The organism is Rhodococcus sp. P1Y, from assembly GCF_003641205.1.
GTDB lineage: Bacteria > Actinomycetota > Actinomycetes > Mycobacteriales > Mycobacteriaceae > Rhodococcoides.
The window spans coordinates 2006859-2064529 of the sequence record NZ_CP032762.1 but is presented as its reverse complement, the minus strand read 5'-3'; the positions used below and the strand labels follow the sequence as shown (position 1 = coordinate 2064529).

At 63.6% G+C, this 57671-nt stretch carries 55 protein-coding genes, 4 tRNA genes and 2 pseudogenes (2 of these 61 cut by a window edge); 24 read left to right on the top strand and 37 right to left on the bottom strand.

Annotated features, from left to right (window positions below; genetic code table 11):
• Positions 1–263 carry the 5' portion of a DUF2127 domain-containing protein gene (locus D8W71_RS09620; RefSeq protein WP_121112993.1) on the bottom strand. The gene continues 499 nt to the left of window position 1, outside the view, so only the first 263 of its 762 coding nucleotides appear in the window; its start codon is at positions 261–263; its stop codon lies beyond the left edge, outside the window.
• A 40-nt stretch (positions 264–303) separates the two neighbouring features.
• Here D8W71_RS09620 and D8W71_RS09615 point away from each other — a divergent pair, with 40 nt between their 5' ends.
• A complete protein-coding gene (locus tag D8W71_RS09615) occupies positions 304–1203 on the top strand; it encodes a pseudouridine synthase (RefSeq protein ID WP_121112991.1) in 900 nt (299 codons plus the stop codon).
• Here D8W71_RS09615 and D8W71_RS09610 read toward each other — a convergent pair.
• On the bottom strand, positions 1196–2209 hold the full coding sequence (locus D8W71_RS09610; protein WP_442972046.1) for a hypothetical protein: 1014 nt from the start codon (positions 2207–2209) through the stop codon (positions 1196–1198). The genes D8W71_RS09615 and D8W71_RS09610 overlap by 8 nt on opposite strands.
• Positions 2210–2372: 163 nt before the next feature.
• On the opposite strand from D8W71_RS09610, the gene D8W71_RS09605 reads away from it, so the two are divergent.
• From D8W71_RS09605 to D8W71_RS09595, 3 genes are all read left to right on the top strand, one after another.
• On the top strand, positions 2373–2777 hold the full coding sequence (locus tag D8W71_RS09605; protein ID WP_121112987.1) for a hypothetical protein: 405 nt from the start codon (positions 2373–2375) through the stop codon (positions 2775–2777).
• A gap of 42 nt (positions 2778–2819) precedes the next feature.
• Positions 2820–3407 (top strand): helix-turn-helix domain-containing protein, encoded by a 588-nt coding sequence (locus D8W71_RS09600; RefSeq protein ID WP_121112985.1) that lies wholly within the window; start codon positions 2820–2822, stop codon positions 3405–3407.
• Between the two features lie 105 nt (positions 3408–3512).
• Entirely contained in the window at positions 3513–3809 is a 297-nt protein-coding gene (locus D8W71_RS09595) for an ANTAR domain-containing protein (RefSeq protein ID WP_121112983.1), read from the top strand.
• On the opposite strand, the gene D8W71_RS09590 is transcribed toward D8W71_RS09595, so the two are convergent.
• From D8W71_RS09590 to D8W71_RS09565, 6 genes are all read right to left on the bottom strand, one after another.
• On the bottom strand, positions 3780–3992 hold the full coding sequence (locus D8W71_RS09590; protein ID WP_201265307.1) for a hypothetical protein: 213 nt from the start codon (positions 3990–3992) through the stop codon (positions 3780–3782). The genes D8W71_RS09595 and D8W71_RS09590 overlap by 30 nt on opposite strands.
• Before the next feature lie 136 nt (positions 3993–4128).
• A complete protein-coding gene (locus D8W71_RS09585) occupies positions 4129–4683 on the bottom strand; it encodes a DUF6584 family protein (RefSeq protein ID WP_121112981.1) in 555 nt (184 codons plus the stop codon).
• Positions 4684–4798: 115 nt separating this feature from the next.
• Positions 4799–4875: transfer RNA gene (locus D8W71_RS09580), tRNA-Phe, on the bottom strand.
• 95 nt (positions 4876–4970) lie between these two features.
• Positions 4971–5044 (bottom strand) — tRNA-Asp (locus tag D8W71_RS09575).
• Between the two features lie 151 nt (positions 5045–5195).
• A tRNA-Glu gene (locus tag D8W71_RS09570) sits at positions 5196–5268 on the bottom strand.
• Positions 5269–5379: 111 nt separating this feature from the next.
• Positions 5380–6048: a TetR/AcrR family transcriptional regulator gene (locus D8W71_RS09565; protein WP_121112979.1), complete on the bottom strand. Its 669-nt coding sequence runs from the start codon at positions 6046–6048 to the stop codon at positions 5380–5382.
• A gap of 706 nt (positions 6049–6754) precedes the next feature.
• Between D8W71_RS09565 and D8W71_RS09555 the strand changes: the two genes are divergently transcribed.
• From D8W71_RS09555 to phoU, 6 genes are all read left to right on the top strand, one after another.
• The gene (locus tag D8W71_RS09555; RefSeq protein WP_121112975.1) at positions 6755–8008 is read left to right on the top strand and encodes a lipase family protein; all 1254 of its coding nucleotides are present in this window, start codon (positions 6755–6757) and stop codon (positions 8006–8008) included.
• Positions 8009–8071: 63 nt separating this feature from the next.
• Positions 8072–8144: transfer RNA gene (locus D8W71_RS09550), tRNA-Lys, on the top strand.
• A 270-nt stretch (positions 8145–8414) separates the two neighbouring features.
• A complete protein-coding gene (locus tag D8W71_RS09545) occupies positions 8415–9371 on the top strand; it encodes an acyl-ACP desaturase (RefSeq protein WP_121112973.1) in 957 nt (318 codons plus the stop codon).
• Positions 9372–9472: 101 nt separating this feature from the next.
• Positions 9473–10612: a tRNA dihydrouridine synthase DusB gene (dusB, locus tag D8W71_RS09540; RefSeq protein WP_121112971.1), complete on the top strand. Its 1140-nt coding sequence runs from the start codon at positions 9473–9475 to the stop codon at positions 10610–10612.
• Between the two features lie 122 nt (positions 10613–10734).
• Positions 10735–12666, top strand: a complete 1932-nt coding sequence (locus D8W71_RS09535; protein ID WP_121112969.1) for an LCP family protein — start codon at positions 10735–10737, stop codon at positions 12664–12666.
• Positions 12667–12738: 72 nt separating this feature from the next.
• Positions 12739–13413: a phosphate signaling complex protein PhoU gene (phoU, locus tag D8W71_RS09530; protein WP_121112967.1), complete on the top strand. Its 675-nt coding sequence runs from the start codon at positions 12739–12741 to the stop codon at positions 13411–13413.
• Positions 13414–13680: 267 nt separating this feature from the next.
• Here phoU and pstB read toward each other — a convergent pair whose 3' ends face one another.
• From pstB to D8W71_RS09500, 6 genes are all read right to left on the bottom strand, one after another.
• Complete coding sequence (pstB, locus tag D8W71_RS09525; protein WP_115965514.1) at positions 13681–14457, bottom strand: phosphate ABC transporter ATP-binding protein PstB; 777 nt, start codon at positions 14455–14457, stop codon at positions 13681–13683.
• Positions 14458–14488: 31 nt separating this feature from the next.
• A complete protein-coding gene (gene pstA, locus D8W71_RS09520) occupies positions 14489–15397 on the bottom strand; it encodes a phosphate ABC transporter permease PstA (RefSeq protein WP_121112965.1) in 909 nt (302 codons plus the stop codon).
• A gap of 3 nt (positions 15398–15400) precedes the next feature.
• The gene (pstC, locus tag D8W71_RS09515; protein ID WP_121112962.1) at positions 15401–16444 is read right to left on the bottom strand and encodes a phosphate ABC transporter permease subunit PstC; all 1044 of its coding nucleotides are present in this window, start codon (positions 16442–16444) and stop codon (positions 15401–15403) included.
• A 99-nt stretch (positions 16445–16543) separates the two neighbouring features.
• A complete protein-coding gene (pstS, locus tag D8W71_RS09510; RefSeq protein ID WP_121112960.1) occupies positions 16544–17641 on the bottom strand; it encodes a phosphate ABC transporter substrate-binding protein PstS in 1098 nt (365 codons plus the stop codon).
• A 204-nt stretch (positions 17642–17845) separates the two neighbouring features.
• Entirely contained in the window at positions 17846–18754 is a 909-nt protein-coding gene (gene mshD, locus D8W71_RS09505; RefSeq protein ID WP_121112958.1) for a mycothiol synthase, read from the bottom strand.
• A 6-nt stretch (positions 18755–18760) separates the two neighbouring features.
• Positions 18761–19537 carry a winged helix-turn-helix transcriptional regulator gene (locus D8W71_RS09500; RefSeq protein WP_121112956.1) on the bottom strand — a complete coding sequence of 259 codons (777 nt, stop codon included), beginning with the start codon at positions 19535–19537 and terminating at the stop codon, positions 18761–18763.
• 130 nt (positions 19538–19667) lie between these two features.
• Here D8W71_RS09500 and D8W71_RS09495 point away from each other — a divergent pair, with 130 nt between their 5' ends.
• Positions 19668–20450 (top strand): LmeA family phospholipid-binding protein, encoded by a 783-nt coding sequence (locus D8W71_RS09495; protein WP_201265306.1) that lies wholly within the window; start codon positions 19668–19670, stop codon positions 20448–20450.
• Positions 20447–20878 carry a thioredoxin family protein gene (locus D8W71_RS09490; RefSeq protein WP_121112952.1) on the top strand — a complete coding sequence of 144 codons (432 nt, stop codon included), beginning with the start codon at positions 20447–20449 and terminating at the stop codon, positions 20876–20878. Before D8W71_RS09495 ends, D8W71_RS09490 begins: the two co-directional genes overlap by 4 nt.
• A gap of 61 nt (positions 20879–20939) precedes the next feature.
• On the opposite strand, the gene D8W71_RS27320 is transcribed toward D8W71_RS09490, so the two are convergent.
• Positions 20940–21089 (bottom strand): hypothetical protein, encoded by a 150-nt coding sequence (locus D8W71_RS27320; RefSeq protein WP_153275352.1) that lies wholly within the window; start codon positions 21087–21089, stop codon positions 20940–20942.
• Positions 21090–21117: 28 nt separating this feature from the next.
• Here D8W71_RS27320 and D8W71_RS09485 point away from each other — a divergent pair, with 28 nt between their 5' ends.
• The 3 genes from D8W71_RS09485 to D8W71_RS09475 are packed head-to-tail and all read left to right on the top strand — an operon-like array spanning position 21118 to position 22777.
• A complete protein-coding gene (locus D8W71_RS09485) occupies positions 21118–21585 on the top strand; it encodes a DUF4395 domain-containing protein (RefSeq protein ID WP_201265305.1) in 468 nt (155 codons plus the stop codon).
• A gap of 48 nt (positions 21586–21633) precedes the next feature.
• Complete coding sequence (locus D8W71_RS09480; RefSeq protein ID WP_121112948.1) at positions 21634–22470, top strand: sulfurtransferase; 837 nt, start codon at positions 21634–21636, stop codon at positions 22468–22470.
• Between the two features lies 1 nt (position 22471).
• Entirely contained in the window at positions 22472–22777 is a 306-nt protein-coding gene (locus D8W71_RS09475) for a DUF1416 domain-containing protein (RefSeq protein WP_121112946.1), read from the top strand.
• Positions 22778–22901: 124 nt separating this feature from the next.
• Here D8W71_RS09475 and D8W71_RS09470 read toward each other — a convergent pair whose 3' ends face one another.
• Positions 22902–24440: a cutinase family protein gene (locus D8W71_RS09470; protein ID WP_121118900.1), complete on the bottom strand. Its 1539-nt coding sequence runs from the start codon at positions 24438–24440 to the stop codon at positions 22902–22904.
• Between the two features lie 383 nt (positions 24441–24823).
• On the opposite strand from D8W71_RS09470, the gene D8W71_RS09465 reads away from it, so the two are divergent.
• On the top strand, positions 24824–25444 hold the full coding sequence (locus tag D8W71_RS09465) for an FABP family protein (RefSeq protein ID WP_442972045.1): 621 nt from the start codon (positions 24824–24826) through the stop codon (positions 25442–25444).
• A 279-nt stretch (positions 25445–25723) separates the two neighbouring features.
• Here D8W71_RS09465 and cydC read toward each other — a convergent pair whose 3' ends face one another.
• From cydC to D8W71_RS09440, 5 genes are all read right to left on the bottom strand, one after another.
• On the bottom strand, positions 25724–27313 hold the full coding sequence (gene cydC / locus D8W71_RS09460) for a thiol reductant ABC exporter subunit CydC (protein WP_121112942.1): 1590 nt from the start codon (positions 27311–27313) through the stop codon (positions 25724–25726).
• Positions 27303–28964: a thiol reductant ABC exporter subunit CydD gene (gene cydD / locus D8W71_RS09455; protein ID WP_236077811.1), complete on the bottom strand. Its 1662-nt coding sequence runs from the start codon at positions 28962–28964 to the stop codon at positions 27303–27305. Before cydD ends, cydC begins: the two co-directional genes overlap by 11 nt.
• Complete coding sequence (gene cydB / locus D8W71_RS09450; RefSeq protein ID WP_121112940.1) at positions 28961–30004, bottom strand: cytochrome d ubiquinol oxidase subunit II; 1044 nt, start codon at positions 30002–30004, stop codon at positions 28961–28963. The genes cydD and cydB overlap by 4 nt, the downstream gene beginning before the upstream one ends.
• Positions 30005–30016: 12 nt before the next feature.
• Positions 30017–31471 carry a cytochrome ubiquinol oxidase subunit I gene (locus D8W71_RS09445; protein WP_121112938.1) on the bottom strand — a complete coding sequence of 485 codons (1455 nt, stop codon included), beginning with the start codon at positions 31469–31471 and terminating at the stop codon, positions 30017–30019.
• Positions 31472–31563: 92 nt separating this feature from the next.
• The gene (locus D8W71_RS09440) at positions 31564–32442 is read right to left on the bottom strand and encodes an aminodeoxychorismate lyase (RefSeq protein WP_121112936.1); all 879 of its coding nucleotides are present in this window, start codon (positions 32440–32442) and stop codon (positions 31564–31566) included.
• A 14-nt stretch (positions 32443–32456) separates the two neighbouring features.
• Here D8W71_RS09440 and ygfZ point away from each other — a divergent pair, with 14 nt between their 5' ends.
• From ygfZ to D8W71_RS09425, 3 genes are all read left to right on the top strand, one after another.
• Positions 32457–33587 (top strand): CAF17-like 4Fe-4S cluster assembly/insertion protein YgfZ, encoded by a 1131-nt coding sequence (gene ygfZ / locus D8W71_RS09435; RefSeq protein WP_121112934.1) that lies wholly within the window; start codon positions 32457–32459, stop codon positions 33585–33587.
• Complete coding sequence (locus D8W71_RS09430) at positions 33584–34216, top strand: MOSC domain-containing protein (protein WP_121112932.1); 633 nt, start codon at positions 33584–33586, stop codon at positions 34214–34216. The genes ygfZ and D8W71_RS09430 overlap by 4 nt, the downstream gene beginning before the upstream one ends.
• A 208-nt stretch (positions 34217–34424) precedes the next feature.
• Entirely contained in the window at positions 34425–34640 is a 216-nt protein-coding gene (locus D8W71_RS09425) for a DUF3073 domain-containing protein (protein WP_072806788.1), read from the top strand.
• An 84-nt stretch (positions 34641–34724) separates the two neighbouring features.
• On the opposite strand, the gene purM is transcribed toward D8W71_RS09425, so the two are convergent.
• From purM to purL, 10 genes are all read right to left on the bottom strand, one after another.
• A complete protein-coding gene (purM, locus tag D8W71_RS09420) occupies positions 34725–35825 on the bottom strand; it encodes a phosphoribosylformylglycinamidine cyclo-ligase (protein ID WP_121112930.1) in 1101 nt (366 codons plus the stop codon).
• A 98-nt stretch (positions 35826–35923) separates the two neighbouring features.
• Positions 35924–37528 carry a dipeptide ABC transporter ATP-binding protein gene (locus D8W71_RS09415; protein ID WP_121112928.1) on the bottom strand — a complete coding sequence of 535 codons (1605 nt, stop codon included), beginning with the start codon at positions 37526–37528 and terminating at the stop codon, positions 35924–35926.
• Positions 37525–38484 (bottom strand): ABC transporter permease, encoded by a 960-nt coding sequence (locus D8W71_RS09410; protein WP_121112926.1) that lies wholly within the window; start codon positions 38482–38484, stop codon positions 37525–37527. Before D8W71_RS09410 ends, D8W71_RS09415 begins: the two co-directional genes overlap by 4 nt.
• Positions 38485–39585 (bottom strand): ABC transporter permease, encoded by a 1101-nt coding sequence (locus D8W71_RS09405; protein ID WP_442972026.1) that lies wholly within the window; start codon positions 39583–39585, stop codon positions 38485–38487.
• 4 nt (positions 39586–39589) lie between these two features.
• Positions 39590–41230 carry an ABC transporter substrate-binding protein gene (locus tag D8W71_RS09400; protein ID WP_121112922.1) on the bottom strand — a complete coding sequence of 547 codons (1641 nt, stop codon included), beginning with the start codon at positions 41228–41230 and terminating at the stop codon, positions 39590–39592.
• Positions 41231–41342: 112 nt separating this feature from the next.
• On the bottom strand, positions 41343–42908 hold the full coding sequence (gene purF / locus D8W71_RS09395) for an amidophosphoribosyltransferase (RefSeq protein ID WP_121112921.1): 1566 nt from the start codon (positions 42906–42908) through the stop codon (positions 41343–41345).
• A 178-nt stretch (positions 42909–43086) separates the two neighbouring features.
• Entirely contained in the window at positions 43087–43473 is a 387-nt protein-coding gene (locus D8W71_RS09390; protein ID WP_121112919.1) for a sterol carrier family protein, read from the bottom strand.
• Between the two features lie 90 nt (positions 43474–43563).
• Positions 43564–44142, bottom strand: a complete 579-nt coding sequence (locus tag D8W71_RS09385; protein WP_121112917.1) for a CPBP family intramembrane glutamic endopeptidase — start codon at positions 44140–44142, stop codon at positions 43564–43566.
• On the bottom strand, positions 44139–45863 hold the full coding sequence (locus D8W71_RS09380; RefSeq protein WP_442972044.1) for an alpha/beta hydrolase: 1725 nt from the start codon (positions 45861–45863) through the stop codon (positions 44139–44141). The genes D8W71_RS09385 and D8W71_RS09380 overlap by 4 nt, the downstream gene beginning before the upstream one ends.
• Before the next feature lie 70 nt (positions 45864–45933).
• A complete protein-coding gene (gene purL / locus D8W71_RS09375; RefSeq protein ID WP_442972025.1) occupies positions 45934–48324 on the bottom strand; it encodes a phosphoribosylformylglycinamidine synthase subunit PurL in 2391 nt (796 codons plus the stop codon).
• A 6-nt stretch (positions 48325–48330) separates the two neighbouring features.
• Between purL and D8W71_RS09370 the strand changes: the two genes are divergently transcribed.
• Positions 48331–49101: a nucleoside phosphorylase gene (locus tag D8W71_RS09370; protein ID WP_236077810.1), complete on the top strand. Its 771-nt coding sequence runs from the start codon at positions 48331–48333 to the stop codon at positions 49099–49101.
• Between the two features lie 102 nt (positions 49102–49203).
• Here the strand turns inward: D8W71_RS09370 and D8W71_RS09365 are convergent, their stop codons facing one another.
• Positions 49204–50499, bottom strand: coding sequence for a M18 family aminopeptidase (locus D8W71_RS09365; RefSeq protein ID WP_201265304.1), 1296 nt, complete (start codon positions 50497–50499; stop codon positions 49204–49206).
• Between the two features lie 65 nt (positions 50500–50564).
• Between D8W71_RS09365 and D8W71_RS09360 the strand changes: the two genes are divergently transcribed.
• The 3 genes and pseudogenes from D8W71_RS09360 to D8W71_RS09345 all read left to right on the top strand — a co-directional run bounded on the left by D8W71_RS09360 (position 50565) and on the right by D8W71_RS09345 (position 54310).
• Positions 50565–51443 carry a hypothetical protein gene (locus tag D8W71_RS09360; RefSeq protein WP_121112909.1) on the top strand — a complete coding sequence of 293 codons (879 nt, stop codon included), beginning with the start codon at positions 50565–50567 and terminating at the stop codon, positions 51441–51443.
• A gap of 235 nt (positions 51444–51678) precedes the next feature.
• Positions 51679–52864: pseudogene (locus D8W71_RS09350) on the top strand (IS110 family transposase).
• 252 nt (positions 52865–53116) lie between these two features.
• Positions 53117–54310, top strand: coding sequence for an IS110 family transposase (locus D8W71_RS09345; RefSeq protein ID WP_121112014.1), 1194 nt, complete (start codon positions 53117–53119; stop codon positions 54308–54310).
• 18 nt (positions 54311–54328) lie between these two features.
• Here the strand turns inward: D8W71_RS09345 and D8W71_RS09340 are convergent.
• The 3 genes and pseudogenes from D8W71_RS09340 to purS form a co-directional block, all read right to left on the bottom strand.
• Positions 54329–54672: pseudogene (locus D8W71_RS09340) on the bottom strand (VOC family protein); the annotation flags it as partial.
• A 97-nt stretch (positions 54673–54769) separates the two neighbouring features.
• Positions 54770–55447 carry a phosphoribosylformylglycinamidine synthase subunit PurQ gene (gene purQ, locus D8W71_RS09335; protein WP_121118894.1) on the bottom strand — a complete coding sequence of 226 codons (678 nt, stop codon included), beginning with the start codon at positions 55445–55447 and terminating at the stop codon, positions 54770–54772.
• Positions 55448–55458: 11 nt separating this feature from the next.
• A complete protein-coding gene (purS, locus tag D8W71_RS09330) occupies positions 55459–55695 on the bottom strand; it encodes a phosphoribosylformylglycinamidine synthase subunit PurS (RefSeq protein ID WP_026348182.1) in 237 nt (78 codons plus the stop codon).
• An 88-nt stretch (positions 55696–55783) separates the two neighbouring features.
• Here purS and D8W71_RS09325 point away from each other — a divergent pair, with 88 nt between their 5' ends.
• Positions 55784–56428: an MBL fold metallo-hydrolase gene (locus D8W71_RS09325; RefSeq protein ID WP_121112907.1), complete on the top strand. Its 645-nt coding sequence runs from the start codon at positions 55784–55786 to the stop codon at positions 56426–56428.
• Here D8W71_RS09325 and D8W71_RS09320 read toward each other — a convergent pair.
• On the bottom strand, positions 56425–57075 hold the full coding sequence (locus D8W71_RS09320; RefSeq protein WP_121112905.1) for an LppP/LprE family lipoprotein: 651 nt from the start codon (positions 57073–57075) through the stop codon (positions 56425–56427). The genes D8W71_RS09325 and D8W71_RS09320 overlap by 4 nt on opposite strands.
• A gap of 142 nt (positions 57076–57217) precedes the next feature.
• Positions 57218–57671, bottom strand: partial view of a DUF2334 domain-containing protein gene (locus tag D8W71_RS09315; RefSeq protein WP_121112903.1) — the 3' portion only. 242 nt of this gene lie beyond the right edge of the window; the window shows 454 of its 696 coding nt (coding positions 243–696); its start codon lies beyond the right edge, outside the window — the gene reads right to left on this strand; it ends in the stop codon at positions 57218–57220.

Sequence of the window (57671 nt, the reverse complement as noted above, 5' to 3'; positions counted from 1 at the left end):
AGGACGAGTGCACGCAGGAATCGCTCGACAGCGAGGACGCGCATGATCACCCGGTCACGCAGCAACCTGCCTCGCGGTACCTCGGGCGCGTGATCGGCCGGCCCCGAACCCGTCGGCGGCCCTGGAACGAAGTTGGCGCATCGCAGACACCGCCAGGCCTCGCCCGCGGCGGTCTCCACGTGCAACCGCTCGCGTAGTTCAGGCTCGTCGGGCGCGTAGGTCTCATGCCCGTGCCAACTGCAAGATCGAAGTGCCCAGTCCACGGGGAAAGTCTAGGGAGGTCCGCCCGATACAGTGAGCGCTATGGTCCGCGCTCCTCTCCCTGTGCGCGACGGGCTCGGACCCACCCGCGTTCGAATGCCCGATTCGTCACCGTTCGCCACCGTGCTCGAGTATCTGGTCGACCGATTCCCGCAGGACGCTGCACGTCTGAGGGAGAAGATGGCGCTGAGGGAGATCGTCGACGCGGTAGGGACGCCACTGATCGAGATGTCGCCGCTGATTCCGCGCAGCGACATCTACCTCTATCGGGATCCGCCGATCGAGCCGGTCGTGCCGTTTCCGATGCCGATCCTCTACCGGGACGACAACCTCGTGGTGGTGGACAAGCCACACTTTCTCGCGACGACGCCGCGCGGTGCCTACGTCACGAGGTCGGCGCTCGTGGTGCTGCGCCGCGAGCTCGATCTTCCCGAGCTCAGTCCGGCCCACCGGTTGGACCGCCTCACCGCGGGGGTACTGATCTTCACGGTTCGACCGGAGGCCCGACGCCCGTACCAGGAGTTGTTCGCCGATCGCAAAGTTACCAAGATTTACGACGCCATTGCCCGCCACGATTCATCTCTGACTCTTCCGACCACTCTACGAAGCCGAATGATCAAGGAGCGCGGCGTACTACGCGCCGAGGAAGTCGACGGTGAACCGAACGCCGAGACGCACGTCGAACTCACTGCACACGACACTGTGCACGGCCTGTACACATTGCATCCGAAAACCGGTCGTACGCATCAGCTTCGGTTGCACATGGCCTCGTTGGGGGTGCCCATCCTCGGCGACAACTTCTACCCTCGGTTCTACGAGGTCGCGCACGACGACTACTCGTCACCGCTGCAACTTCTGGCTCGAACAATCGAATTTCGTGACCCCTTCACCGGGGACCTACGCCGATTCGACAGCGCCCGAACGCTCCAATTGCCTACTTAGGCATGGACAACACGTCGCCGTGCGCCGCGTTGTACTCGGCGATTTCTGCCGTGCGGACATTGATCCGGTGAGAAAGCACGGCCAGGGTGAAAAGGCCGATTGCGACGTTGATCAAGGCCGCGAAACCCTCCTGCGCGAAATCAACGAGCGCGTTCAGAAGTGTGAAGATCAAGGCCGCAATTCGAAGCATCCGCAGGGGCCACAATTTCCCGGTGCGCAACCGGACCGTCGACGGCAGAGCCAATGCGAACGTCAAGCACGAGGACACGAACAGAATTCCGCTCGCAATTCCCATACGGTCGATGTCGATCGTCGTATCCGAGGTGTCGAGATGCAGATCGCCGATGACCAACTCGACAACGCCGAAGACGACACCGACGAACGCGACGAGCGTCGTGGCCCACGCTACGACCGGCACCCACCGAGGGCTCTTGAAGAAGGCTGGAATCAGACGTGGCGCGAACTTCTGCGCATCGTGCAAGCGGGAACTGCTCGTTCGACAGTTCTCGAGCAACAGCCGCAGTCCAGCGATCGTGTCCGTATCCGCACCCTCCGCTTCGGCTCGATCGACCATGCGCAACGCCCATTCCCTCCGATGCTCCGGAATCCCGTGCGCAACGCCCTGCGCTGCGATATGGGCGGCGTTGGCCAGAGTCTCCTCGTGAGAAGGCCGTCGGGAATCGCGAACGATGCGGTTGCCGACCAGGACGAGGACCACGAGGACGTACATGATCTCCGAGGACGGCCCGTAGAAGTAGTCGTTGTCCTTCGTGACGAACTTTCCGACCTCGTCGAGGAACAGTCCGAACCCGATCCCGCCGAGCACTACCGCCAGCGCACGCACCCCGAATCCGAGAAACATCCACCCGAGAAGCAGCGCAAGCATCATCAGCGCACCGCCGTAGAGGGCATGTGCGATGTGCAGTGTCTTACCGCCCACCTGCGGATAGTTGGTCAGTTCCAGATACAGGCGGGTGATCAGGATGGTGGCGATGGCGATGATCATGAACGCCTCGGCGCTCGTACTGCCGTACGCGTCCCGTAGTACTCGCGAACGGCGAACCGTCACGTGCGGTGCAGCGATATCCCTGGTCACCGAACAAGTATGGAACTATTCGCCCCCGGCGCACGTCGATTCCTTCGAACCAGCGACGATACGATCTCGAACTATGAAGATCGTGAAACCTGCACTCACACTCGCACTCTGTTCGATCGTCCTCGCCGGGTGCAGCACCGAAGACAGATCCGACGCGAACGAGACCCTCGACGGGGTCGCCGGTTCGGCCAGCAGCGTCGCATCCAGCGTCGGCGAGCAAGCCGGCAATCTGCTCGACGAGGCGAAGGTGGAAGTCTTCGTCGCCGCATTCCGCGCTCGATTCGGGGAGCTCGCAGACAGCCGCGACGACACTGCAATCAAGAATTTGCTCACCAGCACGTGCACCGAGATCGCCAGCGGCTCGGACGAATCGTCGGTCGTCGCCGACCTGGAGATCGAGGCAGCCTCGGGTCAGATGCGACCGTCGACAGAGCAGGCTCAGCAGATCTATGACCAGGCGAAGCTGGCGTGCCCCTAACCGACACTTGACAAATCTTGTTGCCGAAACTGCAATTAGTACATGAACGCTACCGAACCGGACGTCGCGGATGTCATCGCGAGCGTCGGACCGAGGCTCCGTAACCTACGAAGCGAACGCGGTACGACGCTCGCAGCTCTGGCCGAAGCGACGGGCATCTCCCTCAGCACGCTCTCCCGCCTCGAGTCCGGGGACCGTAAACCGAGCCTCGAGCTGCTCCTTCCGATCGCCCGGGCGCACCAGATTCCACTCGACGAGCTCATCAGCGCACCCGAAGTCGAAGATCCTCGGATCAAGTCGACGCCGGTCCGCCGAGAACACATCACCGTTGCGCCACTGACGCGTCGACCGGGAGGCCTGCAGGCCTACAAGATCGTCGTCGATCCGGCCCGGCGCGAGCCCAGTCCCCGGGTACACGAGGGCTACGAATGGTTCTACGTTCTCAACGGCAGGCTCCGGCTGGTTCTGGGCGAGCACGACATCATCATGAAGCCCGGCGAGGCCGCCGAATTCGATACGCGCGTGCCACATTGGTTCGGCGCAGCCGACGATCGGCCGGTGGAGATACTCAGTTTGTTCGGGCCCCAGGGCGAGCGAATGCACATTCGGGCCAAGCCCACCGATTCTTAGCCCCGTGGCTACTTTTCGGTCGGTGTCGTGTGGCAGAGTGAGCGCCCTCGACGGGTGACAGTGCCCCCGAGACACACGCCCGATCGAGCTGACGAGGAAAGTTCCATGACTGACAGAAGTCCCGATACAACGGCGTCTCGGGGACCCGCATCACGCACCGATGTAGACATCGCCACAGGCGTTCTCGTCGGAAGACTCGGCGGCACCGTCTCCGAGCAAGTCGACAGCTTGTTTGCGACGGCTCGGGAGAACAGAATCAGCCTGTTCGAGTTGTCCCGCACCGTCATCACACTCGCTGAAGGCAAAAGCGTCGGCGATGTGGCCAGCAGGCAAGTGGCGCTTGCACAGTGGGGCGACGCGTTTGTGACGCACTCAGCTGCGGAAGACAGTATCCCCGCGTAGCTCGGGGAAGCGCGCAGTCATCTTGTCGATCTGTCGATACATCTCGTACAGCTCGCGCCGGAGTGCTGCGGCGTCCGATTCCAGTTCACGCGCGCGCGTCGTCGCCTTGTCGGCGCGCGCGCGGAAAGCCCGGGCCTGAGCGACTTCGATCGCCGTCGAACACGTTTCGATATGTTCGGCCAACCCAGCCGCGAAGACGCGCGCCTGAGCGAGGTTGACCGCATAGTTGTCGTCGATGATGCTGCCCTTGCCGGTCGCTGGTCTGGATCGAAAGAAACTCTACGCCCGTCGCCGGCATGGACGAGCGGAACCTCACGTCCTACGAGAATACGATCGCGAGCACGACCGACGCCGACGTCGCCGCGATCGCGAGGATGATCAGCGCGGCCAGGACTCGCTGCTGAACCGAACGTGCGCCCCGGACCGACGCCCCGTCCGGGAAGTTGTCGTCCGCGAAGTCGTCGGAGTCCACGCCCATCTCGTCGAAGTAGACGATGTCGCGCGGAGGCACCCATTCCTCTCCGTTGTTGCGGATGGCCGCGGACAGACGATCGAGACGGTGCCTCGCACGGGCGGGATAGTGCCCCGAAGGCGCGTTGATCGGTAGAGCACGCGCCACTCCGATCGCGGACCCGTGACGAGCTTCGAGCGCAGCGAACGCTGCCGCCGCGGTCGGATCGTCGTCCGCTTTGGCCGTCAGGAACCACGCCGCCCCCGCAGACGCTCTGTCGCCCATCACCAGATAGGTGTAGGCCAGCAATTCCAATATCGGTTGCGACGCAGGCTGGCGCGCCAATGCCTCGTACAAGCGCGTCTTGGCACCTACATGGTCGCCGCGAGCCAAGTCTTGCTGCGCCTGATCGATCACATCCACCCGCTCACAATAGCCACGACATCGATGCGCGGTCGGGCCAGGTGGGAACAAAAAATCCCACCCTCGAGAGTCGGGGGTGGGATGTGGTGTGAAAGCGAACGATCGGAGAACGCTGTGGTGGCCAGGGCCGGGATCGAACCGGCGACCTTCCGCTTTTCAGGCGGACGCTCGTACCAACTGAGCTACCTGGCCGGGCGGCACCGGTGACAATGCCATCTGGTGAACTGCTCGCAATTCGGAACTTCCGAACCGATTCTTTCGAACCGGACTCTTCGGAACCGACTGAGCGACCCTGACGGGACTCGAACCCGCGACCTCCGCCGTGACAGGGCGGCGCGCTAACCAACTGCGCCACAGGGCCTTGCTGTGGAACATTTCCCCTTCGGGAAACTTGCCGTCGCATACTCTAGCAGGCGATCAACCTGCTTCGAACCGCGGCGGCCTGCAAGAGACTGCTGTACTGCTGGCCGGTTTGTCAATTCCGACCGTGTCTGGCATCTATCCGTACTACGTACCCCCTACGGGATTCGAACCCGCGCTACCGCCTTGAAAGGGCGGCGTCCTAGGCCGCTAGACGAAGGGGGCCCGACGGAATGAATCGATACCGAATTTCTTCGAAACCGAGCTGCTCCGCCGTTACCCTCAACGGCGTTCCGTTGGGAGCTGGGATAGCTTAGGACACTTTTCGCGGAAAACTCAAACTGGCAGGTCAGATGCGGTTTTCACCGTCTCGGCATCGAGCTGGACCCACCCGTCGGCGCGCCACCTGTCGATCCATTGGGGAGTCGCCATCGCAAACAGCACAACTTCGAGGGATTCTTCGAACAGGTTCCGTAGATCACTGCTGTCCGACACGAGATCAGCCATGTAGCGCTGGCCGGCCAGTGACGCCGCCAACACGCGCATGAACTTCTCCGGTCCGAACTCGGGCTTCAGATCACCGGACTCCTGCGCCCGGCGTGCGAGCTCGATGCCGGCCATTCCCCAGACTCGGCCTCCGCCCGACTGAACCTCGCTGTAGAACTCGGGTTCGACGATGAGCCGGAATTCAGCCCTCACGATCACGTCGTTCTGGAATCCTCGCGCAATGTCGTCGATGACGCCGTGGATCACATCGAACGGGTGAAGGGTGCTCGACTTCCACTTCTCCGTGATCATCACGTACTTGTCGAGGGCCGAATTGAGGACCGCCCGGGCGAGGTCCTCCTTCGACTGAAAATGGAAGTACATCGCACCCTTGGTGGCGTTCGAGCCCTCGAGGATGGTGTTCACGGACGCAGCTGCATAGCCGCGGCGCGCGAACTCCGACGCTGCAGCTTCTACGATCGCCGCTCGGGTCCGCCGAGCGCGCTCCTGTTGTGCCATTACTTTCGTGCCTCCGAAACCAAGCTACCTGCATCGATCAGCAGGCAGTATCGCAAGCCGAGCGTACTTGAATCGGAGCCCCATTGGCCGACCACTCGCTCGGAAAACCGATCCGAAACAGTTATTCGGACAAATCTCCATGCGGTCGGCAAACAATCCGGGTGGTACGATCCAACCGGCTCGAGTGCGCTGCAGGGGGTGCGCACTCGAGCCGTTTTCATTCGACGCGACACGTTCAATTCGCCCGCTTGACAGAATACTGCCGACTGTACATTTCGGGCCGCAGCCAGACGACCGAGGCGAAAAGACACGGCAATTCCGCCCGACCTCCACGCACCCGAATTCGATTCCGGCGGCGAACACACCGGGGATTCGACCCGACCGAACCGACCGACGCGTCGCGTACCCGGTTTCGCGCATGCGACGCGGGCGGTTCGACGGCTAGTGCGAGCTGCGCTCAACTGGACTGCCTGACAACGCATCCGAAACGTTCCACGCGAATCGAACCGCATTCTTCGAAAAAGCTGCGGCAATGGACAGTTCAATCGCTGATCTACCTATCCCGCTGCGGCGTAACGGTTCTCAGACGGGGTTCGTATAACAGTTTTGCCTCGACCCGCGGGGGATCCCGCCAGAACTCGGCCGCAACCATATTGTGACCTGTGACACATCGTGGTCCATGACGACAACGAATTCAGGTGAGAGCATGACTCTTCGACTCTTCTTCATCCGTCTGGCGGCAGCACTGTTCGCGCTTCTCGTGGCGTTCTCGGGGCCGTGGTCGGCAGCTGCAGATCCAGTCGCCGACTTCATGAATCCTGCCCAGGATCCCGCTCTCGCTGCGGCGACTCCCCTGGGAGAACCATGGTTCGATCCACCTCCCGGATTCGAACTCTCCTCTCCTGGAACCGTTCTGAACACGAGGGGAGTCAACGTCGGCCCACTGATCACCCCGGTGCGATCGACCCAGATTCTCTTCCGGACCAACGACTCGAAAGACCGTCCGGTTGCAGGCGTCACCACGGTCATCGTCCCCCTCGCCCCATGGACGGGCGGGGGAACGCGGCCAGTCGTCGCATACAACATGGCCATCGACTCGCTCGGCAACACCTGCGCTCCGTCATGGACGTTGCCGCGCGGAATCGCACCGGAAATCGCTGCTGTGCAACTCTTTCTGGCAAAGAACTACGCGGTTGTCGTCACCGACCATCAGGGACCACGTCAGGCATATGCGGCGGGCAGGATGGCTGGGCACGCCGTCCTGGACGCACTCAGGGCGATGGTGAACCTGCCCGAACTCGGACTACCCGCCGAATCACCGATTGCCATGACCGGCTATTCGGGAGGCGCAATCGCGTCGGGCTGGGCAGCACAATTGGCACCGTCGTACGCTCCCGATGTCAACCTCGTCGGGACTGCATTCGGCGGCGCACCGATCGACTATCGAATTCTGCTCGGATCCATGAACGGCAACAATGCCGCCTCCACCCTCTTCCTGTCCGCCGCCATGGGCGTGGCACGCGAATACCCGGAGATGTTCCAACTGATGAACGCGAACGGGCTCCGACTCGCGCAGATCGCCAAGGACATGTGCGTCTACCTCCTCGCACCGGGCGGCCTAGTGGCGCCGATACCGGTGCAGGCCCTCTCCGACATCCCAGGCGTCGACCGCACACCCATCGCAGAGGAGATCATCCGCCAGACGCGTATGGGCGGAGACCTGACTCCATCGTCACCGGTATTCATCTACCAGGGCCAGCAGGAGTTCTGGATCCCCAAGCAAGGCGCCGAGACCCTGTACGACGAGTGGTGCGCCGGTGGCGCTCAGGTGCGACTGGAGGAATACCTCGGCGAGCACATGGTCGTCGCAGTCTCGGGTCTCCCAGGGTCACACCAATGGATCGACGACAGGCTCGCAGGCATCCCGGCACCCGCCGGTTGCAGCAGTTTCGGTCGGTAGCCGAAACTGCTCGAGGGGCGCGTGAATCGGATCGAAAGTGGACCCACTACACTTTCGATCCGCGCCCCTATAGCTCAGTTGGTAGAGCTACGGACTTTTAATCCGCAGGTCGTAGGTTCGAGTCCTACTGGGGGCACTTCAGGAGAACATCTGGTGTCGTCGCGGCGCATCGCCGCTGGTCCACAGCACATCGTCAGTACATTCCAGCGTGGGAGTTCCCACTTCGCACATGCACGGTCGTACACTGGGTAACGGTTCGACGCCGGGGAACGAACTCACACCGGGGGCATTCTCCTTTGATTCCGGTCGGCAACCGTGACACCTTCCCGGGAACTCAACGAAGTTCCCAGCGAAGTTACGGTGCCGTAGGCTGGACACGGTTAACCGCAATGTATGGAGGCATTAAATGGCGAGGGATCTGACACAGCTGGAGCTGCTCCAGGAGCTCGTTCCGGTTGCGGAAGACAACGTGAACCGCCACATCTCGATGGCGAAGGAGTGGCATCCCCACGACTATGTGCCGTGGGACGAGGGCCGCAACTTCGCCGAACTCGGTGGTGTCGACTACGACCCGGAGCAGAGCGCACTGTCCGAGGTCGCCAAGGCTGCGATGATCACCAACCTCCTCACCGAGGACAACTTGCCGTCGTACCACCGCGAGATCGCGGAGAACTTCTCGCAGGACGGCGCGTGGGGCACCTGGGTCGGTCGTTGGACCGCCGAGGAGAACCGCCACGGCATCGTGATGCGCGACTACCTCGTCGTCACCCGCGGCGTCGATCCGGTCGCGCTCGAAGAAGCGCGCATGATCCACATGACCAACGGGTTCGCGTCACCCGCAGGGGCCGTGACCGGCCTGCTGCACTCCGTGTCCTACGTCACGTTCCAGGAACTCGCGACCCGTGTGTCGCACCGCAACACCGGCAAGGTGTGCGACGACCCCATCGCCGATCGCATGCTTCAGCGCATCGCCGCCGACGAGAACCTGCACATGATCTTCTACCGCAACATCACTGCTGCGGCTCTCGACATTGCGCCGGACCAGACCCTCGACGCGCTATCCGACATCGTGACCAATTTCCAGATGCCGGGCGCGGGAATGCCGAACTTCCGACGCAACGGTGTGTTGATGGCCAAGCACGGCATCTACGACCTGCGTCAGCACCTCGAAGACGTCGTATGGCCGGTCCTGCGCAAATGGAGAATCTTCGAGCGCGACGATTTCACCGGCCGCGGCGAGACCAAGCGCGAAGAACTCGCCGTGTTCCTCGAGGACCTGGAGAAGCAGGCCACCAAGTTCGAGGAAATGCGCGACCGTTCGCTCGCACGGGAAGCCAAGAAGGCAGAGAAGCAGGCTTCCTGAGCTGCTGAAGAAATTTCAGTGATCGCGCCCGGCACCGACCTCGGTGCCGGGCTTCGATCGTTATCGAGACCGAGCACGACACGACGAACGAGGCTTCACCCATGACACTGCGCATCGGATCACTGGAACTCCAGAGCCCGGTGGTGCTCGCCCCGATGGCGGGTGTGACCAACGTCGCTTTCAGGACGCTCTGCCGCGAGCAGGAGTTGGCGCGGGCCGGCAGCACGTCCGGGCTGTACGTGTGCGAGATGGTCACCGCTCGCGCCCTCGTCGAGCGGCAGCCGGCCACGATGCACATGACGACGTTCGGCCCGACCGAAACCCCGAGGTCCCTGCAGCTCTACACGGTGGACCCCGATACCACCTACGCTGCGGCCAAAATGATCGTCGACGACAATCTCGCCGACCACATCGACATGAACTTCGGTTGCCCGGTTCCGAAGGTCACCAAGAAGGGCGGCGGTGCGGCGCTGCCCTACAAGCGGAACCTGTTCGGTCGAATTGTCGCAGCCGCGGTGAAAGCTACCGAAGGAACCGACATTCCGGTGACCGTCAAGTTCCGAGTAGGCATCGACGACGAGCACCACACTCACCTCGATGCCGGCCGGATCGCTGCTGCCGAGGGTGCAGCGGCTGTCGCACTCCATGCGCGGACTGCCTCGCAGCGGTACTCGGGAACCGCGGACTGGACGCAGATCGCGCGCCTGAAGGAACACGTCACAGACGTGCCCGTTCTCGGCAACGGCGACATCTTCTCGGCCTCGGACGCGGTACGCATGATGGACGAAACCGGTTGCGACGGAGTGGTTGTCGGACGAGGATGCCTTGGCCGGCCCTGGCTGTTCGCCGAGCTCAGCGCTCGCTTTGCCGGCCGGGAAGAGCCGACCCCGCCGAACCTGGGCGAGGTAGCGGTGATCATCAGACGGCACGCGGAACTGCTCGCTGCACACCACGGCGAAAGCAAGGGACTGCGCGAGCTTCGCAAGCACGTCGCCTGGTATCTCCGCGGTTTCCCCGCCGGATCCGATCTGAGAGTCTCGATGGCTCTCGTCAAGACGCTGCCGGAGTTGGACGACCTTCTGGGCCAATTGGACCCGTCGGTACCGTTTCCCAAGGATGCCGAGGGTCCTCGCGGCCGACAGGGTTCCCCGGGGGCCGTGTCTCTTCCCGAGGGATGGCTCGACGACCCCGAGGACATCGCGGTGCCGGTCGGCGCTGATCTCATGCATTCGGGCGGCTGACCTGCGACGTACACCGCTGGTCTCCGCCGAAGTGGACCACACAGCTTTCGCCAGTATCATTGCTGGGATCGCCTGACCAGAGGGCGAAGCATGATGCGCGAGGAAGGCCAGGTTTTCAATCCGTGGGTGACGATCGAGATTCGGGCCAGCCTGCGCCCGATGGTCGGGCGCCGTGGGAACGGCAGATTTCGCGGATTCACCGACGACCCGAAGGGCATGCCGAGCCTCCGCAGCCCGACGCCACGCGCGCCGACCGTGAGACTCCGCCGGCTTCGGCTGCGCGATCGTCCGAGACGGACAGCGGGCGCCTGAGGCGCCTCGGCAAGCGCTCGCCCAGCAACTCCGACGCCGTGTCGGTCGCCGAGTTGATGGGACGCGGATCGGATGACGACGCCGCCAAACCTCGAGAGCGGCCCGCGCCGCAACGTCCCGAGGTGGAAGCCCCGACCGAGAAGATCGCCCCGATCACCGACCGGACGCCCCCTCCGGTAGTCGCGCAACCCGAAGCGGTCGGCGTTCCCGCCGAGGAACGTCCCGCGCTGACGCGGCTGGCGATGAGTAAAGTCCGAAGACGGAATCGGATCCGGAATGTCACACGGGGTTTCGTCTCGATCATCGCAATTTTGTCCGTGGCGCTGACCGGCGTCGTATGGGGCTACCTTCGCAGCACCGACCAAGGATTCGCTCAGGTTGCCGCCCTCGACCCCGATTCGACCGATGTCGTCGACGCCGCAGGCCAGTACGGCGACGAGACGTACTTGATCGTCGGCACCGATACTCGCGCCGGCGCCAGTGGCGAAATCGGCGCAGGGACGGTCGAAGACGCCGAGGGCGCGCGATCGGACACCGTCATGCTCGTCAACATTCCTGCCGACCGTAGCCGCGTCGTCGCCGTGTCGTTTCCGCGAGATCTCGATGTCGAACGACCGGAGTGCGAGGCCTTCGACAACCAAACCAACACGTACACCGACGAGATCTTCCCCGCCGCCGACGGCGACAAGCTCAACGCGACGTACGCGCTCGGCGGACCGAAGTGCCTGGTAAAGACCATCCAGAAGATATCGGGTCTGAAGATCGGCCATTTCGTCGGCATGGACTTCGCCGGGTTCGAATCGATGGTCGACGAGGTCGGCGGTGTCGAGGTCTGCACGCCCCAGCCTCTCGTGGACTACGAGCTCGGTACGGTCCTGCCCAACGTCGGCGAACAACGGATCGACGGTCGCACCGCACTCAACTATGTGCGCGCCCGGCACGTCGACACCGAGAACAACGGCGACTACGGGCGGATCAAACGTCAGCAGCGCTTCCTGTCCTCCCTCCTGAGGTCCGCACTGTCCAACCAGGTGTTGCTCGATCCAGGAAAGCTCAATGGATTTGTCGGCGCATTCACCCGCGACACGTTCGTCGAGAACGTCAAGACGCAGGACCTGATCACGCTCGGCCGCTCGCTTCAGAACGTCGACGCAGGTGCCGTCACGTTCCTGACCCTCCCGACGGACGGAACCAACGAGTGGGGCAACGAGATTCCGGTCGATTCGGCGATCGAGGCGCTCTTCACCGCGATCATCGACGACCTCCCGCTTCCCGGCGAGGAGCGGGCGGAGCCGATCTCGACTCCCGAGTCCGAGGTCGCCCCGACGGTTCCGACTCTCGCCGTCGATCCGACGACTGTCTCCGTGCAGGTCTCCAACGCATCGGACACCGAGGGACGGGCCATGACGACGTCGAACGAGCTCTCGACCTACGGCTTCCAGATTCTCGAGGTTGGAAACTTCGTCGGAACCGCAGCTCAGACCGTGGTCCGGTACTCCCCCGGCCAGGAAGCCGAAGCGGCCACCGTCGCGTCGGCCATTCCCGGTGCGGTCGTCGAGCAGGCCATCGGGTTGGACAGCGTCGTCGAGGTCGTTCTCGGAGCGGACTTCCCCGGCTACACGACGGCACCCGCTGTGTTCGGTCAGCCCGTCGAGGTAACGCGAGTCGATGGCAGCACCGTGGCGCCTGCCCTGCCCGAGAACCTCGCATACACCAACGCGGCCGACGACACCTGCGCCTGAGCGGATCCATTCACGCCCCGTTCACCCGCGCGACGACGCACAGGTCGGTGTGACCTACTAAACTTGCGAGCTATGCGCGTCGCCTACAACGAACAGATGAATGACTTGGCCGACCTTCTCGGTGAGATGGCCACATTGGCCGGTTCCGCCATGGACAAGGCAACCCAATCCCTCCTTCAAGCAGACCTGGTTCTAGCCGAGCAGGTCATCTCCGAGCACGACAAGATCACCGAACTCAGCGCGCTGTGCGAGGAGAAGGCGTTCCAGTTGCTCGCACTCCAAGCGCCGGTTGCCGGCGATCTCCGTTCGGTCGTGTCCGGCATCCAGATCGTCGCCGACATCGACCGCATGGGTGCGCTGGCACTCCACGTCGCCAAGATCACCCGACGTAGGCACCCGAACCACGCGCTGCCCGAAGAGGTCAACGGCTACTTCGCCGAAATGGGCCGCATTGCCGTGCAGCTCGGTGCCTCCGCTCGTGAGGTCCTCGAAACCCGAGATCCGGAGCGTGCGGCCAAGCTGCGCGAAGAGGACGAGGCGATGGACGATCTGCACCGGCACCTGTTCACGGTCCTCATGGACCGCGACTGGCAGCACGGTGTGGCAGCAGCCGTCGACGTCACTCTCCTGGGTCGCTTCTACGAGCGCTTCGCCGACCACGCCGTCGAGGTCGGTCGTCGTGTGATCTTCCTCGTCACCGGCGAACTTCCCGTCGAATTGAGCACCAACAAGCTCCCCAGCGCCTGACCGGTCGTTAGCTGAGCCGAATGTCTCATTCGTGCACCCCTGAGGTGACCGAATGAGACATTCGCTCACCTCACGAGACCGAAACAGACATTCGCTCACCTCACGAGACCGAATGAGACATTCGCACACTCAGAGTGACCGAAACAGACATTCGCTCACACAGAGTGACCGAAACAGACATTCGGGCCGGCCGAGGAACCACTTTCACCCCGCGCACGAAAGAACCCCCGCACTCCAGCGAGTGCGGGGGTTCTTTCGTGTGGGGCCTTAGCCGAAGCGTCCGGAGATGTAGTCTTCGGTCGCCTTCTGGGTCGGATTGGAGAAGATCTTCTCGGTGTCGTCGATCTCGATGAGCTGGCCGGGCTTGCCGGTCGCCTCGAGGTTGAAGAAACCGGTCTGATCGCTCACGCGCGCGGCCTGCTGCATGTTGTGCGTGACGATGACGATGGTGAAATCTTTCTTCAGCTCACCGATCAGGTCCTCGATGGCGAGCGTGGAGATGGGGTCCAAGGCAGAGCACGGCTCGTCCATGAGGAGCACGTCGGGCTGGACCGCGATGGCACGGGCGATGCACAGACGCTGCTGCTGTCCGCCGGAGAGTCCGCCGCCCGGCTTGTCGAGGCGGTCCTTGACCTCGTTCCACAGGTTGGCACCCTTGAGGGAACGCTCGGCGATCTCGTCGAGCTCCTTCTTGCCCTTGCCACCCTGGAGCTTCAGGCCGGCGACGACGTTGTCGCGGATGGACATCGTCGGGAACGGGTTCGGTCGCTGGAAGACCATGCCGATGGTGCGTCGAACACCGACGGGGTCCACTCCGTTGCCGTAGATGTCCTCGCCGTCGAGAAGAACAGAACCTTCGACGCGAGCACCGGGGGTGACCTCGTGCATGCGGTTGAGTGAACGGAGAACGGTCGACTTGCCGCAACCGGAGGGTCCGATGAACGCGGTGACGCCGCGGGGCGGGACAGCGAGGGTGACGTTCTGGACGGCGTGGAATTTGCCGTAGTAGATGTTGACGTCTTTGAGGTCTAAGCGCTTTGCCATGGTCGGCTCCTGGTGTGTCTTGGGGGAAGGGTCAGAAGTTCTTGGGCGAGAAGAACTTGGAGACCAACTTCGCGCCGATGTTGAGGAGGGCAATAATCAGGATCAGCGTCAGTGCTGCTCCCCACATGCGCTCGGAGGTGAGCACGCCGGTTCCTGCTTTCTGCAGGTCGACCATCATGAGCGGCAGGGACGTCTGCGGCCCAGCGAACAGATTGAAGTTGATCGCGGTAGCCGAGCCCACGAGGATCAGCACCGGCGCAGTTTCACCCATGACACGGGCGAGGGCCAGCATGATGCCGGTGACGATGCCGGACAATGCCGTCGGGACCACGATCTTCGCGATCGTCTTCCACTTCGGAACACCGAGCGCGTACGACGCCTCACGCAGATCCTGCGGCACGATGCGCAGCATCTCCTCCGAGGAGCGGACGATGACCGGAATCATCAGCAGAACCAGTGCGAACGACACGGCGAGGCCGGACCGCTCGAACCCGAACGTTGCGATCCACAGCGCGTAGATGAACAGCGCCGCGACGATGGACGGCACACCGGTGAGGATGTCGACCATGAATGTGGTCAGCCGGGCAAGCCGAGTTCCGACGCCGTACTCGACGAGGTAGATCGCGACGAAGACGCCGATCGGGATGGAGATCAGTGCGCAGAACAGTCCCTGGGTCAAGGTTCCGACAATGGCGTGGTACGCGCCGCCGCCGGGGATGAACTGGGTGATACCTGCCTGCGAGTTCTGCCACCATGCCGGGGCGAGAACGGCCGAGATGCCTCGGGAGATCACCGTGTAGAGAACCCAGATCAGTGGCACGAGCGCGACGAGCACCGCGAGACTGACCAGGACGGTGGCTGCGCCGTTGGAGAATTTGCGTCGAGCGCTGACGCCCTTGAAGGTCGGTTCCTTGACCGGACGATCCAGAGTTGCGGTCATGGCCTAGTCCTTCTTTCCTGCGATCGCGGCGCGTGCGCCTGCGTTGACCACGAAGGTGAGCACGAAGAGCACCAGGCCTGCGGCGATGTACGCACCGGCCTGCAGCTGGTTGTTGAACTCGCCTGCGGCGAGGGCGATCTTGGTAGCGAACGTGCTGCCACCGTCGAACAGGGTCCATCCGAAGCTCGACTGGACGCTGCGAATGATGATGTAGAGAGCGATCGTTTCACCGAGCGCGCGGCCGAGACCCAGCATCGAGCCGGAGACGAAACCCGACTTGCCGAATGGGATGACCGTCGTGCGCACGACCTCCCAGCGCGTTGCACCGAGGGCGAGAGCTGCTTCGACCTGCCCCTTGGGCGTCTGGATGAACACCTCACGAGTGACCGCCGCGATGATCGGAAGGATCATCACGGCGAGAACGATGCCGCCGGTGAAGATCGTGCCACCGCCGGCGATCGAGACCGAACCGGTCGAGAACAACGGAAACCAGCTCAGGTTCTCGTTGAGCCACTCCGCGAACGGGCTGATGGCGGGCGCGAGGACGTAAAGGCCCCACAGACCGAAGACGATGGACGGGACCGCTGCCAGCAGATCGATCACGTAACCCAATGGGCCCGCGACCTTCTTCGGTGCGTAGTTCGTCAGGTAGATCGCGATGCCGAGTGCGACCGGCATCGCGAGAATCAGCGCGAAGATCGAGACCGTGGCGGTCACCAGGAACAGGTCGCGGATGCCGAACACCATCGCTGAGGTGTCCGAGGTGTTCCACTGACCGTTGTAGGTGAGGAAGTTGACCGTGTTGTTCTGCAGTGACGGGATGGCCCGCCACAGCAAGAAGATGCCGATCAGCGCGATCAGGACGATGACGAAGACACCCGAGCCCGTCGCCAGGGTGGAGAAAATTCTGTCGCCGGGGCGAACTACAGTGCCGCCCTTGGCCTTGTTATCCGGCAATTGCGTGGGTTCTTCCGTGTTCCGCGGCACGCCTCCCGCGGAGATGCTCGCCGCAGATGGAACGCCGGTGATCGAGTGGGTGTCGCTCATACCGCTCACGTCTCTCGTGTGGAGGTTGACGACGCTGGCCCTACCCCGACGCCGCGGCGCAGAGCCGCGGCGTCGGAGCAGAACCAAAGTCTCATTGAATCAGGCGATGGCGTTGATCGCAGTGACCAGACGCTCTTTGAAGGTCTCGGGAAGCGGGACGTAGCCGGCTTCTTCGAGGCCCTGCTGTCCTTCGTTGGCTGCGCTGAGCAGGAACGACTTGACTGCTGCCGAGGTCTCGGCGTCGTATCCCTTGGAGCAGACGATCTCGTAGGTCGCGAGGACCAACGGGTACGTGTCGGCCGCGTCACTGCCGTACAGAGCGTCGATGTCGATGACGAGGTCGTTGCCCTCGCCCTTGAACGTTGCGCTGTCGATGGCCGCTGCAGCGGTCTCACTGCTGAGCTCGACGGGTCCGTTACCGAAGTCGACCGACGCCTTGCCGAGGCTCTCCTGGTCGGCGAAGCCCTTCTCGACGTACGTGATCGAGCCGGGGGTGGCCTTGACTGCCTGTGCGACGCCGGACGAGCCGTTTGCGCCTTCGCCGACGCCACCTGCCCAGTCGGAGCTGTGGTCGAGGGTCCACGCCTCGGGCGCGGACGCCGCGAGGAAGCGCTGGAAGTTGTCGCTGGTGCCCGAGGAATCGGAGCGGTAGATCGGGGTGATCGGCGTGGACGGGAGCGTTGCGCCCTCGTTCAGTGCGGCGATCGCCGGATCGTTCCAGGTGGTGATCTTGCCGGTGAAGATCTGCGCTGCGACGTCAGGGTTGACGACGAGGTTGTCGACTCCCTCGACGTTGTAGGCGATGGCGACAGGTCCGAAGACGAGCGGGAGGTTCCACGCCGGGTTGCTGGCGCAACGCTCGGCGGCCTGGGCTGCCTGCTCGTCCTTGATGGACGAGTCGGAGCCGGCGAAGTCGACGAGGCCTGCCACGAACTGGGTACGGCCGTTGCCGGATCCACTGGTCGTGTACTCGACGGCCTTGCCTGCGCAGATGCCCGAGTAGATCGACGTGAAGTTGGACATTGCGTTCTGCTGCGCGGACGAGCCTTCGCCGGTCAGCGGGGACTTGCCCTCACACGTGGCTGCAGAGTCCGTGCCCTCAGCAGTCTCGACGTTCGCGTCACTGCCGCATGCGGTCAGCAGCATGGCGCTGATCGCCACTGCGCCTACGAGAGACGCGCTGCGCTTGAGCTTCACCTGTTTCCTCCGGGGAATCTTGTGCCGTGTTCGTCAGCCGAGGCTTCACTGCGCTCGGACGACGAAGATAAAGATGCAGGCCCTGGGAATGACCCTCGCACCGGGCAGCGTCGGCGCCGCCCAGAGAAAAGGTAAGGGGAGCCGGTTGACGGTTACCCCCGGGATGGTGAACGGAAGATGAACAGAATGGGCAGTATGTCCGGTTCAGGGACGGGCGTACGCGGCGTCGACATGGAATCGGGTGAAACCGAGCCGCTCGTATGTATGCACAGCTGCGGCGTTGTCCGCCTCGACGTAGAGCAGAACGTCCGTCAGATTCCGGCTCTTCAGATAGTGAAGTCCGGCCAGAGTCAGGATTCGTCCGAGACCGCGACCCTGCGCCTGCGGGTCGATTCCGACGATGTAGACCTCGCCGATCTCGTCCTCGCCTGCTTCGGCCGGATGCACCTTTGTCCAGTGGAAACCGAGCAGTGTATCCGTGCCCTCTTCGAACGCGAGAAACACACCGGCCGGGTCGAACCAGCCTTCGTTTCGTCGCTCTTCGATGTCCTTCCCGGTCCATCCGCCTTGCTCCGGGTGCCAGGAAAATGCTGCGTTGTTCACGCGCAACAACTCGGCGTCGTCCTGGTGCCCGCGGTAGGTTCTCAGCGAAATACCCTGCTGCAGAGCAACATCGGGAAGTTCAGGGGTCGCGAGGGGTCGGCGGAGCTGAAGCAGCTCGCGGGCAATCTCCAGTCCGAGCGAGCGCGCAACCGACTGCGCCGGTTCGAGATTTCCGTGTGCCCAGATCCGCGTGCCGTCGCCGATCTCCGTCAGTGCGCGTTCGACGAGGGCTCTGCCCGTACCGTGACCGCGAAAATCCGGATGTACGACGGCTTCCGCCATGGCAGGCGAGCCGGGGGCGATCCCTGCGTATCCGACGACCGTCGAACCGCTCGTCGCGACGAGGTGCACCTGATCACCGTCGGCCGAAACCGCTTTGACCGCTTGCTCGGACAGAGGCGCAGTGCCGTCCGCTTCGGCGGCCGAGGACACCATGGACAGAATCTGTTCGGCGACAACCGAAGTGATCGAGGCAGAGTCGAGCCGGGCGATATCGAAGGAGGTAGTCATGGTCGGTCAGTTCGAACTTCCGTGTGTCGCGCTGCCGAGTGCACTGAACTCGTCACTGTCACTGTCGCTGCCCTGGCCGTCGAGGTTGTCGGCAGCTGGACCGCCTTTTGCGTTGCGGCTCGGTCGAACCGCCTTGTAGCCGACGTTCCGGACGGTGCCGATGAGCGACTCGTATTCGCTTCCCAACTTGGCTCGCAGACGCCGAACGTGGACGTCGACGGTCCGAGTGCCACCGAAGAAGTCGTAACCCCAGACTTCTTGAAGCAGCTGCGCACGTGTGAACACACGTCCCGCGTGCTGAGCGAGATACTTGAGAAGTTCGAACTCTTTGTAAGTCAGGTCGAGCGGACGGCCGCGTAGACGCGCCGTGTAGGTGCCCTCGTCGATGACCAGTTCGCCCAGGGTGATCTTTCCCGACGCTTCTTGGCTCGCGACACCGCCCGAGCGACCGACGAGCAACCGCAGGCGAGCGTCGAGTTCAGCCGGACCGGTACCCGGAAGCAAGATGTCGTCCAGGCCCCAGTCGGAGTTGACGGCGACGAGGCCGCCCTCGGTGAGTACTGCGACGACCGGGATAGCAGAGCCGGTGCTGCCGAGGAGTCGACACAGACCACGGGCAGCGGCCAAGTCGGTACGGGCGTCGACCAACGCGATGTCCGCGGAACCTGCTTCGAGAAGCGAGGACACCTCGGTCGGTGCCGGTCGCACGTGATGCGCGAGTAGCGCAAGGGAGGGCAGGACGGCCTCCGGGTTTGGATCGGAGGTCAGAAGCAGGAGCTCCACGCAGCCTCCATTCTTACCGCTGTCACGTCGTCTCCCCATGCGAAGTCGACTGCTTGTTCAAGCAATCAGACTAGCGTGTCCGCGCGGTCGGCCGCCCGCCGTGCCCGATTCGTCGGTCACAATGGTCGGCATGCGCAAACTGATCATCGGACTCGTGAGCCTCGTCGCTCTTGCCCTCCTGGTCGATTTCGGAGCGGCAGCGTATTCCGAGTATCGCGTTTCGCGCGCGATCCGAGACGGTGGCGACCTCTCCTCCGACCCGCAGGTGATAATCCACGGTTTCCCGTTTCTGCCCCAGGCGGCCGACGGCAAATATCAGAACGTCGAGATCCGAGCCCAGGACGTACCCAACGATTACGTCGGATCGACCACCATCGAAGCCAACCTTCGCGGCGTCGCGGTTCCGCTGTCCGACTTGGTCGGAGGGTCGGTCGAAGCCGTGCCCGTCGACGAACTCGACGGACGCGTGCGGATCGAGGCAACCGACCTCGGCCGGTTCTTGAACATCGTCGACCTGGAGGTTTCCGCACCGCCGGCCGACAAATCGGACGGCACCGGCGGTTCCGGCGGCTCGGGAATGACCACGAGCGGTGGCGTCGTACTCACCGGCACGGTCCCGGTCGGACCGCTCGGGGATGTGAAGGTGAGCGTGCAGGCCGACCTGATTCTCGACGGCGACAGCGTGGACATCGTCGCGAGCGACTTCTACTTCGGTCCAGAGGGCGACGCAGATTTCACCATCCCCGATTTCGCGAAGTCCACAGTGCTCGGCTTGTTCACCAAGACGATCGACAGGCAGAGCCTGCCGTTCGGAATCCTGCCCACCGACGTGTACGCCGAGGGCTCGCAGATCGTCATCGAAGGCGACGCGAGGAACGTGACGATCGACCTGAACCAGATCGAGCAGCCATGATCGGAATCACAATTCTGGTGGTGGTTCTTGCTGCGGGGACCATCGTCGGCCTCGCGCTTCGGTCCCGCGCCGGTGAGGTTCGAACGTCGAACTCGTCGGGATCGCCGGAACTGCATTCCCTTCTCGTGGAAGCGGGTGCCGTTGGAGGCGCCAAGACGGTGCTGCACTTCTCGGCCGAGTGGTGCGGACCGTGCGCCGCGGTGCGCCGGGTCGTCGGACAGGTCGTCGACGAAGTCGGAGGATCCGAGGAGTTCGACGGGCCCGTCGAACTGGAGTTGGACATCGATGCGTATCCCGCGCTGGCACGCGCGATGAACGTGATGTCCTTACCGACGACGTTCGTCCTGGACGAGGACCTGAACGAGAAGGCTCGCATATCGGGCGTCCCCAAGTCCGAGGCTCTTCGTTCGGCACTGACGAACCAGTAGTTCTGCTGGTCGCAGTTCTCCGGTAGGATGCCGGGTGTGTCTTTCCGCCATGAGCTGTTGCTCACCAGTCGTCGCACAGTAGATCTGTGCCGGCTGGGCGGTTGTTGCTGTCGCTGCTGCTGATATCCGAAACGCCGTCCGCTCTTTCCGGACGATCGCTGAGTTCGAGATAGCCGGTGAACCCATGTTCGCCGCCCTTCAGCCCGTTCATGTGTACGAACGCAGGAGCACCCACACATATGTCCCATGACACAACCTCCGCCGCCACCCAGGTCGACGTTCGAGGGCCACGCTTCGCCGCGTGGACAACGACGGTCGTACTCGTACTCGTACTTGCCCTGACCACGTTCAGCACCACAGCAGCCGCTGTTCTGTTGGCAGTTCAGGCAGTCGTCTTCGCGATCGGCGCGGCTCTCGGACCCCGTCGTAGCCCCTACGGCACCGTGTTCGCGACTTTCGTTGCGCCTCGTCTGTCGGCAACCATCGAGCGCGAGCCCGTCGCACCACTGAAGTTCGCGCAACTCGTCGGATTCGTCTTCGCCGCCGTGGGAGTGCTCGGCTTCGCGCTCGGAGCACCCGTTGTCGGCGCAGTCGCCACCGGATTCGCGCTGTTCGCCGCGTTCTTGAACGCGGCGTTCGCGTTCTGCCTCGGTTGCCAGATCTACCCACTCGTGGCGCGTTTCCGGACACAATCCGCTCGCGCCTGACGCATCACCCTCCACTGACCGAAGTAAAGAAAGATCGAAAGGAAACCCATGGCCCGCTCCGACGTCCTGGTCTCTGCCGACTGGGCCGAGCAGAACCTGAACGCCCCGAAGACCGTCTTCGTCGAGGTAGACGAAGACGCGAGCGCCTACGACGGCGGTCACATCGAAGGCGCAGTGAAGCTCGACTGGCGCAAGGACCTTCAGGATGCGGTTCGCCGCGACTTCCTGGGTCAGGATCAGTTCTCGGATCTGCTCTCGTCAAAGGGCATCTCCAACGACGACACCATCGTTCTCTACGGCGGAAACAACAACTGGTTCGCCGCGTACGCGTACTGGTACTTCAAGCTGTACGGCCACAAGGACGTCAAGCTCATCGACGGTGGACGCAAGAAGTGGGAACTCGACGGCCGTCCCCTCTCGAAGGATGTCGTCACCCGCGAGACGACCCAGTACCGCGCCGAGGCTCCCGACCTGTCGATTCGCGCATTCCGCGACGAGGTCATCGACGCCATCGGAAACAAGAACCTGATCGACGTGCGTTCGCCCGACGAGTTCTCCGGCAAGATTCTCGCGCCCGCACACCTCCCGCAGGAGCAGGCGCAGCAGCGCGGACACGTCCCGAGCGCCATCAACATCCCGTGGAGCACCACTGCCAACGAGGACGGCACGTTCAAGGACGACGACGCACTAGAGGCGCTCTACAAGGAAAAGGGCTACGACGACGGCAAGGCAACCATCGCCTACTGCCGCATCGGCGAGCGCTCGAGCCACACGTGGTTCGTGCTGAAGGAACTACTCGGCAAGTCCGACGTGAAGAACTACGACGGCAGCTGGGTGGAGTACGGCTCCCTCGTCGGAGCACCGATCGAGTTGGAGGTTCACTGACATGTGTGGCGCACCAGTACAGGGCCAGACCATTCCGGCAGGCGTCGACGTGGAGAAGGAAACGGTCATCACCGGCCGTGTCCTCGCCACTGACGGCGAACCCGTAGGCGGCGCTTTCGTGCGTTTGCTCGACGGGACCGGCGAATTCACGGCAGAGGTCGTGGCGTCGGGAACCGGGGATTTCCGCTTCTTCGCAGCGCCGGGCACCTGGACGCTGCGGGCGCTGTCGGCGTCGGGCAACGGCCAGGCCGACATCGCTCCCCAGGGTGCAGGCATCCACTCGGCGGACGTGACCGTCGGAGTCTGACCTTTTCGTAGAACGACGGAGCCCCGCACCCAATGGGTGCGGGGCTCTTTCTGTCTCCTGGCGTGTTGGCCTGCCCCCGGGGATTGACCGAATGACTCATTCGGTCACCCCAGGGTCAGCGAGTTCAGCCCTGCGACGTCTCCGGAACGATGTCAGTCGACGGATCGGTCGTGCGCTCGGGAACTGTGGAGTACTGCGGCGGGAAGACTCCGGGTGGCACGATTCCGAGCGATTCCAGGAACGCTCCGAGGTCACTGTCGCGGGTGCGTGTGCCCGGCGTCGGCAATGCCTGCGGATCGGGCTCGCGCGCCGCTTCGGGCAACTGCTGCGCATCCGGCTCCGGAGCCGGGTCCACCTCGGACGGGGCGAGGGGCGCGTCGTCGACGTTCTTCTTCTCGCGCTCGGTCTGTGCCAGGTCGGTCACCCAGGCGACGATCTTCTCGCTCTCCCATTCGCGACCGTCTCCCGGATTGTTGTTCCAGTACAGGAGATGCTGCAGGAACCCGATGAAGATGTACGGGCCGATGGCGACGTCGACGATCCCCTTGTTGTTCTCGACGAGTCCGACGCCTTCTCGGTGAAGCTTCTCGCGGACTTTGTCGGCGCCCGGTCCCATCGCCCAGTTCAGATCGTCGAGCAACTGATCGGGAGTCAGCTGAGCCCATGCTTTCTGCTCGTCCACCTCGTACAGGCGATCGGACACCTTGAGCAGAACCTCGAGCAGCGTCTCGTCGGAGTCGAGCCAATTCTTGTTCGTCGCGATGTCCACGATGGCGCGAGTGGCGATCGAGGCGACGGTACGCGCAAAGTCTGCGAGGGTCTGAATCGGATTGAGCACGGTCAACCGCATCTGGCCCAGAACGCCGAGGGCCAACTGCAGCGCGACGATGTTGTCCGGAGCATCACACGCAAGGTCGTACGGCCTGCACGACCACGTCACCTTGTCGTTGAGTGTCCCGTAGTCCTTCGGTGTCTGCGACTGGAAACCACCGTTGGTCGGGCCGGGTTCGTCGAAGTTCGGCACACCGGCCGGACGGTACGGGGCACCGATCATCACGACGCCTGCAATGTCGTCGCCCGCGACGAGCGCGTCCGGATCTCGATGTCCGATGTCCATCGACACGCGCTCGATGACCTCGCCGCCGACGCTGTAGCCGAGCAGGACAAATTTCGTCGCGTCTCCGCATTTGGTCTTGTACTCGTCCAGCAGGCGATTGGTCGCGGCGATTCCTTCGGCGACCGAGTCCTGATACGTCGGCACGTCGGAGAGTATGTCCACACCGTAGGTGGATGCGTACGGAACGTAGAGCCATCCGACGGAACCTGGGTTGTTCGCGCTGGCTTGGCCGGCAGGCAGTGTGACATTTCCCACCCAGTTCGACAGCGGTGAGCGCGGCTCCTCGTTGAGAGGATCGCGATCCGACTCGGAGTCGGTCGCGCCAGTCACAGCCAACATCAGAACGTCGGGGCAATCCTGCGCGTAGTTGTTCGGATCGATATTCGGTCCGTCCGAGGACCCCGAGGAACCGCTCTCAGCCGAACCCGTCACCGAAGAGCCGGAGCCTGGAGCCGCTGACGCTGCCGAGGGCACTACCAGGAGCAACGCCGCTGCCATCGCCGTGGAAACAGATAACAACGAGCCAGCACGAAAATGGCGCGGCATGAACAGGTCCTTCCCCAGTACCGGAAAAATGTCGAGACACACATCAGCGCCGGGCCGAACATTCCCCGAGCCCGACGCTCAGGTGGAAAGGTACCGTGTCGAACGCCACTTGTAGACACACAATGTACAAGCGACCATTCGCGCGGTTGATCATTGGGACAAGCCACTATTGCGTTGCCGAGGACACAGGACCGCATTTCGGTCGGCGGTCGAACTAGGTCTAAACTCCAACTCGTGGTCATCTTCTTCGAGGTCCTGCTTGCGCTTGCCGCAGTCGCCATCATCGCGTTCTCGCTTTACGTCGTCTACCGCCTGGTCACCGACGAATCGTGAGTGAGCCCGCCGCCGACGGAACGGACGGCACTCGGTCCGCCAACGACGCAATCGCCGAGGCCGCCGACAAGTTCGCGTCCTCGTCGACGCGCAACATTCCGACCCTCCCTGACCTTCCGCATCCCGAGGACACCGCGAACCTGCGCCTCGGTCCGGACCTGAACCCAGCCTTGCTAGCCCTGCTGCCCCTGGTCGGCGTGTGGCGCGGCGAAGGTGAAGGCCGCGACCCGGAGTCGGGTCAGGAATACGCATTCGGTCAGCAGATAGTCGTATCTCACGACGGCGGTGCCTACCTGGTCTGGGAATCTCGGTCGTGGCGTGTGGACTCCGACGGCAACTACGCGCACCCCGACCTCCGCGAAGCGGGGTTCTGGCGAATCAGTGGTGGCGACGGCCCCAAGGGCAGCGAGAACGAAGAGGTCATCGAGTTCCTGTTGACGCACAGCACCGGCGTCGTCGAACTCTTCTACGGCCATGCGCTCAACCAGTCGTCGTGGGAGCTCGCAACCGACGTAGTGATCCGATCCACCTCCGGCGCCCTTGTCGGCGGCGCAAAGCGTCTGTACGGGATCGTCGAAGGTGCGGATCTGGCGTACGTCGAAGAGCGTATCGGCGCAGACGGCGAGCTCGCACCGCGTCTGTCTGCCCGCCTCGTCCGCTACATCGGCTGATCCGCTTCCGATCTCCTCGGCCAATCAACGGCTGCAACGGGTACACATGCGAACGGCCCCCGAACCATACCTGTGTTTCTCAGGTCTCGGTCGGACGGACCGAGGGCTCGGGGGCCGGGTAGCTGCCTGGGATTCGCTCGCCGCTCGCGCGGTGGTGAATCCGTCAGCGGTAGCGGCTAGCGGGCAGCCACCTCACGCGTCCTAGAGTTATGCAACTTCAGACCACCTCCTCTCTCGTGTAAGGCCAAAGTACGCCCGGATTCGGCGCTCCGCAAAGGATTATTCTGTCGGCGAACCGAGCAACTCGATCACCTGGTCAGCACGGGTGTCCGGCGGTAATCGATGCGTCACGACCACCACCGAACGGGCGGGGTCGACCAGTCCCCCGTCGCTGTCGAGCAGTTGGCGAAGCAATCGCGCGCCGCTCACGTCGTCGAGGTGTTCGGTCGGTTCGTCGAGCAGCAAGACGGGCGCGTCGGACAGAAGCGCACGCGCCAGGAGGAGGCGTCGACGCTGGCCACCGGACACCGCGCCGGCACCGCCCACCAATGTGGTGTCGACCCCGTCCGGCAACGCGGCGATCCAGTCCCCCGAGCCGACCGATTTCAGCGCACCGAGCGCCTCGTCCCTCGTCACATCACCGCGGACGACACGGAGGTTCTCCAGAATGGACGTCTCGAACAGGTGTGCATCCTCGGCGAAGAACCGCGCCCCCTCGATCTGCGCGGACGATGGAATCAGCCCCGCAAGGCCCATGAGCAGCGTCGTCTTGCCCGATCCACTTGGTCCGACGACGGCGACCCGGCTGCCGCGTGGCAACGCGTTCAGCTGAGACGCTGCGCCCTCCGCAGTCGGCCGGGCAAGTTTCCTCTCGCGGGCGTGACCACGCCCCTGAGGTTCCGCGGCGTCGAGCAACGCCACGATCCGCGTCGCTGCGGACCCTGCCCGGGTCCATGCAACCGCCGCCGACGGCAACACCGACGCCGCCTCGAATGCCGCAAGGGGAACGAGCACGATGATCGCGAGGGCCATCGGCGTCATCCCGCCTTCGGTCCCTCCTGTCGGACCGAACAGCGTGATTCCGACGAGAAGAGATCCGAGCACGGACGCGCCGATGGACAACGGCAGTGCGGCGTCGGCAAATGCGCCTGGCCGCGTTGCCCGGTCGCGGGCGGACACCGACGCACGATTGGCCGCTTTCGCCTCCGCGAGAGTGGAGTCGAGCCTGCCTGCCACCCGCAACTCCGCGCCGTGATCGAGCGCACGGACAGCCGCTTCGGTGAACGCCGTTCTGGCCGCCGAGCCTTCGTTCTCCCTGATTCTCGAGGCCCGTCCTGCGAGAACCGGCGCGGCCACACCCGCAACGAGTAACGCAGCAAAAAGAATCAGTGCTGCGGCGGGAGAGACGAACGCCAGCACGGCCGTGGACGCGACCATCAGAATCGCCGACACGAAGATGGGCACGACGGCTCGTACGACCACGTCACCGAGAGCGTCGATGTCTGCTCCCGCCCTGGCCATGAGCTCGCCGCGGCGCAGCGTCGACGTGGCTGCAGGCGCACCGTCGGCGAGGCGTTCGTAGAGACGAGTACGGCCGGACGTCATCCCGCGCAGGGCCGTGTCGTGAGTAGCCAAGCGCTCGAGGTATCGGAACACGCCGCGTGAAATCCCAAGTGCGCGTACAGCAACGACGGCGACGGTCAGGTCGAGAACCGGCGGCATCTGCCACGCGCGCGTGATCAACCATGCCGACACCGCGGCGAGGGTGAGAGCGCTTCCCAGAGCCGCGACGCCCGCGGTTACTGCGATTGCGACTCTGGCCGGTCGCAGCTCGAACAGCCCGAGGGCTCTCGGGAGGTCACCGAACATGATGTGCGCCTATCTGCACGATCGAGTCAGCACATGCGAGAACGGCGGGACGATGCCCGACGATCACCACCGTCCGGCCCTGCGCCGCGACGGCTCGTATCGCGGCCAGCACACGAGCTTCGGCGATCTCGTCGAGATGCGCTGTGGGCTCGTCCAGCAGCATCACGGGGGCACGCGAGGTGAGAACACGCGTCAGGGCAAGTCGCTGCAGTTCTCCGAGCGACAGGCCTACTCCCCCGGTGCCCACCTCGGTGTCCCAGCCGTCGGGTAGCCTGCGGAGTACGTCGTCGAATCCAGTTGCTGTGCAAATCCTTTCGAGAGTATCGGGGTCAGGACGAGTTCCGGTCAGGACGAGATTTGCGTCCAAGCTCCCCGGGAGCAGCACGGGCCGTTGAGGTAGCCACGCAACCTGATCCCACCACGACCTCGGCTCCAGATCCCTCAGGTCGTGCCCACTCACTCGAACCGAGCCCGAACTCGGAGCAGTCAGACCCAGAACGACGCTCAGCACTGTCGATTTTCCGGCGCCGTTCGGTCCGGCCAGCACGGTCACCGAGCCGGGCGCGAACTCGGCCCTGACGCGGTACGGAGCACTGCCACCGCGGGCATCCACCGAGACATTCTCGAGCTCGATTCGAGCCCCCTCGGCGTCGACGACCGCGGAACCTGTGCCGCTGGCCCTCGGGCGATCCAGAATCGCGAAAGCTCTGCCGGCGGCGACGACTCCGTCTTCGGCCGCGTGGAACTGTGCTCCGACGCGGCGTAGCGGAACATAGACCTCGGGGGCCAGAACGAGTGCGATGATGCCTGCTTCGAGCGCCATGTCGCCGAACACGAGGCGCAAGCCGATACTTACCGCAACGAGCGCAACGCAGAGGGTCGCAAGCAGTTCGAGCACCATCGACGACAGGAACGCGATCTTCAGCGCCCGCATGGTCGCTCGCCGATGAGCGTCACCGAGTGCGCGTACGCGTGCTCCCGGACCGTTCTCCCGGCCCAGGGCGCGCAAGGTGGGAAGGCCCGCGAGCAGATCGAGCAACTGGGCCGACAGCCTCGTCATCGACTCCAGAGTGTTCTCGGCTCTGCCCTTGGTCAGCAACCCGATCAAGATCATGAAGACCGGTATGAGCGGCAACGTGACGAACACGATCGCAGCCGACGTCACATCCTGTGCAGAAATTGCCAGGAGCGTGATCGGCGTCAACGTCGCAGCCAGCACCAACGCCGGCACGTAGCCCGTCAGGTACGGCGCAAGACCGCCCAGAGCCCTGGTCACGACGGTAGCGATCGCCTCACGTTCGGCGTCGAGCTCCCGCGGGTCCAGGTGCGACGCCGCTGCCAGCACATCGTTCTCGAGTTCCTCCACGACTCTGGACGCGGCTCGGTGTCCGTATCGAGATTGAAACCATGCCGTCGACGTGCGAACTACGATGGCTCCGAACATGATCCAAAGCTGGGGCGCCCAATCTGCCACTGCGCGTGCGTCGGAGGTGATGACGCCAGCCAATACGGTGCCGAGCATGACCGCCGTCGTGATGATCGCCGCGGTGTCCACCAGCGCCAGCGCGACGATCATGACCAGGTACCGACGGGCGGGGCGCGAGTAGCGCCACAACCTCGGGTCGACGGGACCCCGTGAGGTGGTGGTCACTTGGTGCGACCGAGTGACAATCCGATCGAGTCCGGGATGTGCGCTGCGCCGATACGCTTGCGGAACACCCAGTAGGTCCACGCCTGATATCCCATGACGACCGGTGCCATGAAGGCTGCCGCCCAGGTCATTACCTTCAACGTGTACGGGCTCGACGACGCATTGTCGATGGTGAGGCTGTAGGAGGCGTCGGTCGTCGAGGGCATGACGTTGGGGAACAGAGACGCGAACAGCAGGACCACGACCGCGATGATTGCGACGGTGGTGAACACGAACGCCCACCCCTCCCGAACTCGCGCGGTCAGTGCTACCACTGCGATCAGCGATACCGCCGCGAGGCCGACCAGAATCCAGGTCCAGGACTTGCCATAGGCCAACTGCGTCCACAACGCGAATCCACCGCCGACGACGACCGCCGGAATCGATAGTCTCGCTGCCAATTTCACTGCATCCGAGTGGACGTCGCCCGAGGTCTTCAGCGCGATGAACACCGCGCCGTGCAACGCGAACACCAGTGCCATGGTGGCGCCGCCGAGGAGTGCGTACGGCCCGAGCAGGTCGAAGAACCCAGCTGTGACTTTCTTGTTCTCGTCGATCGCCACCCCGCTGACGATATTGGCGAAGGCAACTCCCCACAGCACCGCGGGGACCCAGGATCCGATACCGATTCCGATGTCGCACCGCCGGCGCCAGACGGGATCGTCGATCTTGCCCCGATACTCGATGGCGCAGATGCGCAGAATCAGGGCCACAAGGATGAGCAGCAACGGAAGATAGAAGCCCGAGAACAACGTCGCGTACCACTCGGGGAACGCCGCGAACAGCGCTCCACCGGCGGTGATGAGCCAGACCTCGTTGCCGTCCCAGACCGGCCCGATGGTGTTGAGTACGGCCCGGCGCCGCCTTTCCCCCAGCTCGGCATCCTGGTGGCGACCGAATACCGGCATCAACATCCCGACACCGAAGTCGAAGCCTTCGAGTACGAAGTATCCGACGAACAGGAACGCTATCGCGACAAACCAGACTTGTTCGAGTCCCATGGTCTTCTTTCCCTAGTACGCGAACGAGAGTTGTTCGGAATCTTCGTCTTCGGAGTCCACTTCCGCATGCGGATGTGCGTCGTGCTCGAGCGGGCCCTCCACGACGTAGCGGCGGATGAGGAAGAACCACACACACCCGAGGGCCGCGTAGAGCACGGTGAACGTCACGAGCGAGGCCACGACCAATCCCACTGGATGATCCGACACCCCTTGGTCCACGGTGAGCCTGATCTGATCGATTCCGTTCAGGTTCGGTGCCACCACCCAGGGTTGACGGCCCATTTCGGTGAAGATCCAGCCTGCACTGTTGGCGAGGAACGGCGTCGGGATGGCTGCGAGGCTGAGCCACGAGAACCACCGCTGATCAGGGACGCGGCCACCCCTGGTCACCCACAGACCGGCCAGCGCCAACAGCGCCGATCCTGCTGCGAGGCCGATCATCATGCGGAACGCCCAGTACGTGACGAACAGGTTCGGCTTGTAGTTTCCGGGTCCGAACTGCTGCTCGTACTGCTCCTGGAGTTGGTTGACGCCCTGCACCGTCGCACCGAAGTCGTTCTCGGCGAGGAACGAGGTCAAGCCCGGTATCGAAATCAAGTGGGTGACCGATTCGCAGTTGTTGTGCGTACCGACGGTCAGAAGCGAGAAGGAGGCACCGGTTTCCGTGTCGCACAACGATTCCGCCGATGCCATCTTCATCGGCTGTTGCTCGAACATCAGCTTGCCCTGAATGTCGCCGGTGATCGCGAGCGCACCACCCGCAACGATCATGACCACGAACGACAGTCGCGCTGCGGGGCGGAACATGCTGCGCGAGTTCTCGGATTTGCCCTTGCGTGCCTCACGGACCATCCACCAGCCCGAGATTCCCGCAACGAACGTGGCGGCGGTCAGGAACGCACCCGCGACCGCGTGCGGAAAAGCTGCGAGCGCAGTGCTGTTGGTCATCAACTCCCAGATGCTCGTGAGTTCCGCGCGACCGGTGTCCGGGTTGTACCGCGCACCGACCGGGTGCTGCATCCACGAGTTGGCTGCGATGATGAAGTATGCGGATGCGTTGACGCCGATGGCGACGAGCCAGATCGTGGCCAAGTGAACAAGTTTCGGGAGGCGTCCCCAACCGAATATCCACAGACCCAGGAATGTGGACTCGAGGAAGAACGCGACGAGCCCTTCCAGCGCCAGGGGCGCTCCGAACACGTCACCGACGAAGCGAGAGTACTCACTCCAGTTCATGCCGAACTGAAATTCCTGCACGATTCCGGTCGCGACGCCGAGCGCGAAGTTGATGAGGAACAGCTTGCCGAAGAACTTCGTCAGTCGATACCAGGAGTCTTTCTTGGTGATGACCCACATCGTCTGCATCGCCGCGACGATCGGCGCAAGACCGATTGTCAGCGGCACCAGAATGAAGTGGTAGACGGTGGTGATTCCGAACTGCCACCGCGAGACGTCCAAGGCGTCCATGACTACTCCGAACTTTTCGGCCCGCGGGAAGATTCCGCTGCTTACGGGCGTGCCCCAGCAAGTTCGAGAGTACTACTACGTGTAGTAGTAGCTCAAGCGTCGGAGACCTCGTCGCCGATGGTCTCCACCGCCGTATCGACCATCGACCGGACGTCGTCGGCGATCGACGGCACCGGCAGTACGACCCCGTTCAGCGAGACGACCCTTGCAGCGAGAGTAATGCTCGAGATCAACCAAACACCATCTGCGGCAATGAGATCCGCAGGGAAAACGTCCGACCGCTCACAGTCGAATCCTTTGTCCGAGGCGACCTGAAACAACGCCTCCACTGTCGTCCCCGAGAGGATTCCATGCTCTGCCGGTGGTGTGATGAGTGTCTTACCGCGCGCGAGCACCACGGTCGAGCGAGGACCTTCCAGAACGCGCCCTTCACTGCTCGTGTAGATCACGTCGTCGGCCCCGAGACGCGCGGCGTGCCGTAACGCAGCCATGTTCGTCGCATACGACAACGTCTTCGCCCCGAGCAGCTGCCAGGGGGCTTGTGCGGCAAAATCCACCGAATAGCCACGGGCCAGGGTGATGGCTGCCACGCCGTCGGCGCGAGCCCGAGTCACTCGCTCGTGCAGCGGCCCCACCGTGGCATACCCCGTCGGCTCACCGCCCCCTTCGCGGCCACGACTCAGCACCAGCCGCAGCGCACCCTCGTCATCTGAAGTTCTCGTCCACTCGTCGACGGCTAGGCCGACAACAAGCCGCCAATCGTCCCGATCCGGCGTCGGCAGATCCAACGCCGCCGCCGACGCAAGCAACCTGGCCAGGTGAAGTTCCACACCACACGGCGCCCCACCGCGCACGAGAATCGTCTCGAACACCCCGTCCCCACGCACAGCGGCCAGGTCATCGGCGTACAGAAGCGGCGCATCCGGATCGTGAACCTGCCCGTCCAGGGTGACAACTACTCGCTCCGACATACGTCCAGCCTACGATGGAAGCCGTGTCCGATACCGCCATGATCCGCCTGAGCCCTCTTCTCACCCTTCCCGACGCGGTGCCGTCACCGGAGGACACAGTCGACAGCGCCGTGGCGTGGCACTACGGCAATCCGTTCGGCGAGCAACGCGACGCGACGTCGAAGGCGGCCGTCATCGACCGATCGAACCGTTTCGTCATCGCGATAGGTGGCGAGGAACGGTTGACCTGGCTCAACACGATCTCGAGCCAACTCGTCTCGAACTTGCCCGACGGTCACTCCGCGGAGAATTTGTCGCTCGACGTCAACGGCCGCGTAGAGCATCACTTCGTCCAGACCGACTTGGACGGGATCACCTGGATCGACACCGAAGCGTCGACCGGCCCCGATTTGCTGGCATTTCTGAAGAAGATGGTGTTCTGGTCGAAGGCCGAACCGCGCGAGGGCAGCGAACTTGCCGTGCTTTCGCTGCTCGGAGCGGATTCCGCGCGCGTCCTCGACGCCCTCGGTGTATCGGTCCCCACCGAGAACTACGATGCCACCGCTCTGAGCGGCGGCGGCTTCGTCCGCCGGATGCCGTGGCCGGGCCCCAACGCGTTCGACCTGTTGGTTCCCCGTCCCGCATTGGCGGAGTGGTTCACGAGACTGCGCGACGCCGGTGCGACACCAGCCGGAACCTGGACGTTCGACGCCCTTCGTGTCGAGTCGATCAGGCCTCGTGTCGGTGTCGACACCGACGAGAAGACGATCCCTCACGAGGTGCGGTGGATCGGTGGAGTGACCGATCCAGGGGCAGTACACCTCGAGAAGGGCTGTTACCGCGGCCAGGAGACAGTGTCGCGCGTGCACAACCTGGGCAGGCCCCCTCGCCATCTCGTTCTCCTGCACCTCGACGGATCGGCTGAAGGGCGACCGGAGACCGGTGACGCCATCACTGCAGACGGTCGTACCGTCGGCCGACTGGGGACTGTCATCGATCACTTCGAACTAGGTCCTGTTGCCCTCGCACTGGTCAAGCGAACCGTTCCCGCCGACACCGAACTGGTTGCCGGACCGTGCGCCGCGTCGATCGATCCCGATTCGATCCCGAGCTACGACGACGTGCAGGCAGGGCGGGCCGCAATCGATCGGTTGCGCGGCCGGTGACGGCTCGCGTCGAAGCGGTGTGTGTCGTTCACGCCGACGTGCCCATCGGACGACGCGGGGTCTCCGGCAGCGCCATCGACAAGAGGCCTGTAGACGGCCCGGTCGACGTTCACGAATTGGGCCTAGCCGGTGACCACAGTCGGGATACGAAATTCCATGGCGGGGTTGACCAAGCCGTATACGTGTACGACGAGGCGGAGGCCCAACGCTGGGCCTCCGAACTCGGACGACCGGTCGAGCCGGGCTGGTTCGGGGAGAACCTCAGGACATCGGGAATCGAGGTGACCGACGCCGTTGTCGGCTCGCACTGGCACATCGGCGATGTCGTCCTCGAAGTCACGATCGCCAGAAAGCCGTGCGGGACGTTCGCACGCTGGGTCGACGAGCCGGGTTGGCTGAAGCGGTTCACCGAGCGCGCTGACGTCGGTGCGTACTTCCGGGTCGTCGAACCTGGGACCGTCCAGCGCGGGGCATCGATTCTTCCGGGCCGCGTTCCGGACCACGGGGTGACCGTCAGGGACCTGTTCCGCGGAACCAACCCCGCAGGGTTGGCGAAACTCCTCAGCGCCCCGGGGTTGCCGCCGAAAGTCGAGCGCGACGCGACAGCGGCGTTGAAAAGAAGTACATGAATCGTGACCCTTACCGAGCCTTAAGACATTTACGCAGGTAGAAGGTCCAATGCCCGGTACTGAGATGAAGCAAACATGCGGGACACGGACTCTGTATGAGCATCTGGACGATTCGCGCGCTAGAGTGTGTGCCAGGAAGAAATACCAAATCTAACGGGGCGCCCAAATTTCCCCAGGCCGCCCCGCAAGTCCGCGAGGGGGCAACGCCATGGGCCGAGGCAGGGCTAAGGCAAAGCAGACAAAGGTCGCTCGTGAGCTCAAGTACAGCTCACCGACAACGGACTTGGAGAGTCTGCAAAGAGAGCTCTCCGGAGGTTCGTCCAATTCCCACCGTGGCGGTATCACCTCGGGCGGCATCTCCTCTTCGGACGCGGACGGCTATTCCCGCGTCGAAGAGGATGAATACGAGGACTGGCGACGCTGACCAGCGATTGACATACGACTGAGGGGGAGCCGCGGTGCGGCTCCCCCTCAGTCGTATGTTCGTGCTCGGAAGTGAGCTCCGACGTCAGAAGCGCGGGTGGTTGCCCAGCAGCACGGCGCGCTCAGTCTCGGCGGACTTGTCCGACGACTTCTTGACCGTCCCCAGCGTCCAGCAATCGATGTGGCGAGCCGTCAACACGGCCAGAGCGCGGTCGACGTCCTCGGGCGCAACGATGGCGACCATGCCGACACCCATGTTGAACGTCTGCTCCATTTCGGCGCGCTCGACACGTCCGCGCTGAGCGATGAGCGAGAACACCGGCGCAGGACTCCACGTGGTGCGATCCAACTCAGCGACGAGGCCAGCAGGCATGACGCGGGCCAAGTTGCCCGCGAGTCCCCCACCAGTGACGTGGCAGAAGGTTCGAACGTCGGTCTCCGCAGCCAACGCCAAGCAATCCTTGGCGTAGATCTTGGTGGGCTCGAGCAACTCTTCACCTAGGGTGCGACCGAATTCTTCGACGTGGCCGCCGAGGTCCATGTGATTGATCTCCAGCAGAACCTTGCGCGCCAGCGAGTATCCGTTGGAGTGCAACCCGGACGATCCCATTGCGATGACTACGTCGCCCGGCCGCACGCGATCGGGTCCCAGTACCGCGTCGGCTTCGACGACGCCGACGCCGGTAGCCGACAGGTCGTAGTCTCCGTCTGCCATCAGGCCCGGGTGCTCGGCCGTCTCGCCGCCGAGCAACGCGCAGCCTGCGATGATGCAGCCGTCGGCGATGCCTTTGACGAGCTCGGCCACCATCTCGGGGACGACGCGTCCGACGGCGATGTAGTCCTGCAGGAACAGCGGCTCCGCGCCGCACACGACGAGATCGTCGACCACCATGGCAACCAGGTCGAGCCCGAGTGTGTCGTGCTTGCCCAGAGCCTGTGCGACGGCAATCTTGGTGCCGACGCCGTCCGTGGACGCCGCGAGGATGGGCTCCTTGTAGTCACCCTTGAGCGCGAACAGCCCGGCGAAGCCACCGATGCCGCCCATGACCTCGGGACGGCTGGCCCTCTTTGCGAGCGGCGCGAACAGTTCGACAGCCCGGTCACCTGCGGCGATATCGACACCGGCCGCGGCGTAGGAAGCACCACCCGAGGAGGTTGCGCGGGGTGGTCGGGTTTCCTCGGTCATGCGGCTCCAGCCTTGTGTTCGTGATCGTTGCGCGATTTTTGCGCGCAATTGCGGTCTAACGGTACCGGAGAGCCCGTTCATGGGGTGCTTCGCGGCGCCTACACCGTCGGAATCGCCGCCAACAGCCGCTTGGTGTAGTCCTCCTCCGGCGACCGGAGGATCTTCCACGGCGTCCCCATCTCCACGAGACCGCCGTCCTTGAGCACCGCCACCTGATGCGACACCCGATCCACGACCGCAAGGTCGTGACTGACGAACAGGCATGCGAACCCGAATTCCTGCTGCAGCCCCTCGAACAGATCGAGCACCGCAGCTTGAACGGACACATCGAGCGCGGATGTCGGCTCATCCGCGACCAGCAGGTCCGGCTGCAGCACGAGAGCTCTCGCCAAACTGATCCGCTGGCGCTGTCCGCCCGACAGCTCGTGCGGGTATCGCTTCTCGGTTCCCGACGGCAGCTGGACGGCGTCGAGGAGCTCTCTCGTCCTGGCCGTGATGGCGTCGCTACTGCCGTACTTGTGCACCACCATCGGTTCGGCAATACATTGCCCCACGGTCAAGCGCGGATTCAACGACGTCGCCGGGTCCTGGAAGACGAACCCGAATCGCTTGCGCAACGGCCGCAACTGTCGCTGGGACATGCCGGAGAGCTCCTGACCCATCACCGTCACCGTCCCACTGGTCGGTTTTTGCAGTGCTGCGACACATCTACCGATGGTCGACTTTCCCGAACCCGATTCGCCGACGAGCCCCAGGGTCTCACCACGGTGAATGTCGAAGGACACGTCGTCGACAGCACGGAACGCCTTGCTGCCGACGCCACCGCCGAACTGGACGACGAGGTCTCGCACTCTAAGAACCGGCTCGCCCGACTTGTCCACGAATTTGTCCGATGCTGCGGGAGCGAGTTTCGGCACCGCGGCGAGGAGCTTTTTGGTGTAGTCCTCCTTCGGACTGTCGAACAGCTCGCGCACCGGAGCTTCCTCGACGACCGTGCCGTGGTTCATCACCACGACCCTGTCGGCGAGGTTCGATACCACTCCCATACTGTGCGTGATCAGCACAATTGCGCAGCCCAGGCGGTCTCGCAGATCCCTGAGCAAGTCGAGGATCTCCGCTTGGACTGTGACGTCGAGAGCCGTTGTCGGCTCGTCGGCGATGATGACCTTCGCCTCGCAGGAAATTGCGATAGCGATCATGACGCGCTGCTTCTGGCCGCCCGAGAGTTCGTGGGGGTAGTACCCGAACCGTTGCTCCGGATCGGGCAGTCCGACCATCGTCAGCAGTTCGACGGCGCGAGCCTTGGCTGCCTTCTTGTCCATGCGTTTTCCGTCGTCACGTGGGTGCGCACGCAGTGCCTCCACGATCTGAAATCCGACGGTGAACAGTGGGTCGAGTGCGCTTCCCGGCTCCTGGAAGATCATCGAGATCGACTGGCCGCGAAGCTTTTCCCACGCCTTGTCCGATAGCTCGGTCACCTCGGTTCCGCCGAGTACGACGGATCCGGCCACCCGAGCTGTATCGGGCAGAAGCCCGATCGCAGACCGCACGCTGACCGACTTGCCCGAGCCCGACTCCCCCACGACGGCAAGCACTTCACCCGGCCGGACCTCGAACGACACCTCCGTGACGGCGTCGACGTCGCCGCTGTCGGTAGAGAAGGTGACGGAAAGCCCCGTGAGCTTCAACGCCGCGTCGGTCATGCCTTCACCCTCTTCTTTCGTGTACGGAGAAGCGGATTCATCGTTTCGCTTGCGCTCTCGCCGACCATCGTCATACCGAGAACAATCAACACGATGCCGAGACCCGGGAACACCGAAGTCCACCAGATGCCGTTGGAGATATCGGGCAGAGCCTTGTTGATGTCGTATCCCCATTCCGATGCCGACGTCGGTTCGATCCCGAAGCCGAGGAATCCGAGGCCGGCGAGAGTCAGGATTGCCTCGGCCGCGTTCAGCGTGATGATGACCGGGAGAGTCTGAACTACGTTGGACAGGATGTGCCGGAACAGGATTCGAACCGTGCTGGCACCGGTCACGCGAGCGGCGTCGACATAGGGTTCGGTCTTGACGGCAACCGTCGCATTGCGTACGACGCGGAAGTACTGCGGAACGAAGATCGCCGTGATCGCGATGGCAGCCGAGGCGATACCACCGAAGCTGCTCGACTGACCTCCCGCGACGACGATCGAGATGACAACCGCCAGAAGCAACGACGGAAACGCGTACATCGCGTCCATGAACAGCACGAGAACTCGATCGAACCACCGACCGATGTAGCCCGACGCCAATCCGAGCGGAACTCCGATCACGATGGACAGGATCAACGAACTTGCGATGACCATCAATGCTGTTCGAGCACCGTAGATCACTCGCGAGAATACGTCTTCCCCGCGCACCGACGTACCGAAAATGTGCTGCGCGGACGGCGCCGACTGACGCGCAAATTCTCCGCCGTCGTCACTTGTCTGCGAAAAGCCGTACGGTGCCAGCAACGGCGCGAACACTGCAGCGAGGATGAAGATCGCCATCAGTACCAGCCCGACGATCAATGTGGCCCGTTGCACGCCGGACGTGGAACGCACAAATGCAAGACCAGGAAATCCGCGACGATGCGGCCGGCCTGCATCGACCTGTGCGAGAACAACTTCGGTACTCATCTAGAACCTCACTCTCGGGTCGATGAGTGCCACGATCGCGTCGGTGACGAAGCTGACGACGGCGACGACCAGAGCAAGAAAAGTCACGATTCCTTGCACGGCGACGAAGTCTCGTGCGCTGAGGTAACGCGCGAGTTCGTACCCGAGACCCTTCCACTCGAACGTCGTCTCCGTCAGTACCGCTCCGCCGAGCAGCGTCGCGATCTGCAGACCCATCACCGTGACGATCGGGATCATCGCGTTGCGGAATGCGTGCCGCAGCGTGACGGTCCGGCTGCTCACACCACGTGCCCTGGCCGCTTCGACGTAGCCGGACTGCAGCGTCTGCAGAAGGTTCACTCGCACCAGCCGGAGAAAGACCCCTGCCGTGAGCAAGCCGAGTGCAATGGCCGGCAGTACCGCATGTTTCAGAACGTCACCCGTGTACGCCGGTTCGCCGTACAACACCGAGTCGATCAACAGGATGTTGGTTTTCGGCGAGACGTTCTGCAATGCCAGTTCGACATTCGTGCTTGCGCGACCCGCGACCGGTAGCCAGCCCAACTTCACCGCGAACAGCAGTTTGAGCAACATACCGACAAAGAACACCGGTGCTGCGTACGCCAGAATCGCGAAGATCCGAAGCGAGGCGTCGCCGAACCGGTCACGGTGGGTCGCTGCGAAGAACCCCAGCGGCACACCCACGAGGAATGCAACGAGCAACGCCCAGAACGCGAGTTCCAAGGTGGCGGCGCCGTTCACGAGCAACACGTCGGCGATTTCCCGATTGTCCGTCGCGGACTTTCCGAAGTCGCCCGTGAGCAGACCCTTCAGATACTCCCAGTACTGCGTCAATATCGGACGGTCGTATCCGGCCTCGGCTTTACGTTGAGCGATCTGCTCGGCGGGCAGCCGCCCTCCGAGTGCCGCGGTGATCGGATCGCCGATCACGCGCATGAGAAAGAAGACAACGGTGACCAGAATCCACGCCGTCGGGATGATCAGCAGGAATCTGATCCCGAGATAGCGAGCGAGCGCGCCGTATCGTGACGGCGCGCTCGCTTGCTGGACGAGCTTCTCGTTGTTGCCTTCCACTCCGCTGACAGGCGCGGTAGTGGGCACGGCGTCAGCCTCGTGCGAGTGGTGTGAAACGGAACTTGAACGACGCATCGAGGGTGTCGTCGACACCGCTGATCTCGTCGACCGACACCGCGATCTGCTTGCCCTCGAGCAGCGGAAGCGTCGGGATGTAGTTGGTGGCGAGCTCGGTCTGAATGTCGCCGATGACCTCCATGCGTTCGGCTTCGTCCGTCGTCGTACGTTCCTTGTCGAGAAGCGCCGTGATCGCCGGGCTTTCGAAGTGCGACTGCAGGAAGTTGTCCGGTGCGAAGAACGGCGTCAGGTAGTTGTCGGCGTCCGGGAAGTCCGGGAACCAGCCCAGCTGATACACCGGGTAGGCGTCGGCGACGCGTTCCTTGTTGTACGTGGTCCACTCGGTCGACTGCAGGTTGACGTCGAACAGCCCCGTTGCGTCGAGCTGGCTCTTGATCGCAGCATATTCCTCGGACGAGCTCGAACCGTAGTGGTCCGGGTTGTACTGCAGATTGAGCTGAACGGGCGTCGCAATGCCTGCGGCACTGAGGAATCCGGCAGCGTCCTCCCTGTTCGGGGTTTCGCCGTAGACATCGCCGAAGGCCTTGTTCGAGCCGTCGAGACCGGAAGGAACCACCGAGTAGAGCGGGGTGAAGGTGCCCTTGTAGACGCCATCCGAGAGTGCCTGCCGGTCGACCGATGCCGCAATTGCTTTGCGCACGGCCAACTTCTGCTCGGGTGTGTCGCCGGGCATCGTGTTCATGTTGAACACCATGTAGCGGCTTTCTCCACCAGGTCCCTCGTGGACCGTCAATCCGTCGACGCTATCGAGAGAATCGATGTCGGTCGGTGTGAGCGAACGCCACGCAACGTCGATCGCCTTGTTCTGGATGTCGAGCTTGAGGTTGTCCGAACTGGTGTAGTACTTGAGCGAGATGTTCGACGTGCTCGGCGCGCCCAGAATTCCCTTGTAGTCACCGTTCGCGGCGAAGCTCACGAGGCCGTTCTTGTCATAGCTGCCGATCGAGAATGGACCCGCGAACGGCTTGCCCGCGACGATCGCGTCGTCATCGAGAACCGCATCGGCCGGGAATACCGTCTGGTCGACGATCGGGCCCGCAGGCGTCGCAAGTATCTGCGCGAATGTCTGGTCGTTCGGTGTCTTCAGTGTGAACTCGACGGTCTTCTCGTCGGGAGTTGCAACACTGTCGAGGTTGGTGAGCAGCGATGCCGGCCCGTTCGGATCATTGATGGCCACGATGCGATCGAACGAGAACTTGACACTCTCGCTGGTGAGCGCATTACCGTTGGCGAACGTGAGATCGTCCTTCAGGGTGCAGGTGTAGACGGTCGGCTCGCTGAATTCGCAACTTTCGGCGGCGTCCGGTTCGAGCTCGGAGCTGCCCGGAGCGAAGTTCATCAGGAATGGGTAAACCTGATTCATGATCATGAAAGAACCGTTGTCGTACGAACCTGCGGGGTCGATCGACGTGACCTGATCGGTGGTTCCGACGGTGATGGTGTCGCCACCACCGTCGCCACTCGACGCCGCATTGTCGTCCGTTCGGCCCGAGCCGCATGCGGCCACGGCCAGCACCACTGCGGATGTAGCCGCAATGCCGACGAACGTTCTGGTGAACCTGGAACTGCGACCGTTACCGGGCGACAGGATCATCTGTATGCCTCAATCTGTTCGGTTGTCCGTACTTGTTCCGGACGTTACCGATCAGCTGTTTCGAATATGTGGCAAACAGGAAACGCGGCAAACATTTTTGCGAGCGAGGGCGTCAGGGACGGCTCAGCGCACTCACGTTCGCGTTGGTGGGATCACTGCTCTGTCCCGCCGCTGTTGCCAGCATCCCTTCCAGTACGTGCTTGCCCAGGGCGTTGTCCGCCGGAAGCTCGATGGGGTACTTACCCGTGAAACAGGCTGTGCAGAGACGCGATTCCGGTTGCTCCGACGCCGCGATCATGCCCTCCGTCGAAATGTATCCGAGGGAATCGGCACCGATCGCCTGACGCACCCCTTCGAGGATGCCGTCCTCCGAGTCCACGCCGTTGGCGATGAGCTCTGCAGGAGAGGCGAAGTCGATGCCGTAGAAGCACGGCCACCGCACCGGCGGTGACGCGATGCGCACGTGAATTTCGAGTGCACCGGCTTCACGCAACATTCGGATGAGGGCGCGCTGAGTGTTGCCACGAACAATCGAATCGTCCACTACGACGAGCCTTTTGCCGCGAATGACCTCTTTGAGAGGATTCAGTTTGAGCCGGATGCCGAGCTGACGAATTGTCTGCGACGGCTGGATGAACGTGCGCCCGACATAGGCATTCTTCATCAGGCCCTGGCCGTACGGAATTCCCGAACCCTGGGCGAAGCCGACTGCGGCGGGCGTTCCCGACTCCGGCACCGGAATCACGAGGTCACCTTCGGCTGGATGCTCCTCGGCAAGACGACGGCCGATCTCGACGCGAGTGGAATGCACCGAGCGACCGCCGATGACGCTGTCCGGCCGTGCGAGGTAGACGTATTCGAAGACACAGCCTTTGGGTTCCGGAGCTGCGAAACGCGACGAGCGGACACCGTCCGCGTCGATGGCGAGGAGCTCACCCGGCTCGATGTCACGCACGAATGCTGCGCCGACGATGTCGAGGGCTGCGGTCTCGCTGGCGACGACCCAGCCGCGATCGAGTCGTCCGAGGCACAGCGGTCGAACACCGTGCGGGTCCCGAGCGGCGTAGAGCGTGTGCTCGTCCATGAAGGTCAGGCAGAACGCTCCCTTGAGCGTCGGCAACAATTCCATCGCTGCCTGCTCGATGGTGCAGTCGGCGGCCTTGTGCGCGAGGAGAGCGGCCACGACGTCGGAATCCGATGTCCCGTTGCCCTGCAGTCGGTCGCTGATGAGACCTTCTTCACGTGCTCGCGTCGCGAGTTCGGCGAAGTTGACGAGGTTGCCGTTGTGGCCGAGGGCGATGCCCGTGCCCGCCTTGGTGGTGCGAAAGATTGGCTGCGCGTTCTCCCAGGTGACCGACCCACTGGTCGAGTACCTGCAATGTCCGATGGCGACGTGGCCCGGCATGGCACCGAGTGTCTGCTCGTCGAACACCTGGCTTACGAGACCGAGGTCCTTGAACACCAGAACCTGCGAACCGTCGGACACAGCGATTCCGGCGGCTTCCTGTCCCCTGTGCTGCAGCGCATACAACCCGTAGTACGAGAGCTTCGCCACATCCTCCCCCGGAGCCCACACACCGAATACGCCGCACTCTTCACGAGGCTCGTTCTCGGGTTCGTCTATGGGTTTGCCTAGCAGAAGGTTTGGACTTGTTACCGAAATATCGGCAGAGGTCACAGCACTGCTCCCTAAGGGGACGGGGTGAGGGGCATGGCCCAGTCTACGGGCACACGAGCCAACTCAACGCATCGTGGGCGGGTGACATTCCCCGGCCGTCCGTTTTGCGGTAACCGGCTGGCCACCTCAGTGGCACGGATAAGTGCCGCCCGGGGCACTTATCCGTGCCACTGGGCCGTCAGGCACGAAGAATCGGCAGCCAGTGGCCCACTTCGGCGGCGCGACTGCCCGATGCAGTGATGGATCCGTCGGCCAGCGCATCCTCGAAGCTACGGGTTCCCGTCGCCACCTCGAGCCACGTCCGGGGATCGGTCTCGACGACGTTGGGCGGTGTCCCACGGGTGTGCCGGGGTCCGGTGATGCACTGCACCGCGACGAACGGCGGAACCCGCACTTCGACGCTCGAACCCGGTGCGACCTGGGCGAGCGTGCGGACGGTGGTGCGTACTGCGTCGGCCACGGCAGCGCGGGGCGGCTTGTCGACCGAGCCGTCACGCACCCAGTCCGCGACCGCCAGTACCGCGGTGCGTACTTGTTCCGGGGTGACGGTTTTGGTCGGAGCCATGCCGATCAGCTTATTCGGGTCGTTCCTGCAGGCTCCTACTCCCTTATCTGGGTCGTTCCTGCAGGCTCCACTCCCGCCACGAGGGCACCGCTATCGAGCGACCAGGTCACGTGCACGCACAGCCAGAACCGCTCCCGACGCGTTGACGGCGTAGTGCAGCATCATCGGCGCCAGAACACTGCCACTTCTCCGGCGCAACCACGAGAACAGCACACCCGCGAAGAAGGTCCCCACCACTGTCAGAGCGACGGAATCCCCCGCCGCACGCGCAGGGTGAATGTGCCAGAGTCCGAAGAAGATCGGCGACGAACCCGGTGATGCGGCGTCGAGCACGGCTCTGAAGGTGAGTTCCTCGGTGAGGACGGTGCCGATCGGGATCCGGAACAGTACCCACTCGGCCAAGTCGTCGTCCGACGGTCGAACCCGCTGGACCAACGACGGTACGGACGCGACCACCGCCGATGCCGCGACGGGCACCGCCGCGGCGCCGAGACCCCACGCCAGACCGCTTCTCCAGTTCTTCAGGCCGAGAGGTGCTCGGGTGACAGCGGCGAGCGATACCCCGAAAGCTGTGTTCACCACTGCGCGACGGCGGTCGGAGAGTGCCAGCCGAGGGACGACGGCACCGCTCCACGCAGTCGTCACTGCACCGAGCACGAGGGCTTTCACTTCTCGGGGCCGTCCCGACCTGCGTACTCGTCCATCACCGAGCGCACCTTTTCGGTGTCCTCGTCGGTCCAACCCGCGGGTGCGGCGACCGAGACCCATCCGTCGAGGACGAGCGTTCCGTAGTTGTGTCCATGCCCGTCCGGCACGCCCGCCGCGTTGGTGAGGTCGGCTGCGACCTGCCAGAACGTGACGATCGGGAACCACCGCATGTCCGGCAGACGGTCCGGCCCCGGTGCCTCGGCGAGCCAGTCGGGACGCTCGAACAGCAGGTCCGGCGACCACCACACCACTGGGTCCGAGGCGTGCTGCACGTACAGAATCCGCGGGCTGAGCCACGGCTCGCCTTCAGGCGGGATGCCGGACGAATTGTCGGCGAAGCGAACGACGAGACCGTCGGCGTACACGGGCCGCACCTCTGGGCTTCCCGGATCGCGGCGAGTCACGAACTGACCCCACAGCCGATTGGAGTTCGGCGGTCCCACCCACAGGACACCGTCGACGGTGTCGCGGATGTCGGCAAGACCGTCGAAGGCTCCTTCGCCGGACGCGGTACCGAGGCTCTCGCCGTAGACGTAGAACCGTGGACGGGTCTCCTCGGGTTCCTGGAGCCACCGCTGGTGCACCTTGTCGATGAGCGCCCGACCGGCTTCGGCGGCCTTGTCGCGTTCGGCGAGGAACGAGATCCAACTGGGCAGGTAGGAGTACTGCGCGGCGACAGTAGCGACGTCGCCGCCGAACATGAGCTCCTCTGCTTCGATGGCCGTCGGGTTGACCCATCCGGTTCCGGTGGTGGGAACGACGACGAGTGCCTGGCGCTGGAAAGCACCGGTTCGTTCGAGTTCCTGCACGACGATGTCGAGCCGTTCGTCCTGTGTCTCCGCAGTTTCGAGGCCCGCGTAGGCACGGATCGGTTGAAGCGCAGGCCTGCCGAGTCCCTCGGAGATCTCGTCGGCGCTCAGCCCGCTGGACACGAAGTTGCGGCCCTCGAATCCGAGGGAGTCCCACGGGGCCAATGATTCCGGGCTGCCGGAGCGCTCGGGCACCGTCGGTTGCACTGCGCCTTCGCGGGTTTCGCTGTTCTGCAGGCTGAAGATCGAGTTGGTCACCTCGGAGACCGCACGCAGCAGAACGCCCTGCACGAGCGCGATGACGAGGACGACCACCAGCACGACCCCGATGACGTTGGCGACCTCGCGGGGCATCTTGACGACCTTGTTCATCTGGCGAGCCAGGAACCGTACTAGATCACGCAGTACGCGCATTCCCGAGATGAACAGGGCAGCAACACCGATACTCAGCGCACCGGTCCGGAAATATCCCGTGGTCGTCGTGCCCTCGGCATCCATGAGCGCAGCTAGTTCACGCTGCCACCCGGCGGACAGATACAACATGTACAACGCCACGAAGATCGCGATCGGCACGAACGCGAACTTGATCCGCAACTCCACCTTGCGCGGCAGCGGCCACCACGACTTGCCGGCGAGAAACCACCGCGTCACGGCCCACCCGACGACGACGCCGAAACCGTAGCCGATGGCGGCGTTGATTCCGCCTATCAATCCTTGGAACAGCCAATCACGCGGCAGCAGAGACGGAGTGAGCGACCAGCAGAAGAACAGCGCGCCGAACACGATGCCGGTGAAGTCCAGCTTCAGCAGACCCCACGCCCACATGACAAAGGGATGTTTTTCGGGAGAAGGTACGGCAAAGTCGATCGGCAGTCGGTAGTGCGTGTGTTCACGCTCTACGGTGCTGAGATCGTTGTGCGATACCTCCTCCGTGGTCACTGACCTACCCGAAGAGTCTGGGCAGGGTGCTCTCGAATGTTTCGCGGAGTTCGGTCATCGCGACCGAGAACTGCCCCTGAACCTCGATTTCGTCCGAGCCTTCGTCGACGACGCCGATGCGCGTCCACGGCAGACCACGGGCGGTGCACATGCCGGTGAATCGAGTCTCTTCGGTGCGCGGCACAGCGACGAGCACGCGGCCGGAGGACTCGGAGAACAAGGTGACGAACGGATCTGCGCCCTCGGGAATGAGGATGCGGCATCCGGTTTCGCCTGCCAACGCTGCTTCGACGACAGCCTGCGCGAGGCCGCCTTCGGAGAGATCGTGTGCGGCCGAGACCAATCCGTCACGGGAAGCTGCAAGCAGGATGTCGGAGAGCAGCTGCTCACGTGCCAGATCGACCTTCGGTGGGACTCCGCCGAGATGATCATGCTCGACCTGCGCCCAGATGGATCCGTCGAACTCGTCGTGCGTGTCGCCGAGCAGGATGAGCGTCTCGCCGGGCTCGAGGCCGAGGCCGGTCGGAATGCGGCGGTGCACGTCGTCGATGACGCCGAGAACACCGACGACGGGCGTCGGGAGAATCGGCTCGGAACCGGTCTGGTTGTAGAAGCTGACGTTTCCGCCGGTGACCGGGATGCCGAGTGTGACGCAGCCGTCGGCGAGACCGCGAACGGCCTGCTGGAACTGCCACATGACGCCCGGATCCTCGGGAGAACCGAAGTTGAGGCAGTTGGTCACAGCCTTCGGCGTCGCGCCGGTGACGGAGACGTTGCGGAACGCCTCCGCAAGAGCGAGCTGCGCGCCCTGATACGGATCGAGAGCGGTGTAGCGACCGGACGCATCGGTCGCGAGCGCGATGCCGCGGCCCGTCTTCTCGTCGATGCGAATCACTCCGGCGTCAGCGTTCTCGGCAAGCACGGTATTCCCGCGGACGTAACGGTCGTACTGCTCGGTGATGAACTTGCGGCTGCACAGCTGCGGGCTACTGATCATCTTCAGCAGAGTGGCCTTCAGCTCGTCCGCGGTGCCGGGACGCTTCAACGACGCTGTGGTGTTCGCGACGAGTGCGTCCTGGGTGTCGGGACGCTTGACCGGACGGTTGTAGACGGGGCCGTCGTGCGCGACGGTCTTCGGCGGAACATCGACGACGGTGTCGCCGTGCCACGTGATCTCGAGGTTGTCGCCGTCGGTGACCTCACCGATGACCGTCGCGAGCACGTCCCACTTCTTGCAGACGGCCATGAACTTCTCGACATTGTCGGGCGTGACCACCGCGCACATGCGCTCCTGTGATTCGCTCGAGAGAACCTCCGCGGGGGTCATTCCCGTGGCACGCATCGGGACCTGCTCGAGCGCGATGTGCATACCGCCGCTGCCGGCTGATGCAAGTTCGGATGTGGCACACGACAGTCCGGCGCCGCCGAGGTCTTGGATGCCGACGACGAGCTTGCCCGCGTACAGCTCGAGACAGGCCTCGATGAGGACCTTCTCGGTGAACGGGTCGCCGACCTGAACAGCAGGAAGCTTCTTCCTGCCGCCTCCCGTCTCATCACCGTCGAACGTCTCCGAGGCGAGCACGGACACGCCGCCGATGCCGTCGAGACCCGTACGAGCACCGAACAGAATGATCTTGTTGCCCAGACCGGACGCGAAGGCGAGGTGCATGTCCTCGACGCGCATGACTCCCGCACACAGAGCGTTGAGCAGCGGGTTGCCGGCGTAGGAGGCGTCGAACACGGTTTCGCCGCCGACATTGGGGAGGCCGAGCGAGTTACCGTATCCACCGACTCCCGAGACGATGCCGGACAGGACGCGGCGGGTGTCGGGCGCATCTGCAGCACCGAAACGCAGCTGGTCCATGACGGCGATCGGACGGGCACCCATGGCCATGATGTCGCGGACGATGCCGCCGACACCGGTGGCAGCGCCCTGGTAGGGCTCGACGTACGACGGGTGGTTGTGGCTTTCCACCTTGAACGTGACGGCCCACCCGTCACCGACGTCGACGACGCCTGCGTTCTCGCCGATGCCCGCAAGCATGGACTTGCGCATCTCGTCGGTGGTGGTTTCGCCGAAGTACTTCAGGTGCACCTTGGAGGACTTGTACGAGCAGTGCTCGCTCCACATGACGGAGTACATGGCCAGCTCGGCATCCGTCGGCCGCCGACCGAGGATTTCCTTGATGCGGGCGTACTCGTCGTCCTTGAGTCCGAGTTCTTTGTACGGCTGCGCGACGTCAGGTGAAGCGACTGCGGCGGAGACAGTGTCAATTTTCTCAAAGCTGTCGGACACGAGGAGTGGGGTCCCTTCCTGGAGCGAAATGCCTTCGGAGAGTCTATCCGCGCAGGGTGACAGGCCCCAAAAGCAGCATGCAAACCCTCGTGTAAGCATGGCTTGGTGGACATCGCGCTGACAGAGAACGATTTGGACGAATCAGGCGTCCTGACGCCTCAGATGGTGGTCAAGGGTGTGGATATCCCCAGGAAAGCCGTGGTGTGCTTCTTCGCCGAAGTGATCGAATCCATAGCCGGTCAGGGCAAGGCACGGGTGTTGTCGGTGCTCAGATCCGAGCACGGTGAGCACCCCGTCTACGAGGTGGAGCGCGGCGGCGAGCGACTGGCGGTGTTCCATCCGGGCGTCGGCGCCCCGTTGGCTGCACTGTTCCTGGAAGAAGCGATCGCGCTCGGATGCTCGGAGTTCGTGGCTGTCGGCGGAGCAGGCGCTCTCACCGATCAGCTCGGCATGGGCCACGTGATGGTCGTCGACAGCGCCATCCGCGACGAGGGCACCTCGTTCCACTACCTGCCCCCGGGCCGAGTGGTCGAGGCCGACCCTGCCGGGGTTGCTGTACTCCAGAGCGTTCTGACCGAGGCCGGAATTTCCTTCGTCACCGGTCGGTCGTGGACCACCGACGCCCTCTACCGCGAGACCCGCAGCCGCGTGTCCCGACGCGTCGACGAGGGGTGCTTGACGGTCGACATGGAGGCGTCGGCCTTCTGCGCAGTCGCCCAGTACCGCGGGGTCCAGTTCGCCCAACTGCTGTACGCGGGTGATTCCCTCGCCGCCGACTGGGAGCACCGGGGATGGACCAAAGCGGGCACCGTTCGTGAACAGTTGTTCTGGCTGGCGGCCGATGCGTGCCTGCGCTTCGCGCCCGTGCGCAAATAAGTACCGCCCGACGTAATTACGCACTCACGAGGCTTGAGCAGGTCGTGCGTGCGTAATTCCCGCCCGCCGTAACTACGCACGCACGGGCGGGGCGGGCCGCGCTCAGGCCGGAGCCAGGAATGCGCCCAATGCGTCGGCGTAGGCCTTCACGTCCGATGCACCCATCAGCTCGCGCGAGGAGTGCATCGCGAGCTGAGCCGCACCGACGTCCACGGTCGACACTCCCGTCCGCGAGGCGGTTATCGGTCCGATCGTCGAACCACAGGGCAGATCAGCCCGGTGGACATAGCGCTGCAACGGAACCCCAGCCTGCTCGCACGCCAACGCGAATGCACCGGCACCCTCGGAATCGGTTGCGTATCTGAGATTTTGGTTGACCTTGAGCACAGGGCCGCCACCGAGTTCGATCCGGTGTGCGGGCTCGTGCCGGTCGGGGTAGTTGGGGTGTGTTGCGTGTGCCATGTCGCCCGACGCGCAGATGGATCCGGCCATAGCGCGCAGGAACTCTTCGCGACCCCCGCCGCGGCCCAACACGATTCGCTCGAGCACCGTGTTCAACAGGTCCGAGAACGCGCCGCGGTCGGACATGCTGCCGACTTCTTCGTGGTCGAACAGTGCCAACACGGGGGTGAAGGCCGTCGGGTTCCGGACGGCCGCGAGGAGCGCTTGCGTTCCGGCATAACAGGTTCCCTGATTGTCGAGCCTCGGCGCACTGACCAATTCGTTCTCGACGCCGACGACCGCACTCGGCGCGAGATCGTGGGTCATCAGTTCCCAACCGAGAACGGACGACGGGTCGACGCCTTCACGTTCGGCAACGAAATCGAGGAATGAACGGGGCGAATTGCCCACTCCCCAAATGGCATTGACGTGCCGCTGAGGATCCAGCGTCACGCCCTTGCGATCCTCGGACAGATGGATCGCCAGTTGGGGTACACGCAGGATGGGCTCGTCGATCTTGACGAGGACCTCCCGTAGGCCGTTTCCGTCGCGCACACTCAAGCGCCCGGAAATTCCGAGATCACGGTCCAGCCAGGAGTTGAGCCATGCGCCGCCGTACGGCTCCAGTCCCACCATCTGCCACCCTGCGGACTCCAGATCAGGGTGCTGCTTGACGCGCAGGTTGGGACTGTCGGTATGACCGCCGACAATCCGGAACGGGTGGCCGGCAAGAGCGGGGCCCGTGCGATCGCTCTCCGTGCTCCATGCGACGAGGGAGCCGCCGCGGATGAGGTAATACCGGCCCACCTCGGTAGGCCAGGCCTCCGTTTCGTCGACGCGTACGAACCCCGCTTCCTCCAGTTGCACCGCAACCGTGCGGCACACATGGAAGGGCGACGGTGAGACGTCGACGAAGTTGCACAGAGCGGCAGCAGACGCAGAAACACTGAACGGCATGGGAACCATTGTGTCAGTAGCTGCGTCGAACAGACCAAGGAGCACACGCAACCCGGGGGACGAAAATGAGCGATCTAGCCGAACATGCATCCAGGGCAACCACCGTCGCGATCATTCGCAAGAAAGTGATGGCCTCACTCACACGGCGTGGCATTCGCGCCACGAAAGTGAACGCCGTCACGCTGCGGCTCGATTCGGGTGGCTACGTGGGGTTGGACAACCTGGTGGATCGGTGCCTGAACTACTCGAACAGTTCCTGGAACGACGTCGTCGAAGCACACGTGACGACGCTGTTGGACATGCAGAAATACAGCGATCCGGCGCACATCGCCTCCATGCCCGACGACGAGTTCTACATGCGCTTGCGTGAGCGGGTCGCGCCTGCGAGCCTTCTGCGGCAACTGAACGAGTTCTCGTATACGCGTCCGCTGGTCGACGCCTTCGATTCGCCGAGGCGCATGTTGAATCTGACGTTCCCGGACCTCGCGTTGACGCTGCCCGACGTTGCGCTCGTAGGTCGAGACCTGGAGACGGCGTGGGCATTCGGACGCGCGAACACTGCAGCGATGAAGTTCGACCGCCGCGAGTCGATGATCAAGGACAACATCACCATCGACGTGTTGCGCGGCGACTCCATCTACCTCGCGTCGAAGGTGGCCGACATGCCTACGTTCATCGATCGCTACCTGGACGAGGCGCCTTTCGGCGTTCTGTTCACGATCCCCAACGCGTACGAGATCGACAACTTCCTTCCACGCACGTTCGAGGAAACCGCGCGCGCGGCAGAGCTGATGGTCGGCGTCGCGCAGATGTTGTCGAGAGATACGCCCAATCCGTTGTCCGACCACGTGTACTTCTGGAGAGACGGCGAGTACTGCCAGGTCAGCGGCGATGCATCGGCAGGGGTGTTCGCGGCAACGCTCCGCGAGCTACACGAGCTCTAGTGCCCCGTTATCTTTTAGGCGGTCCTTGAAACCGAGGGCTGCGGTCGCCAGACCTGGTATGACTTCTTGCCCCTGTCATCAATGATCCGGGGGGTGGTGTCGCCGGGTGTGGTGGCATCGATGAACCGCTGATAGGGACAGGGCCGCTGATCGTGAGCAGGTCTCTTCATAACGTGGGTGTCGGGTATCGATGTCGGATCGGCGACCGGCGGTACACCGGACGAAGGACTGCTTCATGGACACGAGTTACGCCGTGTTTTGCGGCATTGACGTGGGAAAATCCGAGCATCACGCTGTCGGTCTCGCCGTCGACGGCACCCGCCTATACGACAAAGCACACCCAACGACGAGGCTCGTCTACGCACAGTTTTCGACCGCCTCTCCGCGCACGGACCGGTGTTGATCGTGGTCGATCAACCCAACACGATCGGTGCGCTACCGGTCACCGTCGCCCGCTCCTGCGGTCACCGAGTGGCGTACCTTCCGGGCCTGTCGATGCGCCGAATCGCAGACCTGTATCCAGGGCAGGCCAAGACCGACGCGCGCGACGCGTTCATCATCGCCGACACGGCCAGGACCATGCCGCACGCTGCGGCGGGTCGACACAGGCGATGACACACTCGCCGAGCTCAGTGTTCTGATCGGTTTCGACGACGACCTTGCCGGCGAAGCAACCCGCGTCAGCAACCGAATCCGGGGACTACTGACCAGCATCCACCCGCGCTCGAACGAGTACTCGGACCGCGAGTCACCCACCCCGCCGTGCTCGAAATCCTCTCCCGGTGCGGTGGCCCGCCGGCATTCGCACTGCTGGCAAACGAAAGCTGACCGCCATCGCTGCGAAGAACGCCCCACGAATGGGCGCCCGACTGGTGGTAGAAATCTACACCGCACTCGAGGACCAGACCGTCGTAGTCCCTGGGTCCGCGGCTGCCGAGACTGTACCAAAACTTGCAGATTCTCTCAAAGAGACACTGCAACAACGGAAAGCAATCGGCCTGGACGTGGAGAGGATGCTCGATGCCCACCCTCTTTCCTCGGTCCTGATCTCGATGCCTGGCGTCGGAATCAGGACAGCTGCACGCATCCTTCTCGAAGTCGGTGACGGTTCGGCATTCAAAACAGCAGGACACCTGGCCGCCTACGCCGGCATCGCACCCGTGACCCACCGATCCGGCACCTCGATCCGAGGTGAGCACCCAGCGAGATCAGGAAACCGCAAACTCAAACGAGCGTTGTTCCTTTCGGCCTTCGCCGCACTGCACGACCCCACCAGTCGCGCCTACTACGACCGCAAGCGAGCCGAAGGCAAGAAACACAACGCAGCCCTCATCTGCCTAGCTCGACGCCGGTGCGACGTCCTGTTCGCCATGCTCAAGAACAAGACCCTTTACCAACCGCCCGCAGCTCACGCAGCTTGACAGAAAACATAGGGACACCCCCCGTTATCTTTTAGGCGGTCCTTGAAACCGAGGGCTGCGGTCGCCAGACCTGGTATGACTTCTTGCCCCTGTCATCAATGATCCGGGGGGTGGTGTCGCCGGGTGTGGTGGCATCGATGAACCGCTGATAGGGACAGGGCCGCTGATCGTGAGCAGGTCTCTTCATAACGTGGGTGTCGGGTATCGATGTCGGATCGGCGACCGGCGGTACACCGGACGAAGGACTGCTTCATGGACACGAGTTACGCCGTGTTTTGCGGCATTGACGTGGGAAAATCCGAGCATCACGCTGTCGGTCTCGCCGTCGACGGCACCCGCCTATACGACAAAGCACTACCCAACGACGAGGCTCGTCTACGCACAGTTTTCGACCGCCTCTCCGCGCACGGACCGGTGTTGATCGTGGTCGATCAACCCAACACGATCGGTGCGCTACCGGTCACCGTCGCCCGCTCCTGCGGTCACCGAGTGGCGTACCTTCCGGGCCTGTCGATGCGCCGAATCGCAGACCTGTATCCAGGGCAGGCCAAGACCGACGCGCGCGACGCGTTCATCATCGCCGACACGGCCAGGACCATGCCGCACACGCTGCGGCGGGTCGACACAGGCGATGACACACTCGCCGAGCTCAGTGTTCTGATCGGTTTCGACGACGACCTTGCCGGCGAAGCAACCCGCGTCAGCAACCGAATCCGGGGACTACTGACCAGCATCCACCCCGCGCTCGAACGAGTACTCGGACCGCGAGTCACCCACCCCGCCGTGCTCGAAATCCTCTCCCGGTGCGGTGGCCCCGCCGGCATTCGCACTGCTGGCAAACGAAAGCTGACCGCCATCGCTGCGAAGAACGCCCCACGAATGGGCGCCCGACTGGTGGTAGAAATCTACACCGCACTCGAGGACCAGACCGTCGTAGTCCCTGGGTCCGCGGCTGCCGAGACTGTCCTACCAAAACTTGCAGATTCTCTCAAAGAGACACTGCAACAACGGAAAGCAATCGGCCTGGACGTGGAGAGGATGCTCGATGCCCACCCTCTTTCCTCGGTCCTGATCTCGATGCCTGGCGTCGGAATCAGGACAGCTGCACGCATCCTTCTCGAAGTCGGTGACGGTTCGGCATTCAAAACAGCAGGACACCTGGCCGCCTACGCCGGCATCGCACCCGTGACCCACCGATCCGGCACCTCGATCCGAGGTGAGCACCCAGCGAGATCAGGAAACCGCAAACTCAAACGAGCGTTGTTCCTTTCGGCCTTCGCCGCACTGCACGACCCCACCAGTCGCGCCTACTACGACCGCAAGCGAGCCGAAGGCAAGAAACACAACGCAGCCCTCATCTGCCTAGCTCGACGCCGGTGCGACGTCCTGTTCGCCATGCTCAAGAACAAGACCCTTTACCAACCGCCCGCAGCTCACGCAGCTTGACAGAAAACATAGGGACACCCCCCCGGATACACAGAAGACATTGCCGTCGGGGTCTGCCAGTGTGACCCATCGAAAGTCGCCCATCGTATGACGATCGACCTCCGAAGCGCCCGAACCCACCAGGCCGGTCACCTCCGCGTCGAGGTCGGACGTCGTCAAATCCAGATGAATGCGGTTCTTGCCCTGCGTCGGGTCGTCGACCTTCTGGAATGCGAGCAGGTAGGGCACGGATGGGAGGGCAACGGTGTAGAACCAACCGTCGTTCTCCTGCTCGATGTTTCCGCCGGTCCGATCCGCCCACCACTGTGCAAGCGGTCCGGGATCGGCGGAATCGAAGTGATCATTGCCGGAGTCAGCGTCATGACGCAAGAGACTAACCGTGGCCACCGACACTTAAGCAGGAGTGGAGCCCGCGGAACGACCCAGTTAAGCAGGAGTGGAGCCCGCGGAACGACCCAGTTAAGCAGAAATGATGGCGTCCAATGCCGAGTAGAAGATTCCGAGACCGTCGTCGCTCGGGCCGGTGAGAGCCTCGGTGGCGTGCTCGGGGTGCGGCATCAGTCCGACGACACGACCGTTGGCCGACGAGATGCCCGCGATATCGCGCTGCGAACCGTTCGGGTTGGATCCGCTGTAGCGGAACACAACTCGGCCTTCACCTTCGAGTTCGTCGAGCACATTCGCAGACGCCTGGAAGCGGCCTTCGGCGTTTTTGACGGGGATGAGGATCTCGGCCCCGGTCTCGTAGCGCGAGGACCATGCGGTGTCCGCGTTCTCGACCTTCAGCCACTGGTCACGGCACACGAAATGCAGTCCCTCGTTGCGTGTCAGCGCACCGGGGAGCAGGCCTACCTCGCACAGCACCTGGAAACCGTTGCAGATACCGAGCACCGGCATGCCGCCCTCGGCTGCCTTCACGACCGATTCCATGACCGGTGCGAACCGGGCGATCGCTCCAGCGCGCAGGTAATCGCCGTAGGAGAAGCCGCCTGGGACGACGATGGCGTCGACGTTCTTCAAGTCGGCGTCGGCGTGCCACAGGCTGACTGGCTCGCCGCCTGCCAACGTGACGGCGCGGGAGGCGTCGACGTCGTCGAGAGTTCCGGGGAAGGTAATGACCCCCACGCGGGCGGACAAGTTGCGAGCGCTCATGCTTCTCGGGTGACCTTCCAGTCCTCGATCACCGTGTTGGCGAGCAGCGATTCCGCGATCTTTTCGAGCTCGGCGTCGTCGACGCTGTCGTCGACCTCGAGCTCGAATCGCTTGCCCTGGCGCACGTCGGACACTCCTGCTACGCCGAGGCGACCGAGCGCACCTGCAATTGCCTGACCCTGGGGATCGAGGATTTCGGCCTTGGGCATGACATCGACAACAACTCGGGCCACGAGTGAGCTCCTTGAAAGTTCGGTACCGGCAGGACAGGAGTCTACGCAGCCCCAGCGACAGGCGCGAAACTGCGCTTACTGTGGAGTCATGCGACTGACACACTTCGGACATTCCTGTGTACTCGTCGAACTGAACGGCACCACCGTGCTCTTCGACCCCGGCAACTTCTCGCACGGCTTCGAGGGCATCACCGGTCTCGACGCCGTACTCATCACACATCAGCACCCGGATCACGTCGACCTCGAGCGCCTCCCCGCACTGTTGGACGGAAATCCGAGTGCCGCGTTGTACTCGGATCCGATGACGGCATCGCAGCTCGGAGCGCGGTGGACGGCAACCCATGCCGGTGACGTCTTCTCGATCGGCGGCATCCAGGTGACCGGGGTCGGCGGCACACATGCCGTCATCCATCCCGAACTGCCCGTGATCGACAACACTGGCTATCTGCTCGGAACGCCGGAGAATCCTGGCCAGCTTCTGCATCCCGGTGATTCCCTGTTCGTACCCGAGCAGAAGGTCGACGTGCTCGCGCTCCCCACCGCTGCGCCCTGGTCGAAGTTGTCGGAGAACGTCGAGTTTCTTCGCGCCGTGGCACCGCGGGTGGCCTTCCCGATCCATCAGGCCGTCGTCGCCGAGCAGGCTCGCGGTATCTACTACGGGCGGTTCAAGGACATGGCCGACGAGGTCACCGAGTTCCGGACATTCGACGAGGAAACGTCGGTCCAGATTTAGCCGGTTACCTCCGTCGGCAAGGTGTCCAGCATGTTCACCTGCGAGCCATCCCACTGGTAACGGATAGCTGCTGGCCCTCCTTCGGGGTTGGCAAACGCCTCGTCGGCGACCAGCCATCGGTAGTTCACGGTGACGGTGTCCCCGGTCTGCCCCACCACGGACGTAAAGCTGTACGGCGCTGCCGTCGCCGTACCGAGGTAGACACCGCCCGCGAAGAACAGGATGTGCTCCGGAGTGCTTGCGGTCGCGTAGGGCGACGCCGCCGCCTCAACCCACGTGAACGACGCGCACGGATCACCCATCCGACCTGCCGTCCACGCTTCGTCAGGGAAGTACTGAGGGATGGAAGCGAGCGCATCGACCACCACGGACGAGCCCGGCTCGATACACGCCACAGGTTGAACCACCTGAGGGGTTGCGTCGACCGACGGGATCCGGACCTCCGTCGGCAGTGCGGGAATCTGACTTAAGGAGTTCGGGATCACGACGTTGGGGACGGCCCCGACAGAGGGCGCCACAGTCGGCGTCACGGCCTGTTGTCCTGGTGCTGCCGACGATTCGCGGGCGGCCGTAGCCGACCCGTCGTCGGTGTTTCCGCAGGCCGCGAGGGCCACGACACTGAGTCCCACGAGCAGAAGTCTCTTCATGAGCGCCGCCTCGACATCGATTGCATCGTCGAGGGTTACATAGCGCGGACCAGCTGGTCCGTTACAGCGAAGGCCGCCTCTCCTAGTGGCGCGCCCCCGGCCCCTGGAGGGCACTTGTCCGTGCCACTGGCGGCGGAGCCGCCTATGCCGCCTTCATGCGTCGGACGTGCTCGTAGACGCCGGGGGTCGCGCCGCTGTAGAGCGCGAGATCAACGGCGTCAAGGATCGCCTGACGCGGGCCGCTGCGGCCGAGTTGCTTTGCGCTGACTGCCAATCGAACCGTTCCGCCGCGTCGTGCAGTCCGGCCGGCTCCGATCACCAATGCCCTGCACCACCAGGGTTCTGCCTTGAATCCCTCGCCGATCCCCAGTACCCGGCTCCGTACAACCGCACCCGACTCCAGATCGTGAATGCCGCTGAGCCCGGCGATCATCCGGAACCCCGCTTCGGGGAGCGCGGACACCGCCCCGGGCGACGCGATCCACCGCGGCGCCGCGAAAACCCGGGTGCGCAGACCGGTTTGCTCCATCACTCGATCGGCAGCCATCAATCTCAGTTTCGCTTCGTGCCGCGGAAGAGTGGCGAATTCGGCGCGA

Coding starts and splice junctions, on each gene's coding strand:
- pstB (WP_115965514.1), bottom strand. CDS start 14,457: ATGGCAAAGCGCTTAGACCTCAAAGACGTCAACATCTACTACGGCAAA.
- D8W71_RS09605 (WP_121112987.1), top strand. CDS start 2,373: ATGAAGATCGTGAAACCTGCACTCACACTCGCACTCTGTTCGATCGTC.
- D8W71_RS09400 (WP_121112922.1), bottom strand. CDS start 41,230: ATGATCCTGTCGCCCGGTAACGGTCGCAGTTCCAGGTTCACCAGAACG.
- D8W71_RS09360 (WP_121112909.1), top strand. CDS start 50,565: ATGAGCGATCTAGCCGAACATGCATCCAGGGCAACCACCGTCGCGATC.
- purL (WP_442972025.1), bottom strand. CDS start 48,324: ATGCTTACACGAGGGTTTGCATGCTGCTTTTGGGGCCTGTCACCCTGC.
- D8W71_RS09325 (WP_121112907.1), top strand. CDS start 55,784: ATGCGACTGACACACTTCGGACATTCCTGTGTACTCGTCGAACTGAAC.
- cydC (WP_121112942.1), bottom strand. CDS start 27,313: ATGTTCGGTGACCTCCCGAGAGCCCTCGGGCTGTTCGAGCTGCGACCG.
- D8W71_RS09445 (WP_121112938.1), bottom strand. CDS start 31,471: ATGGACGCCTTGGACGTCTCGCGGTGGCAGTTCGGAATCACCACCGTC.
- D8W71_RS09555 (WP_121112975.1), top strand. CDS start 6,755: ATGACTCTTCGACTCTTCTTCATCCGTCTGGCGGCAGCACTGTTCGCG.
- D8W71_RS09415 (WP_121112928.1), bottom strand. CDS start 37,528: ATGACCGACGCGGCGTTGAAGCTCACGGGGCTTTCCGTCACCTTCTCT.
- D8W71_RS09475 (WP_121112946.1), top strand. CDS start 22,472: ATGTGTGGCGCACCAGTACAGGGCCAGACCATTCCGGCAGGCGTCGAC.
- D8W71_RS09495 (WP_201265306.1), top strand. CDS start 19,668: ATGCGCAAACTGATCATCGGACTCGTGAGCCTCGTCGCTCTTGCCCTC.
- D8W71_RS09425 (WP_072806788.1), top strand. CDS start 34,425: ATGGGCCGAGGCAGGGCTAAGGCAAAGCAGACAAAGGTCGCTCGTGAG.
- D8W71_RS09600 (WP_121112985.1), top strand. CDS start 2,820: ATGAACGCTACCGAACCGGACGTCGCGGATGTCATCGCGAGCGTCGGA.
- D8W71_RS09565 (WP_121112979.1), bottom strand. CDS start 6,048: ATGGCACAACAGGAGCGCGCTCGGCGGACCCGAGCGGCGATCGTAGAA.
- pstC (WP_121112962.1), bottom strand. CDS start 16,444: ATGAGCGACACCCACTCGATCACCGGCGTTCCATCTGCGGCGAGCATC.
- cydB (WP_121112940.1), bottom strand. CDS start 30,004: ATGGGACTCGAACAAGTCTGGTTTGTCGCGATAGCGTTCCTGTTCGTC.
- D8W71_RS09345 (WP_121112014.1), top strand. CDS start 53,117: ATGGACACGAGTTACGCCGTGTTTTGCGGCATTGACGTGGGAAAATCC.
- dusB (WP_121112971.1), top strand. CDS start 9,473: ATGACACTGCGCATCGGATCACTGGAACTCCAGAGCCCGGTGGTGCTC.
- pstA (WP_121112965.1), bottom strand. CDS start 15,397: ATGACCGCAACTCTGGATCGTCCGGTCAAGGAACCGACCTTCAAGGGC.
- purM (WP_121112930.1), bottom strand. CDS start 35,825: ATGACCGAGGAAACCCGACCACCCCGCGCAACCTCCTCGGGTGGTGCT.
- phoU (WP_121112967.1), top strand. CDS start 12,739: ATGCGCGTCGCCTACAACGAACAGATGAATGACTTGGCCGACCTTCTC.
- D8W71_RS09365 (WP_201265304.1), bottom strand. CDS start 50,499: ATGCCGTTCAGTGTTTCTGCGTCTGCTGCCGCTCTGTGCAACTTCGTC.
- D8W71_RS09545 (WP_121112973.1), top strand. CDS start 8,415: ATGGCGAGGGATCTGACACAGCTGGAGCTGCTCCAGGAGCTCGTTCCG.
- D8W71_RS09490 (WP_121112952.1), top strand. CDS start 20,447: ATGATCGGAATCACAATTCTGGTGGTGGTTCTTGCTGCGGGGACCATC.
- ygfZ (WP_121112934.1), top strand. CDS start 32,457: ATGGAAGCCGTGTCCGATACCGCCATGATCCGCCTGAGCCCTCTTCTC.
- mshD (WP_121112958.1), bottom strand. CDS start 18,754: ATGACTACCTCCTTCGATATCGCCCGGCTCGACTCTGCCTCGATCACT.
- D8W71_RS09595 (WP_121112983.1), top strand. CDS start 3,513: ATGACTGACAGAAGTCCCGATACAACGGCGTCTCGGGGACCCGCATCA.
- D8W71_RS09485 (WP_201265305.1), top strand. CDS start 21,118: ATGTCCCATGACACAACCTCCGCCGCCACCCAGGTCGACGTTCGAGGG.
- D8W71_RS09610 (WP_442972046.1), bottom strand. CDS start 2,209: ATGATCATCGCCATCGCCACCATCCTGATCACCCGCCTGTATCTGGAA.
- D8W71_RS09615 (WP_121112991.1), top strand. CDS start 304: ATGGTCCGCGCTCCTCTCCCTGTGCGCGACGGGCTCGGACCCACCCGC.
- D8W71_RS27320 (WP_153275352.1), bottom strand. CDS start 21,089: ATGAACGGGCTGAAGGGCGGCGAACATGGGTTCACCGGCTATCTCGAA.
- D8W71_RS09410 (WP_121112926.1), bottom strand. CDS start 38,484: ATGAGTACCGAAGTTGTTCTCGCACAGGTCGATGCAGGCCGGCCGCAT.
- D8W71_RS09480 (WP_121112948.1), top strand. CDS start 21,634: ATGGCCCGCTCCGACGTCCTGGTCTCTGCCGACTGGGCCGAGCAGAAC.
- D8W71_RS09390 (WP_121112919.1), bottom strand. CDS start 43,473: ATGGCTCCGACCAAAACCGTCACCCCGGAACAAGTACGCACCGCGGTA.
- D8W71_RS09470 (WP_121118900.1), bottom strand. CDS start 24,440: ATGCCGCGCCATTTTCGTGCTGGCTCGTTGTTATCTGTTTCCACGGCG.
- D8W71_RS09440 (WP_121112936.1), bottom strand. CDS start 32,442: ATGTCGGAGCGAGTAGTTGTCACCCTGGACGGGCAGGTTCACGATCCG.
- D8W71_RS09320 (WP_121112905.1), bottom strand. CDS start 57,075: ATGAAGAGACTTCTGCTCGTGGGACTCAGTGTCGTGGCCCTCGCGGCC.